The 57,671-nt window shown below is 39.9% G+C and carries 49 protein-coding genes and 1 tRNA gene (1 of these 50 only partly in view); 22 read left to right on the forward strand and 28 right to left on the reverse strand.

All coding sequences use genetic code 11. The features are described from left to right. The 5 genes from C7972_RS04820 to C7972_RS04850 all read right to left on the reverse strand — a co-directional run. Positions 1–1,000, reverse strand: partial view of an O-antigen ligase family protein gene (locus C7972_RS04820; protein WP_146216267.1) — the 5' portion only. It extends 692 nt beyond the left edge of the window; the window shows 1,000 of its 1,692 coding nt (coding positions 1–1,000); it begins with the start codon at positions 998–1,000; the stop codon falls past the left edge of the window. A gap of 353 nt (positions 1,001–1,353) precedes the next feature. After that, a complete protein-coding gene (locus C7972_RS04825) occupies positions 1,354–3,561 on the reverse strand; it encodes a hypothetical protein (protein WP_110355093.1) in 2,208 nt (735 codons plus the stop codon). A 99-nt stretch (positions 3,562–3,660) separates the two neighbouring features. Then, positions 3,661–4,101: a DUF1573 domain-containing protein gene (locus C7972_RS04830; protein WP_085496262.1), complete on the reverse strand. Its 441-nt coding sequence runs from the start codon at positions 4,099–4,101 to the stop codon at positions 3,661–3,663. 34 nt (positions 4,102–4,135) lie between these two features. Continuing rightward, a complete protein-coding gene (locus C7972_RS04835) occupies positions 4,136–5,308 on the reverse strand; it encodes a BF3164 family lipoprotein (RefSeq protein WP_176225580.1) in 1,173 nt (390 codons plus the stop codon). 1,306 nt (positions 5,309–6,614) lie between these two features. Next, positions 6,615–6,836 carry a hypothetical protein gene (locus C7972_RS04850; protein WP_085496254.1) on the reverse strand — a complete coding sequence of 74 codons (222 nt, stop codon included), beginning with the start codon at positions 6,834–6,836 and terminating at the stop codon, positions 6,615–6,617. Positions 6,837–7,112: 276 nt separating this feature from the next. On the opposite strand from C7972_RS04850, the gene C7972_RS04855 reads away from it, so the two are divergent. Then, positions 7,113–8,225 carry an ISAs1 family transposase gene (locus tag C7972_RS04855; protein WP_375334780.1) on the forward strand — a complete coding sequence of 371 codons (1,113 nt, stop codon included), beginning with the start codon at positions 7,113–7,115 and terminating at the stop codon, positions 8,223–8,225. 871 nt (positions 8,226–9,096) lie between these two features. Here C7972_RS04855 and C7972_RS04860 read toward each other — a convergent pair. Together C7972_RS04860 and C7972_RS04865 are read right to left on the reverse strand one after the other, a co-directional pair. Next, entirely contained in the window at positions 9,097–9,978 is an 882-nt protein-coding gene (locus C7972_RS04860; RefSeq protein ID WP_110355095.1) for a TraB/GumN family protein, read from the reverse strand. Between the two features lie 368 nt (positions 9,979–10,346). After that, positions 10,347–11,189 carry a serine hydrolase gene (locus tag C7972_RS04865; RefSeq protein ID WP_181422829.1) on the reverse strand — a complete coding sequence of 281 codons (843 nt, stop codon included), beginning with the start codon at positions 11,187–11,189 and terminating at the stop codon, positions 10,347–10,349. Positions 11,190–11,218: 29 nt separating this feature from the next. Between C7972_RS04865 and C7972_RS04870 the strand changes: the two genes are divergently transcribed. Next, positions 11,219–12,393 (forward strand): IS3 family transposase gene (locus C7972_RS04870; RefSeq protein WP_258364772.1). Its coding sequence is split into 2 segments (ribosomal slippage): positions 11,219–11,474 and positions 11,474–12,393, totalling 1,176 coding nucleotides; the frame shifts between segments, so codons are not numbered across the junction. A 13-nt stretch (positions 12,394–12,406) separates the two neighbouring features. Here C7972_RS04870 and C7972_RS04875 read toward each other — a convergent pair. Both C7972_RS04875 and C7972_RS04880 read right to left on the reverse strand, forming a co-directional pair. After that, positions 12,407–12,682, reverse strand: a complete 276-nt coding sequence (locus C7972_RS04875) for a serine hydrolase domain-containing protein (protein WP_110355097.1) — start codon at positions 12,680–12,682, stop codon at positions 12,407–12,409. A gap of 575 nt (positions 12,683–13,257) precedes the next feature. Continuing rightward, positions 13,258–13,337: transfer RNA gene (locus C7972_RS04880), tRNA-Leu, on the reverse strand. Between the two features lie 200 nt (positions 13,338–13,537). On the opposite strand from C7972_RS04880, the gene C7972_RS04885 reads away from it, so the two are divergent. The 3 genes from C7972_RS04885 (at position 13,538) to pth (ending at position 15,876) form a co-directional block, all read left to right on the forward strand. Further along, complete coding sequence (locus C7972_RS04885; RefSeq protein ID WP_110355154.1) at positions 13,538–14,479, forward strand: ribose-phosphate pyrophosphokinase; 942 nt, start codon at positions 13,538–13,540, stop codon at positions 14,477–14,479. Between the two features lie 46 nt (positions 14,480–14,525). Continuing rightward, positions 14,526–15,167, forward strand: a complete 642-nt coding sequence (locus C7972_RS04890) for a 50S ribosomal protein L25/general stress protein Ctc (RefSeq protein WP_110355098.1) — start codon at positions 14,526–14,528, stop codon at positions 15,165–15,167. Between the two features lie 79 nt (positions 15,168–15,246). Continuing rightward, positions 15,247–15,876 carry an aminoacyl-tRNA hydrolase gene (gene pth, locus C7972_RS04895; RefSeq protein WP_220020872.1) on the forward strand — a complete coding sequence of 210 codons (630 nt, stop codon included), beginning with the start codon at positions 15,247–15,249 and terminating at the stop codon, positions 15,874–15,876. A 14-nt stretch (positions 15,877–15,890) separates the two neighbouring features. On the opposite strand, the gene C7972_RS04900 is transcribed toward pth, so the two are convergent. Further along, positions 15,891–16,574, reverse strand: a complete 684-nt coding sequence (locus C7972_RS04900) for a hypothetical protein (RefSeq protein WP_110355099.1) — start codon at positions 16,572–16,574, stop codon at positions 15,891–15,893. Positions 16,575–16,578: 4 nt separating this feature from the next. Then, positions 16,579–20,352, reverse strand: coding sequence for a reprolysin-like metallopeptidase (locus tag C7972_RS04905; protein WP_110355100.1), 3,774 nt, complete (start codon positions 20,350–20,352; stop codon positions 16,579–16,581). Between the two features lie 52 nt (positions 20,353–20,404). On the opposite strand from C7972_RS04905, the gene C7972_RS04910 reads away from it, so the two are divergent. Continuing rightward, on the forward strand, positions 20,405–21,331 hold the full coding sequence (locus C7972_RS04910; RefSeq protein ID WP_110355101.1) for a bifunctional riboflavin kinase/FAD synthetase: 927 nt from the start codon (positions 20,405–20,407) through the stop codon (positions 21,329–21,331). Next, positions 21,332–22,651, forward strand: coding sequence for an HTTM domain-containing protein (locus tag C7972_RS04915; protein ID WP_110355102.1), 1,320 nt, complete (start codon positions 21,332–21,334; stop codon positions 22,649–22,651). Positions 22,652–22,676: 25 nt separating this feature from the next. Here the strand turns inward: C7972_RS04915 and C7972_RS04920 are convergent, their stop codons facing one another. Next, positions 22,677–23,057, reverse strand: coding sequence for a VOC family protein (locus C7972_RS04920; protein ID WP_110355103.1), 381 nt, complete (start codon positions 23,055–23,057; stop codon positions 22,677–22,679). A gap of 89 nt (positions 23,058–23,146) precedes the next feature. On the opposite strand from C7972_RS04920, the gene serS reads away from it, so the two are divergent. Further along, positions 23,147–24,418 carry a serine--tRNA ligase gene (serS, locus tag C7972_RS04925; protein WP_110355104.1) on the forward strand — a complete coding sequence of 424 codons (1,272 nt, stop codon included), beginning with the start codon at positions 23,147–23,149 and terminating at the stop codon, positions 24,416–24,418. A gap of 11 nt (positions 24,419–24,429) precedes the next feature. Here serS and C7972_RS04930 read toward each other — a convergent pair whose 3' ends face one another. The 6 genes from C7972_RS04930 to C7972_RS04955 form a co-directional block, all read right to left on the reverse strand. After that, entirely contained in the window at positions 24,430–25,005 is a 576-nt protein-coding gene (locus tag C7972_RS04930; protein ID WP_110355105.1) for a phosphatase PAP2 family protein, read from the reverse strand. A 78-nt stretch (positions 25,006–25,083) separates the two neighbouring features. Next, on the reverse strand, positions 25,084–25,989 hold the full coding sequence (locus C7972_RS04935; RefSeq protein ID WP_110355106.1) for a diacylglycerol kinase family protein: 906 nt from the start codon (positions 25,987–25,989) through the stop codon (positions 25,084–25,086). Between the two features lie 5 nt (positions 25,990–25,994). Continuing rightward, complete coding sequence (locus C7972_RS04940) at positions 25,995–27,971, reverse strand: LTA synthase family protein (RefSeq protein ID WP_110355107.1); 1,977 nt, start codon at positions 27,969–27,971, stop codon at positions 25,995–25,997. An 85-nt stretch (positions 27,972–28,056) separates the two neighbouring features. Further along, a complete protein-coding gene (locus C7972_RS04945; RefSeq protein ID WP_110355108.1) occupies positions 28,057–30,480 on the reverse strand; it encodes an outer membrane beta-barrel protein in 2,424 nt (807 codons plus the stop codon). Positions 30,481–30,561: 81 nt separating this feature from the next. Further along, positions 30,562–31,809, reverse strand: a complete 1,248-nt coding sequence (locus C7972_RS04950) for a HAMP domain-containing sensor histidine kinase (RefSeq protein ID WP_258364773.1) — start codon at positions 31,807–31,809, stop codon at positions 30,562–30,564. A 33-nt stretch (positions 31,810–31,842) separates the two neighbouring features. Then, the gene (locus C7972_RS04955) at positions 31,843–32,517 is read right to left on the reverse strand and encodes a response regulator transcription factor (RefSeq protein ID WP_110355109.1); all 675 of its coding nucleotides are present in this window, start codon (positions 32,515–32,517) and stop codon (positions 31,843–31,845) included. Positions 32,518–32,630: 113 nt separating this feature from the next. On the opposite strand from C7972_RS04955, the gene C7972_RS04960 reads away from it, so the two are divergent. From C7972_RS04960 to C7972_RS04995, 8 genes are all read left to right on the forward strand, one after another. Then, a complete protein-coding gene (locus tag C7972_RS04960; RefSeq protein WP_258364774.1) occupies positions 32,631–34,433 on the forward strand; it encodes a tetratricopeptide repeat protein in 1,803 nt (600 codons plus the stop codon). Between the two features lie 67 nt (positions 34,434–34,500). Beyond that, complete coding sequence (locus C7972_RS04965; RefSeq protein ID WP_110355110.1) at positions 34,501–34,812, forward strand: DUF4286 family protein; 312 nt, start codon at positions 34,501–34,503, stop codon at positions 34,810–34,812. A 17-nt stretch (positions 34,813–34,829) separates the two neighbouring features. Next, complete coding sequence (rsmA, locus tag C7972_RS04970; protein ID WP_110355111.1) at positions 34,830–35,702, forward strand: 16S rRNA (adenine(1518)-N(6)/adenine(1519)-N(6))-dimethyltransferase RsmA; 873 nt, start codon at positions 34,830–34,832, stop codon at positions 35,700–35,702. Beyond that, positions 35,689–37,041 (forward strand): magnesium transporter, encoded by a 1,353-nt coding sequence (mgtE, locus tag C7972_RS04975; protein WP_110355112.1) that lies wholly within the window; start codon positions 35,689–35,691, stop codon positions 37,039–37,041. The genes rsmA and mgtE overlap by 14 nt, the downstream gene beginning before the upstream one ends. Positions 37,042–37,209: 168 nt before the next feature. Then, positions 37,210–38,148 (forward strand): 2-hydroxyacid dehydrogenase, encoded by a 939-nt coding sequence (locus C7972_RS04980; RefSeq protein WP_110355113.1) that lies wholly within the window; start codon positions 37,210–37,212, stop codon positions 38,146–38,148. Between the two features lie 104 nt (positions 38,149–38,252). After that, entirely contained in the window at positions 38,253–38,639 is a 387-nt protein-coding gene (locus C7972_RS04985; RefSeq protein WP_110355114.1) for a VOC family protein, read from the forward strand. A 53-nt stretch (positions 38,640–38,692) separates the two neighbouring features. Further along, positions 38,693–39,160, forward strand: coding sequence for an NINE protein (locus C7972_RS04990; RefSeq protein WP_110355115.1), 468 nt, complete (start codon positions 38,693–38,695; stop codon positions 39,158–39,160). Between the two features lie 129 nt (positions 39,161–39,289). Continuing rightward, a complete protein-coding gene (locus tag C7972_RS04995) occupies positions 39,290–39,781 on the forward strand; it encodes a GNAT family N-acetyltransferase (protein ID WP_110355116.1) in 492 nt (163 codons plus the stop codon). 40 nt (positions 39,782–39,821) lie between these two features. Here the strand turns inward: C7972_RS04995 and C7972_RS05000 are convergent, their stop codons facing one another. The 3 genes from C7972_RS05000 to C7972_RS05010 all read right to left on the reverse strand — a co-directional run bounded on the left by C7972_RS05000 (position 39,822) and on the right by C7972_RS05010 (position 43,457). Next, positions 39,822–41,645 carry a lysophospholipid acyltransferase family protein gene (locus C7972_RS05000; RefSeq protein WP_110355117.1) on the reverse strand — a complete coding sequence of 608 codons (1,824 nt, stop codon included), beginning with the start codon at positions 41,643–41,645 and terminating at the stop codon, positions 39,822–39,824. Between the two features lie 85 nt (positions 41,646–41,730). After that, positions 41,731–42,981, reverse strand: a complete 1,251-nt coding sequence (locus tag C7972_RS05005; RefSeq protein ID WP_110355118.1) for an aspartate kinase — start codon at positions 42,979–42,981, stop codon at positions 41,731–41,733. Then, a complete protein-coding gene (locus tag C7972_RS05010; protein WP_110355119.1) occupies positions 42,978–43,457 on the reverse strand; it encodes a GNAT family N-acetyltransferase in 480 nt (159 codons plus the stop codon). The genes C7972_RS05005 and C7972_RS05010 overlap by 4 nt, the downstream gene beginning before the upstream one ends. 113 nt (positions 43,458–43,570) lie before the next feature. Between C7972_RS05010 and fbp the strand changes: the two genes are divergently transcribed. Continuing rightward, positions 43,571–44,578, forward strand: coding sequence for a class 1 fructose-bisphosphatase (fbp, locus tag C7972_RS05015; protein WP_110355120.1), 1,008 nt, complete (start codon positions 43,571–43,573; stop codon positions 44,576–44,578). A 47-nt stretch (positions 44,579–44,625) separates the two neighbouring features. On the opposite strand, the gene C7972_RS05020 is transcribed toward fbp, so the two are convergent. After that, the gene (locus C7972_RS05020) at positions 44,626–45,048 is read right to left on the reverse strand and encodes a TerB family tellurite resistance protein (protein ID WP_110355158.1); all 423 of its coding nucleotides are present in this window, start codon (positions 45,046–45,048) and stop codon (positions 44,626–44,628) included. Positions 45,049–45,309: 261 nt separating this feature from the next. Between C7972_RS05020 and C7972_RS05030 the strand changes: the two genes are divergently transcribed. The 5 genes from C7972_RS05030 (at position 45,310) to C7972_RS05055 (ending at position 51,858) form a co-directional block, all read left to right on the forward strand. Continuing rightward, positions 45,310–47,352: a response regulator gene (locus tag C7972_RS05030; RefSeq protein WP_110355122.1), complete on the forward strand. Its 2,043-nt coding sequence runs from the start codon at positions 45,310–45,312 to the stop codon at positions 47,350–47,352. Between the two features lie 354 nt (positions 47,353–47,706). After that, entirely contained in the window at positions 47,707–48,567 is an 861-nt protein-coding gene (locus C7972_RS05040) for a UDP-2,3-diacylglucosamine diphosphatase (RefSeq protein WP_110355124.1), read from the forward strand. Between the two features lie 38 nt (positions 48,568–48,605). Beyond that, positions 48,606–49,601, forward strand: a complete 996-nt coding sequence (locus C7972_RS05045; RefSeq protein ID WP_110355125.1) for a glycosyltransferase family protein — start codon at positions 48,606–48,608, stop codon at positions 49,599–49,601. 15 nt (positions 49,602–49,616) lie between these two features. Continuing rightward, complete coding sequence (locus C7972_RS05050) at positions 49,617–50,981, forward strand: GH1 family beta-glucosidase (RefSeq protein ID WP_110355126.1); 1,365 nt, start codon at positions 49,617–49,619, stop codon at positions 50,979–50,981. A gap of 364 nt (positions 50,982–51,345) precedes the next feature. Then, complete coding sequence (locus C7972_RS05055; protein ID WP_110355127.1) at positions 51,346–51,858, forward strand: heme-binding domain-containing protein; 513 nt, start codon at positions 51,346–51,348, stop codon at positions 51,856–51,858. Positions 51,859–51,948: 90 nt separating this feature from the next. Here the strand turns inward: C7972_RS05055 and C7972_RS05060 are convergent, their stop codons facing one another. The 6 genes from C7972_RS05060 to C7972_RS05085 form a co-directional block, all read right to left on the reverse strand. Next, positions 51,949–53,127, reverse strand: a complete 1,179-nt coding sequence (locus tag C7972_RS05060) for an acyl-CoA dehydrogenase family protein (RefSeq protein ID WP_110355128.1) — start codon at positions 53,125–53,127, stop codon at positions 51,949–51,951. Positions 53,128–53,200: 73 nt separating this feature from the next. Beyond that, positions 53,201–53,914, reverse strand: a complete 714-nt coding sequence (locus tag C7972_RS05065; protein WP_110355129.1) for a tRNA1(Val) (adenine(37)-N6)-methyltransferase — start codon at positions 53,912–53,914, stop codon at positions 53,201–53,203. A 37-nt stretch (positions 53,915–53,951) separates the two neighbouring features. After that, positions 53,952–55,379 (reverse strand): sulfatase, encoded by a 1,428-nt coding sequence (locus tag C7972_RS05070; protein WP_110355130.1) that lies wholly within the window; start codon positions 55,377–55,379, stop codon positions 53,952–53,954. 139 nt (positions 55,380–55,518) lie between these two features. Continuing rightward, on the reverse strand, positions 55,519–56,106 hold the full coding sequence (locus C7972_RS05075) for an SET domain-containing protein (protein WP_110355131.1): 588 nt from the start codon (positions 56,104–56,106) through the stop codon (positions 55,519–55,521). A gap of 216 nt (positions 56,107–56,322) precedes the next feature. Beyond that, on the reverse strand, positions 56,323–56,850 hold the full coding sequence (gene rimM, locus C7972_RS05080) for a ribosome maturation factor RimM (protein WP_110355132.1): 528 nt from the start codon (positions 56,848–56,850) through the stop codon (positions 56,323–56,325). A gap of 13 nt (positions 56,851–56,863) precedes the next feature. Beyond that, positions 56,864–57,442, reverse strand: a complete 579-nt coding sequence (locus C7972_RS05085; protein ID WP_110355133.1) for a 30S ribosomal protein S16 — start codon at positions 57,440–57,442, stop codon at positions 56,864–56,866. Positions 57,443–57,671 lie beyond the last annotated feature (229 nt).

Raw genomic sequence — 57,671 nt, forward strand, 5'->3', positions numbered from 1 at the left:
TAATTATCGACAAAATTCCGGCCATTGCCATCTCGTACAATGGTTCATTTTCTTTTAAAGTCCCTCTTCTAATAATTAAAAAATATAGCACTAGCAACAAAATTGACAATCCTAATATTCCATTTTCTACGGAAAACTGTAATGGTTCGTTAAAGGCATAAGCTGTATTCCCTGCCCTTAGCGCCATTTTTATGTTATTGTGTTTTTCAAAATATTCTGACTGATAAAGCATATAGTTACTATGGAACCTGTCATAGCCAAAACCCATAACAGGCCTATCTTTCAACATTTCCACAGTAGTTTTCAATATCAACAACCTCCCTTCAGTTGACCCTTTTTTAAAATTATATATAAAAATAATGGAAGTAATCATGCAACATATTGCCCCCAAAACCAACAAAACCTTTACAACCCTTTTCTTTGTGTTTTTTTCAAAAAAGGACTGAATATTCTTGCGATAGATATATCCTACAGTAAAGAAAATAACAATAAAGGCGGCTCTCGATCTTAATGCAGGAATTATTGTCACACACCCAATAATGTTTAAAACAACAGCAAAGTGAACGATTGCTTTTCGTATATTAATATATTTTTTCCCATCTTCAATTAGGAAATTACCATTCTTTAAGAACTGTAGGCCAATTGGAAAAACGGCTACCAAGTAACCACTGTAGGGGCCACTGTTAAAAAAACCACCTGTTACCTTTAAAACCGAACTGTTAGATTCTATCAAGCCGTATAATTGTAACCATCCTATAATGATTTGGATATTGGCACCGATAATGGCCGCAATAAGTAGCCAAGAATGATGTTTAGGTGTAAGCGATTTTATCACAAAATACAATGCCAGCAACCCCAGCAATTCGTAGAACCTTATTGAAAAACCGTAAGTGGGTTGAAAAAAATATCTATTGAACGTTATATAAACCACGAGTAGAAGAATTGAAATATCTATCCGGCCAATAGAAAAGGATTCATCAGAAACTTTCAGCTTTCCCAAAAATAAGCAGACGATTAATAGGGTTGCGAGTAAGAATATAATAAATTTTCCGGTCACTGGGGAGCGTCGAAATGGCAAGAAATCAATCGATGGCAAAAATACGTATAGAGAGAATAACAACAGCACTATCAATAAGTTAATACTATGTTCTAATCTTAATATTCTAATTTTGGTACAATCTATCTTAAGTGTCATTTCAATGTCCTTTTGCAAAATAACTTTCAGGATTCAAGGGGCTAAGGCTTTTTCAAATTTTATAGAAAGTGAGTATTACAATAATCGGAAATTATCCACATCTCCATATAGTCCATGTAAAATGAAAAAAATATTCACAAACTCCGAAACCTGTTAAACTAACGTTCGTTTACGAATATTTGCTTACCGTCCCTATAAACAAAGGGTAATTCTTCCTTACCGTGGTCCTTGTTTCTTAACCAGTATATCGTATTCTCGGGTACATTCTCAAATTTTAAAAAGTTATACTCTGCAATTTTGGAGCCTCCACTTTTCCATCTCTTATCGTAATATAAAAGCTCGTAATTATCCCCAATCACTATTCCATTGTTGGCATTTCTGGGGGCAAACCTTACTTGTGAAATGTGCTGAGGGCTTCCAAAATCGATACCTATGGAAAAAGTTGTAACGTATGTTTCTAGGTTGCCATCCAAGGCCCGCTCTACATCTTGGCTTGAAGGTAAAAGGTTACCATTCAATTTTGTATAAAGACCAACATCCACGTTTCTTAATTTTTCCTCAGACAAGATAGAAGGTTCCGACCCTTTGACAATATTCATGTTTTGATTTACTGAAGAGAACACCTCAAAAGTTGCAATATTAAGCGGTTTACCATTATTAATACACCTCACATACCTAAATTTCTTTTTTGTCGAAATAGGTAAGGCTTTCACTGAAAAATCCAAAATGTCTGATGAGCCAATGGAATAGAGGTCTATTGCATCCGAAAAATCCGCGCTGTTGGCCCCTTGTATTTTGGAGCCAATCATATCCTTCATGAACTCAATTAAATGGTATTTCAAGGGAAATTTACGAGTAAGTCGTAAGGTAATCGGATTGTTGTTGGGAGCTATTTCCATAACCTTTCTGTCGAAATCGATATGTAATGGGTTGGAGATTGGAATGAACCCATTGGAATCATAGATACCAACAATATAAGTTGCATTTACAGGAACTTTTTCAAAATTGATTTTTTTACGGTCATAATCAATCTCTCCCCAGGCAATGGGCTTCCAGCCTCTAGGGCTAAATATCGCCAAATAGCCCAATTTTCTATTGGTACTATCCTTCTTAAACTTGTAGGGAACTGAAAAGGTGGTAACCTTGTGGTATTCCTCGGTTACATCCTTCATATATGGGTTTTTGAATGTATTCGGGACGTATTCATTAATGCTGGCCAATGTTCTTGGGCACCTCTGTTTGACATACATATTTCTGTACATTTTGGATAATTCGTTTTGATGCCTGTAATCACCTAACTGTTGCCATTTAGGGGAATAATGGTGATAAATTCCTGAAGTATCCCGTACCGATACCCCATAATGTATTTTGTCCCTGTTAAAGTAACCCGAAGTATAGTCCAAATAAGCGGGAACGCCACATGCGTTTAATACCCTTACTGTCCATTCGGAATGTCGGTCGCAATCGAACTTATAAAACTGTAAAATATCGTAAAACCCTAAATTTCCGATTTTATGGCCATTGTCCTCGAAAACATCGAGACAATAGGTGGCAAAATTTAAGCGTCTCACGGTATTAGCAAGGTTTAAAGAATCATTAGAATGAACAATACCGTAAAAATAATTATTAATATAACTGGAATATGTATCCACAGATTCATTCATGCTCCTATATGTCAACAAGGTGTTCTTGAACTCGTTATAACTCAAATCCCTTGCAAAAGGGGACTTCTTCCAACAGGAAAACGCATTATCAATATGGTCAATCAACCAGTTGCAGGAGATATTTTTCAAATCGGGATAAATTCCGTTGGTTTGATTTTCCGTTTGGATATTGAATAGCAATTCCTTGCCAATACTATCTACAAAGTGCTCAAAATGTACAACTTTTTTTCTATGGAATTTTACGTCAACAGTATCAGGGTAAGTTCTTTTTATCAGGGAATCTACAAAGCCCTTTGTCGGAGCGAAATCCTTTGTGTCTAGAATATTATGAAGATAATCTGCAAACCGGAAAAGTGAAGTATCTGCCTCATGAAAGAAGATTACTTTGGTAAGCGAGTCAATTTTTTTAAATGATTCTTTTACTAAATCTGGGTAGGACTCAATCCTTTTTGATGAAAAATGACCCTTCATATTAGATATAAGAAAACAGGCCGCCCTATATTTTAAACTGTCTTGTGGATACTTTTTATAATGATCTAGCACTTTAATCAATTCCATTTTATTTTCCCCCGCTTTTTCTAAAGAGGAAAGCACACCTTTCGGATATGGATATCTTCTTAAATCCACACAATTATAGAATAGGAGAAGAAAAAATACCAATATTTGTAGATTTACCAAAAGAACAAATAATCTTTTACTCATTGGAAACAAAATAGAATATGAAGTGGAATAGCCCTTATGCTTAATAAATGTAACAAGCCAACAATCATTGGTTCTATAGTACTGTAAAGAGCCAAAGTTTCATTCCACCCTACCATAAAATGTCAATAAAAATGGGGATAATGGTGAATTACTGTTAACAGTCACTACTTTGTTTACAAAACCTTTCATGTGTTCATCACTTACAAAGATGCCAATTATCGAATCAGTCTTTCCAACAGGTAAAGGGCTATCATTAAAATAAGCTACCGTACAGCCACAAGTAGCCTCTGCGTTATAAATTAAAAATGGGTGTTGCCCTACATTCTTATATTTAAAAACCCTTTTAATTGTATCGCCTATCTTAACGGAACCTATATTGATAGTAGTATTTGTAATAAACTCAATCTTAACACTATCGTTTTGCACATTCTTAAATTCCAAATTATATTCATTATTCTTGTCTTTGTGTTTTTGATTACATCCAGTCAATCCAATAAAAAGTAATATTGTCCATAGCAATATTTTGTATTCATTTTCCATTTTCTAAAATAATTAAGTCACTAACTTTTACTGACTAGTTTTCAGATAATACATATTTAATTAATTTGTTAGAGTCCATCATTCCATATAAATGTGTGAAATTTTCTCTGTCGATAGCTATTGTATTCACTTTTCTGTCCAATTTAATTCTATTTACTGGATTCCCTTCCCAATCATAAACCAAGACAATATCGGATATATTGAAGTTTTCATCACTGTCGTTCAACAAAGGGCCACTGTAAAGGGCGAAGATATTTTTATCACTAACCGCAATATTGCGAAAGCCTTTTTTACTGTCCTTCCCTGCAACAATTTTCTTTGAATTTGGTCCTACAAGAAGATTAAAAGTAGGCAGATAGTATACTTTTTGATATTTTTTCTTTAAACGATAATTTTTGTCAACCGATATTATTTGAATTACTGCTCCTTTACCAGAAAAACAAGCAAATTCATGGAAGCTTCCTGGTCTATAGGCTACTCTATTATCCATTCTCATATTTAAATATTTGAAGTACAAAGAATCCTTTTCGCTTTGGGTTTTATTATTTTCATTTCCGGGTACTTCAATACCCGTTGTTAATTTGTTTGTATAGAGGTTCAAAACGCCAAAGGTTTTGTTATCCATATTTGAAGTTAAAAACTTACCGAATAGAATTGAATCGTTCAAGAAATAAGTATTCGAAAAAGTAATTTTTGTTGAATAAAAAATAGGTTTCGGCCTGTATTCAGATTTATTTAATAAACTGTCCCAATTATAGCGAAAGATTTTATGCGGAGAGTTTACCTGGGTAATACTAAAAACTGAATCATTGTTTGCGACACCATTTTCCATTGAAACTGCATTAATATTCATTTCGGATTCTCCATTGCCCGCAAAACCAAACTTCTCTACTAAACGGCCATCTTTTAAATTGACAATACTAAAACCCGCCTCACCTGTATTATCATTAAAAATGGCCAAGGTGTCATAAACTTCGAATTTACGGGGCCGAAATAGTATTGTGTCGCTTTGAAATCGGATTTCCTCACCTACCAGTACAATCTCATTATCTTTAGAAAAATCGTTTAACGGATTATTGTAGTTGTTAGCACAACCCAACAGAACACACGTTGCTAGTATTTTTAAACAGTATATATGTAGAGGCGGATGTATCTTATAAAATCCTTTATAAATATTCCTATAACATGTTCGTAAAATACGTATCATAAAAACAAAGCGCAACTTAAAATAATTAATCATCACAAGGTCGATTATACTAGCATATGTATGTTTTGATTTTTTGTGAATACATCCAAAAAATACTTTTTAGGGTGTTCCGTATCCAATTTTTTCCTTGATCTGTCATCAAGTAATTTAACTACATGACCAATTTGGTTGTTTTGCACGTTGCCCAAAGGTGAATCCTTGGAAAAATACTTTCTCAATAATTTGTTGGTATACTCATTGATGCCCGTTCCCAAGATACTTATGGATATATGAAAAATACATTACAACCGATTTCTTGGCGATTTTCATATGCCCAGAGATCTCCTTACCTTTGTCATTGGATTAATATGGATTCATTCCTTATAAAGTTCTTGTGCATTTACTGTGATCTTGAAGAACTTATCGATTGCATTTCCACCGACATTTTCGACTAACAGTAAGCTGGAGCACCTGTCCAAAATGCACCCTTATGCCCCTTTTCGATGATAAGGTCTTCCTTGAAGTTCCCGACAGTTTTCTTGTTTTCCACAATCGAGAGGAACTTATCTATGGCGACCCTTCCCAGTATGCCCACTATTGTCTTTTCTCAGTATCGTTTATATTTTACGTAAGAATTCCTCAAACTCTTGTAAAGTTTACCTCCAATAGCCTTGTCCTCCCATATCCTTATTTAGATGCGCTCACGACAGACCATATCTATATCCCTCAGACGTGCACTACTTGTTATCACTTAGAGGGACCATTAGTAATTCCAGAGCTTGTCCCATTCATAAAGCTACATCTTGGGCGTAAAACGCTTTTTCACATGTCCTTCCCTCATTCGCTCGTCTACAATTATTTCGGTATCTTTGGTATTGTTAACGCCCCGTCTTCCCTAGTTCCTTTCCTGCTCTTGGGAAAGGGACGACTCGGCAATGGATGTTTTATGAATATATCTATCTTCTTAAGGCCGTTTTTCAACTTCCACTCAACAACAGACCTTTGTTCCAAGGTCATTTGTTTGTAGCTCTTAACACAACTATTTGACTTTTTTGGGGAATTTTTCCTTCGGGGATACCCCCGAAGGAAAACTCCCATCAAAAACTTTCAATAGCAATTGAATCTAAGCCAAATTCCCCTTCTATGATATAATAAATCCAAGAGGCAAAATAACATATCTCCAAAACGTTAAAGCAAATCATACTTGGATACACTTTGAACTACAGTCTATTCATCTGAGATAAATCAATAAAATTTAGCAGAACCCCCTTAACTTGACAACAAATATGATAGTACAAAGTAAAACAATGAATAATCCATGAGACTTTTATATTTCTTCAAAATCATAAAGTGTATACCATTCACCACCACCCTCTTCAATACATGTATCCCAATCACTGTAAACACAAAAGCCAGATGCCTTGGCATCTTTAACCTCTATAACAGAAAAAGAATTTGCCGAACTACTATTAATGTTAACATAATTAACCGCCATCACAACAGCTACTAATAAACCACCTAATAATTTTAAATAATTTTTTGTTTTCATAATTAAAAATTTTTAAAAGATTAATAAAAATTACTTATGTATATACACATTAATAAAATTAGTAGATTATTTATTTAATGTACACTATTTCTTACTTTTTTGTAATAAAATATTAACTATAAAAGAAAAAAAAACTTAGGTAATAGCTCAGGGCAAACTCACACTTTCCAATAAATACATCTTCAATAAAATTTCATCCAAATAGATGTAATTCAAGTAAATAAGTGTTGTTTTTTAGGTCGATTATTTGTATATTGTACTGATAATTGATTGTTGTTGAAAACAATCCACAATTTCAAGTCCATTTTCAGCAAGATGGACGACCCCAGGAGCGATATAAACAAGCTTCACAGATTGGACGATATCCTTCTTATTGGTATAATTTCGGTGATCTGTGCCGCGGATACATGGAAAGATATGGAAACATACGCCAGGGCAAAAGAGGATTTTTTACGTTCGTTCCTGGATCTTCCCAATGGCATACCTTCCGATGACACCTTCAACCGTGTATTCTCATCAATAGATCCAGAACAGTTCGAATCCTGCTTTATGGGCTGGGTATCGGGATTGGCCGATCTTACCGATGGCGAGGTTATCCCCATTGATGGCAAAACGCTAAGAGGCGCCAGATCCAATGGAAAGAAGTCCCCTTTTCATATGGTAAGTGCCTGGGCCAGTGACAACAACATGGTTTTGGGCCAGGTCAAGGTCTGCGAGAAGTCCAACGAAATTACCGCCATCCCAAAACTCTTGGAGCTTATTGCCATAAAAGACTGTGTAATCACCATAGATGCCATGGGTTGCCAAGAACATATTGCCAAGACCAATGTTGGGCAAGGGGCCGATTACATCTTGGCCGTAAAGGACAATCAAAAGCGGTTGCACCGGGATATCGAAGATGAATTTAGATTTGGCAAAGCTATCGGGACCCATATCCATGACGACCTGGGCCATGGTAGAATAGAGACACGTAGCTGTAGTGTCATCAATACTTTTGACTTTATAGAAAACACGGATAAATGGACCAAATTAAAGAGCATCATAAAAATTGAAAGCATCAGGGAGTTTAAAAATAGTGCAAGATCCAAAGAAACGGCTACCCGATATTATATCTCAAGCTTGGAGAACAGTGCGGAGGCCTTCCAGAAAATGATACGCCTACATTGGGGAATTGAAAATAAATTACATTGGGTATTGGATGTCGCCTTCTCGGAAGATGCATCAAGAAAAAGAGCGGGAAATGCCGCCCAAAACTTCTCGATACTGAGCAAAATTGCCTTAAACCTGTTGAGACAGGACAAACAGACCAAGCAAGGCTTAAAAGGCAAAAGACTTAAAGCGGCCTATGACAATAACTATATGACCAAAATATTAGGAATAAAAGTGTGAGTTTGCCCTGGGTAATAGCTTACATTTAATATGTGCCTAGCAAAAGCTGGAGTATTTTTTCTTTTTTACCTTAAGTGGCACAGATTGAAACGGAATGGGTGGCACTGATAAACGGTATAAATATGAATTGGCAGGCCAGGAGAATTACTGGACTAGGGTTTAGACGACATGGTTTTTATGTTTGGCTCCCGCATTATTTGCGGGACAGGCAGTACCGGCCACACGAACGCTTCTTAGTTATTGGCTTTAGTGTTACTTCCGGTACTCTTTTTCAATTAGATACTTTTTGAGTCTTAATTATCTGAGTTTTTTTCCAACTTATTCTTTCCGATTACATATCCAATTGGATAAATAATTATAAAAATAACTGCACTAAATAATACGGCATTGCTATATTCCCAGGTTTCAATCATCGGTCTTCTACCACGTTTACCGGGTATATATGGAAAAAGAAATGCAGGACGGGTCATAGTCCATAGATACTCCATAGTTAGTCCATAGATAGGCCGTATATAAAAATAGGCCAGGTCCACCCCTTTTTGGCGCGCTAAAGCAACTCCTTTTCAAGGCACTTTTTACCTATCATGGACAGCAAAATACGCTCTGGCCAAGTTAATTAGAGGTACGGGTCTGTCCGCCAAAGGCAGGCCCGCGCCAACGGGGATTTTTTTCTTGTTTTAGGTAAAAAGTGGCGCAATTTAAAACGGGATGGGTGGCATTAATAGCCGGGAAATATTATGAATTGGGTCGCCATATTGTAAGGAAAAAAGGGGATCCGGGTTCAGTCAACTCGGTGTCCATGTTTGGTTCCCGCAAAATATGCGGGACAGGTAGTACTGCCCACAGAGAGGTTTAGTTATTGGCATGGTTTTTATTTTACCTCTATTGGAGTCATGGTATATCCAAGCTCCTTTAATTGGTTTATCAATCCACATTCGTACATCAGGTGGCTTAATCCAACCGCAATAAAGCAATTTTCAGTTTCAAGGAATTCCTCGATTTTCTTAATCCATTTGTTGTTTCTATCCGTTAGTATAAGAGTATTTCCGCAAGTTGTATTCAGTTGATAGTCAATCTCCATTTTTGCATACCAATCAGTTTCACTGCATTCATCAGTGTTTCTTGTTCTAATTTTATTAATAATATTTGCAAGCCTCCTCTTGTGCGACCTTCTTGGCATTCCCTCAACATCTTTATTAACTAAGTCTATTTGTTCTTTGGTCGTTTCAAGCCCGTACAATTCTATATTTTGTTCTGTTGCCCTGAAACTTATATAGTCATCTAAGGAAAGAGAGGTGTCGTTAACGCTTTTGTTTAAGCATAGCTGTTGTTTGAAATGTCTGTTTAGAAAAACATACATTTCCGTGGGTGTCATCTTGTTAAAATCAGTAGGACTTGTCGCGAAGAGGTTTTCAATGAAACTCAATTCGTTTTTGCCCAAATATTTATCCCACTTGGTTTCTGCTGTTCTTTGATTAATAATATCCTCAGCCATTTTCCCTGGTATATTTAAGTTTTCTTTTATCAATAAATCACAGGATTCCAAGGCTTGGTTAGCTTTTGTCAAGGAGTCGAAAAATGATTTCCCAAAAGCATGATGGGTTCCGAAAAGGTATGATGTCTTACTGGAATTTTGGCTAGTTATTTTAAAAAGAATTGTTTTAACCCTTAGCGTATCATTTACATTTTGACCCAACAGAAAAGTTGAAGTCAATATTAAAAATAGTACTATGGTGATTTTTCTATTTGTCATTTTTTAAATTACCGCCAACATACGAATACAGTAATTGGTTATTGTATTTCCATACCAAGAATTAAAACATAAAAGCATCTCCATTGTAGATAAGGGGCACACAACATATAGGCCAAGGGCGTAATTTTTTTTGGGGATACACCGTTGAACTATGCGGTGTCGGTTTTGCGCTATCCTTGCTATTTACTTTGGATCCTTTTTAATTCTTCCAATTTAGGGCTTTTTGGTTTATACTCAAGGAAATTTTTGCTTTGCTTTATTTAAGTGACATAGGTTAAAACGGAAGGGCTGGCATTAAAACTCTTGTGGGGTCAGCATGCTCCAGAATATCCAAACGGTTCTAAAAGGCCGCTTTTATCATCGCTTTTTTAACGGATGTTTTTTTCTAGTGCTGTCGCAAACTCCCCCAAATCGGTCATATTGGTATTGCTAAGAATAATGATTGTTGTTGATTTATTTAAGAACCGTATCCATACAGCATTCGAGCCCATTATTCTTCCATAGCGTTCCATTGCTTTTTCATCTCCATCCCCCCTAACCCATACACCATACCCATAGTCATCAAGCCCCGGCGTTAGCATTAAATCCAGACTTTCTTTATTGATCAGTTTAAGTCCAAACAAGGCGTTTGAAAAAATAAGTAAATCGGTAGGAGAGGAATACATTGCTCCAGCTGCATACCAGTTTTCGATAAAAATTGGAATATCGTTTATCAAGGAATCTGGATTCTTTTCTGTAAAATAGGTACTTGCCAAGTTTTTGATAATCTTCTTTTCTTGGGCCATTCCTGAATTGGTCATGCCTAAGGGCTCTAGAATCTTTTCTTTTAGTACCTGTTCAAAAGTTTTCTGATAAAGTTCCTCAATGATTTTTCCTAGTAAAATGTATTCTGCATTGTTGTAATTGAATGTTGTCCCAGGTTCATTAACAAGGGAATCATTGACAAAACTTTTCAAAAGTTCGTCCGACGTGTTTGGTGTTGAATAAAGTCCCAATCCATATTTCATTGCATTTTCCAAACTTGAAACAGTGTCTATTAAAACGATGCCAGAAGTATGGTTAAGAAGTTGGTGCGGAGTTACCCTAAGACTTACTTTATCCGGATAGTCTGGTAAATAGTTCTTGATCGGTTTATTTAAATCGAGTTTTCCCTGTTCCCGAAGTTGAAGTATGGTCTTGCTACATTTGTTGGGACACTTAGTTAAGGGCAATATTGAAAAATCCTTAACTTGGTAAAACGATGAAAGAAAACAGAAGAATCTACAGTAAAGAATTTAAACAAAAGGCGGTGGAATTGAGCCACGTTCGTGGCAATGTGAACGATATTGCCCGTGAACTGGGTGTCAGATCGGAACTTCTCTATCGCTGGAGACGAGAGTTTGCCCATGATCCCTCCCTGTCCTTTAGCGGCAACGGGAATAAACAGCTCACCCCGGAAGCAAAAGAAGTTGCCAGGTTAAAAAGGGAGCTCGCCGATGTAACCATGGAGCGGGATATCTTAAAAAAGGCGATAGGCATCTTCTCCGCGAGCGACAGGAAATCTACAAATTCATGAAGGACCACCGATTGGAATTTCCTGTTGGGAAGATGTGCAAAGTTTTTAAAGTGAGCAAAAGTGGTTTTTACAGAAGTCAAAGAATGCTTCCTTGCGACCGGGACAATGAGAACCGGATGCTACTTTTTCAAATTGGGCGGATACACCAGAAAAGTAAGGCGACCTACGGAAGCCCGCGGATAACCGATGAGCTCAGGGCCCAAGGATTCGATGTGTCCAGGCCACGGGTGGCCCGGCTGATGAAACAAAAAGGTATACGGGCCGTGCATGCTAAAAAGTTTGTGGTCACCACCGATTCCAAACACAAATATCCGGTGGCAGAAAACAAATTGGACAGAAACTTTTCAGCGCAAGCTAAGGCCCGGGCCTGGGTATCGGACATCACCTACATAAAGACCGGGAGGGGATGGCTTTACTTGACGATAATTATTGACCTTTTCGACCGTAAGGTCATAGGTTGGTCACTCAGTAGCGATCTGAGTGCCGCAAACACTTGTATGGCCGCATGGAGAATGGCTGTTAAAAACAGACCGCTTTCGGGAAAATTGATATTCCATTCGGATAGGGGCGTACAATATGCCTGCAATGCCTTTAGAAACCTATTGGGCAGTTATGAAGGAGTTCAGCAGAGTATGAGCAGGAAAGGGAACTGTTGGGACAATGCCGTTGCGGAAAGCTTCTTTAAATCCATAAAGGTAGAACTCATATACAGGACCCGTTATAAGAGAAAAGAACAGGCCGCTATATCTGTGTTCGAGTGGATAGAAACCTGGTACAACCGAAACAGAAGACATTCAGCTCTGGGTAACCGCACAATACTGGAATTTGAACAATTAATGCAATTTAAAAATGTAGCTTAACTTTTTGTCCCGTTTATTGTTGCAAGTTCAGTATTAAAACGGCGGTAAAAGCTTTTGTTATTGAAGCAACTTTGTAAACGGTCTCATTATTTACTGGCAGGTTAAACCTTCGGTCGGCAATACCAAAACTATTATGGTAGAGTATGGTTGAATCTTTTTCGACCAATACCGTGCCATTAAAATTGTTTTCGGAAGCGTACGATTGAACAAATGATTCGAGCTGTTTATCTTGAGCTACTGTATATTGGCTTAGCAAAATGGTGACCAGAAAAGATACAATATGTTTCATATGATGTTAAGTTAGTCCGGGATAGACGGCAAATTCTGTCGATTTCGGCCTTATGTCTGTTAGACTACCTTGTGCAATCAAAAGTTACAATTTGGCAAAAAATATAAATTCTTGTCATTATTTCATTTTCGGTACAATGCAGTGTCTTAAATATTTACAACATTATAGGATTAATATAAGCCCAGTGTCTTGTGTGTCTTGTCCGGGGATAAAAGACGGGTCAAACTCCATAGATAGTCCATAGATAGGCCATAGATAGTCCATAGATACTCCATAGATAGGCCATAGATAGGCCATAGTTAGTCCATAGATAGGCCGTAAATGCAAATAGGCTGGATCCACCCCTTTTTGGCGCGACAAAATAGCTCCGTTTAAAGTCCCTTTTTACCTTTCATGGACGGCAAAAATACGCTTGCGGAAAACGAAGCCAAAATGCAGTGTCTTTATGAAGCTATTTTTTTTCCATAAGAATATTTGCATAAACACAACAATTGTTCCTGATCCGTTAAATTGTTGTACCTATGTTGTACCTGGGCAATAAAAAAGGCCTCAACATTTCTGTCAAGGCCTTTAAGTACTCGAGGCGGGAATCGAACCCGCACTCCGAAGAACTGGATTTTGAATCCAGCGCGTCTACCAGTTCCGCCACTCGAGCAAATTACTATTTTTTAAATTTCAATTTTCTCAGCTGTTCTTTTAACCCCTGATTCATTTGAGACTGCAAAACTAAAAAATATTTTCTTTATAACACCAAAAAAATAACAACAATTATACTTTAGCAACCCAAATTAATTTCTAAATTTGCACCTCCTTATAAAAAGGAGTGCCAATAAACTAATAAACAATACGTTAACAATGCCATATCAAGTGCCAGAGCCTAAAATTTTTACCTGTACCCAAAGTACAAAGCTATCTGAAAAGATAGCCGAACACTTTGGTTCCAATTTAGGCAATGTTATTTTTTCTAGATATAGCGATGGGGAGTTTCAACCATCCTTTGAGGAATCCATACGTGGAATGCGCGTATTTATTATAGGTTCTACAAATCCTAGTTCTGAAAACTTGATGGAAATGTTGTTGATGTTGGATGCGGCAAAAAGGGCATCTGCCAGGCACATAACCGCAGTAATGCCTTATTTTGGGTGGGCCAGACAGGATAGGAAGGACAAGCCCAGGGTTCCTATAGCCGCCAAATTGGTAGCTAAAATGTTGGAGGCCGCAGGCGCTACACGGATTATTACCATGGACCTTCATGCGGATCAAATACAAGGTTTTTTTGAAAAACCGGTGGATCATTTATTTGCCTCTACGCTGTTTTTGCCCTATTTGAATAGTCTAAATTTGAGTAATCTTACTATTGCTTCGCCAGATATGGGCGGCTCCAAAAGAGCCTATGCCTATTCCAAGGCACTTAATTGCGATGTGGTTATATGTTACAAACAAAGGGCACAGGCCAACGTTATTTCGCACATGGAACTTATTGGTGATGTGCAAGGGAAAAATGTGGTTTTGGTAGATGATATGGTAGATACGGCGGGAACCTTGACAAAAGCAGCTGATTTAATGATGGAACGGGGAGCTCTAAGTGTCAGGGCCATTACTACCCATGCACTTCTTTCAGGTGATGCATATGAGAAAATTGAAAATTCGAATTTGTCGGAACTTATTGTTACCGATTCCATCCCACTTAAGAAGGAAAGTAAAAAAATAAGGGTTATAAGCTGCGCAGAGTTGTTTGCGGATGTAATGCACAGAGTGCACCACAATACTTCCATAAGTTCTAAGTTTCTTATGTAAGTAATACCGAATAAAAGAGTAAATTAATTAATATTTAATACATACAATGAAGTCAATTACAATTAAAGGATCAGAAAGAGAAAGCGTAGGCAAAAAAGCAACAAAAGCCTTACGTAATGCTGGAAAGGTTCCTTGCGTTATTTACGGAGGGGAAAAACCATTACACTTTGCAGCAGACGAACTAGCGTTCAAAGATTTAGTGTACACTCCAAACGCACATACTGTTGTGGTTGATCTGGAAGATGGTAAAAAATTTGATGCTGTTATGCAGGATATCCAATTTCATCCCGTTACCGATAGCATTTTACATGTAGATTTTTATCAGTTGTTCAAGGATAAGGAAGTTACTATGGATATTCCTGTAAGGTTGTTGGGTAACTCTCCAGGGGTTAGAAATGGTGGTAGGTTATTGTTTAGAAAAAGAAAACTTGCCATTAAGGCATTACCGGACAATTTACCAGATTTCTTCGATGTCGATATTTCTAAATTGAAAATCGGTGGAAATATTTCCGTTTCCACATTGTTGAAAGATGAGTTTACCATCCTTCACCCTGAAAATACCGTGGTCGTTCAGGTTAAAGCTGCACGTAATGCTGTCTTGACCGATGAAGAGGATGAAGAAGGAGCAGAGGGAGCAGAAGGAGCAGAAGCTGCTGCAGAAGCATCAGCTGAAGGCGGTAACGAATAGATTTTATCCAAAAAAAATGTAAAAGCATCCCGTAACTGCGGGATGCTTTTGTATTTTTATGAGTTTCAAAAATAGGGCTATGTTCCAGTTTTTAAATTGGTTTTTTAAATTTAAGGGGGCGTGGTTGGACGAAAAAGACGGCATGAAGAAATTTTTAGTTGTGGGGCTTGGCAATATTGGGGAGGAATACGCCGACACCCGACATAATATTGGGTTTAAAATATTGGATTCCCTATCCGTAGAAGAGGGTTTTACCTTTGAAACGGTTAAGTTGGGGGATGTGGGTACCTTTAAGGTCAAGGGTAGAAGTATATTATGCCTTAAGCCATCTACCTATATGAACAGAAGTGGAAAAGCCGTAAAATATTGGATGGACAAGGAGAAGATCCCTCTTGAAAATGTTCTGATCATCACAGATGATATCAATCTTTCTTTCGGAACCATCCGTTTAAAGACCAAAGGTAGTGATGGAGGACATAATGGGTTGAAGGATGTTCAGCACTATCTTCTTACTACCAATTACAATAGATTGAGGTTTGGTGTTGGATCCGATTTTGGGAAAGGTAAACAAATTGATTATGTCTTGGGTGAATGGAGCCAAGAGGAAAAGGATGCCCTGAATGAACGATATGAAAGAGTCAATGCCCTAATTCGGTCATTTGTGCTTTCTGGTGTCAATAGAACAATGAACGAATACAATGGCACCTAATAATAAAGCTGGCTTTAGCGAACTTTAAATTCTGAAATACTATTGGTGGCTGTATTTCCTTCCCTGTCCATAGTAGTTATTCTCCAGTAATAAACAGTATTGGCTTCAACACTGACCTTTAGATCGGATTTACCAGATGTTAAGGTGCTTATCAAAGTAGTTGGTGGGGTTTCAGTTGAAAAATATACCTCGTATCCTTCCAGATCATTATCCACATCTGCACCTTCCCATTCCAAAAGAACTTCATTATTAAGGTCTTTGGAGATATTGGTTCCAGTTTTGGGAGATATAACTTCTGCAGGAAAAGGCGCGTGGGTGGTTTCCGTACCTGCATTGAAAAACCGCCAAGTTTCACTGCGGGCCGTTTCTGAAACTTTGGTGTTTTTGGAAACTACCAACCAAGAAAATGGGGCTCCTCTTTCAATAGTTAAATTAGCCGAGGTGCCTTTTACCACAATAGTTTCGGTGGTGTTGGTGTTTAAGTTGGTGGCCCTAAGTTCATAGGATTCCGTATGGTCCGAAGTTTGCCATCTAAATTCCACGATGGAATTATTGGTTCCTGTTACGTTCTGGCCCGTTGTGCATTCCGAGTTTTTTAAGGGAAAGATCAGCTGGGTAGACAAGGGGGGCTTGGGAGAATCTTTACCTCCACATCCCACTAGGGCCAAAAAGCATAAAATTATGGCTGTTGGTTTCATCCTTCTATTTTTTTACGACCTTAAAATTACTATTCACACCCTCTCCTTTTACCTTCAGGATATACATACCCTGGGACAGGCCTGTAAAATTAACCTTAATTTCATTGCCATGTAGGGTGTAGTCCTTATTGCCCACCAATTGGCCTGCATAATTAAAAATTTGGGTGTTTACGATATCCGGTCCGTTGTTGATTAAAATGGTAACTTCCTCCTCAAATGGGTTGGGGAATACCACGGGTTTGTCCATGAGTAACAATTGATCCTCGTAGACACCTTGACATGGTAGGTTGGTTGATACCTTAATTTGGTTGATTCCTTGTTTAAGCTCCAATGTAATACTGGATGATTTTGTTTGCGTAACAATACCATTTAATTCAACATTGTACAAGTCGCCCCCTTCCAGGTTCAATATGGTCTGATTCCCCGAAGCCGATAGCTTTGAGGTAACCGATAAGGGTGGGGGTTGTGTAATGATGGCCTTAAAACAATAGGGCTCGTATACCTTGTCATCTTCGGTGCCTACAATACATATTTCATAAGTGCCCGCCGAAAGGCCTTCCCTAAAAAAGAAATTGGTAAAGTTAATGTCCTCATTTATTCCGTTACCGCTAAGGGTAATTTCGTAGTCCATATTAACGTTGGCTACGATACGTAAGGAGCCGTCATTTTGATTGCTACAGGATTCACTGTTGATTTCTACCTCAAAATTGTCTATGGGAAAAATATAAACGGCACATCCGTTTAAATCAACCGTGGCGCCCATGGGAGTGTTGAGGCAGAGGTCATCCCCATCATCAAAAACACCATCTTTATCCTCATCCGCCCTAAAGGTGCCTTCTACACAAATGTCCATGGAAAAGGCATTTAATGTTCCTCCGTCCGAAGCTGCTATATCCTTGACTTCCAATATCCAATCCCCATAAGTAGATTCCCCGTTAAACGCCGCCAAGGAGCCTAGTGGTCTTACCGTGCCCATAATAGCTGGAGTTGTTCCGCATATAAATCCTTCTGCGCTATCATCAAAAGTTGCCAGTATATCCTGATTTCCTCCACAGGAATTGGATACGAGAATTACCCTGGTTCCAGCAGGTGATATAAGGGTTACTTCCAAATCGGCAAGAAAGCTATGGCTAAGGTCTAAATTAACATTTATGTCCGCCACCGGTAGATCGTTCAAAAGGGTGATTTTAGAAGTAATTGTGGGTGCCCCGGTAGTTGATATGTCTATGGGTAGATCCTTGGCAGCTTCCAAGGCACAGTTCAATTCCAGGGTGGTAAAGCTAAAAGCAGGGCCAAAAGTTCCCTCTCCACAACTATTCTTGGGTTTAACGCGCCAATAATAAGTAGTTTCCTCTACCAGATCGGTAGTTATATAGGAGTTGAAAATAACGCTCGCAGTCTCAATAATATTGGTAAAGGCCGCATCATCGGCAATCTCAACATCATAGGAGGTATAGGAAGTATTGGATTCCCATTCCAGTTGCGATGCTATACGTGCAGAAGTAGCGCCATTGGTCGGTAATTGCAGGACCACATTCGTAAATGCAGTTTCCAATATTTTTACATCTATGACAACTTCCTTGGTGACATTTTCTGTAGTGGCCACTATGTTTATGGGGTAATTGCCAGGATTTACCAAATCTGTATTGGAAAAGGTAACGTTCACCGTAGTGTCGTTCACCGCTGTAGAGGTGGGAGAAAAATCAACAGACAGTCCCGGGGGCATACCGGTTGCGGAAAAGGTGGCTTCCTCCGTAAACCCATTATAAGTTTGGTAGGTAAAGGGCACAATTAAATCATTGCCTTGGCAAACTTCGTGCTGCAATTGGGTAAAATTAAGCACTATGTCCGATGGTGTAATGGTAAAATTGGAAGCGTTTACCGCTAAAAAGATATTGTCGTGTGCGCTGACCATTATTCGGCCCGTAGGAGTGGCAAATCCAGGGATCAATATATCCTGTTGGCCATCATTGGGCACGCTATCGGCTAATTTGATGGGAAAGGAAGCTCCGCCATTGGCGGAAAAAAAGATGTCTACTTTTTGAGTGTTTACTGGGCCTTGATTGGTTTTTGCCACATCCCAGACAACCTGTTGCCGTGTGCCGGCAGCATAAGTCTCATTGGTAGATTGGGAAGTGATAACAAAGGGCCCTGCATTGTCTATGACCATAACCTTGACCAAGTCCGATGTAACCTGTCCCCCCCCTAGAGCGTTGTCCCTGACAGTAAGTGCAAATTCAAGTTCCCGTTCTACATCGGAAACGGTCTCCCATGTAGTGTTGACATTGGGATTGGTTTGGGTAAGATTGCCCGATACAATACTGCTTAGTTTTGGGAAATATCTGGAAGGTGCTACCGTAGGTTTAAGGGATCTGAAATTGGCCCCACTTAGATTTGTTGGCCCAAAGGTGTTATGGGTAACGATACCATCATTTATTTGTTCCCAATTGTATGTAAGTATATCATCTTCATCCACATCCGTTGCATTGCCTTTTAACCTAAAGGCAGTGGATTTTGGAATGGTATAGTTACCAGTGGGCACTATTTCTGGTGGATTGTTCAGCAAGGAGATCTCCTGGGCACAACTCGTTGTTTTGATATATTCCAATATTTGAAAAATACTGTAATAGTGAAAATAATCATCTCCGTTCAGGGCCACATTATTGTTGCCGGAAATGCCGGCATATCCCATTATGGTTGTTCCGCTTCCTGGTTCGGCCTGTACCAGAGTGCCTTCAGATTCAAAGGACCATGTGTGGTTGGCACCAAACTGATGTCCCATTTCATGTGCCACAAAATCCAGGTCAAAAATGTCCCCTTGTGGAATTAAGGCCGAAGAATAGGCACTTCCTTTTCGGGAATCTATACATACAGAAGCAATAAATCCGGCATTCCCTCCATTTTCATCCTTTTGGAACAAATGGCCTACATCGTAGTTTTCGGCGCCAATAACCGTAGTCAAGGTATTTTGTACTTCAGAATTAAGATTTGTTCCATAGGGATCAGAATTCTTATCCGTGTAGATTACCTGATCGGTATTCGCCACAATCTCCAAACTGATTCCCAAATCGGTTTCGAAAACTTCATTTACCCGGGTAATGGTAGCATTTATGGCGGCTAGTGCATCAGGTACGGTTCCTCCGTGGAACTCCGTATACTCCCCTGTTGCCGAGATGGCCACCCTGAATTTTCTTAATACTTGGCCGTCCACCAACTTTAAAGCGGAAGGTCCTTTGTCCTTTTCTATCAGGGAAGTGGTTTCGCAAATGAAGTTGGTGTTCATCATATAGGCGTCCTTCCTATTGTACACTACATATTCATTGTCGGAATCCGATACTTTTTGCATAAAGGTGGCATTTTTGCTTTCACCGTATACGATCATGCTTTGTATGCCATTTTGGGAAACACTAAATCTTACCCTGTCCTTTTTGTTATTTAAACTTCTGCCCACATATGACTTTATCTGGGGATATTTCTTGGAAAGTTCTGGAGACAGTACGGAGGCTTCATGAACAGCGAAAGGTATCAATTCCCCATCTTCGTTAGGAAAAATTATAGTTTTGGATGACTTTTGGATATGGGTGGCCTTTAGTTCATTGAAAAAAGCTTCCTTTTGCAAAGAAAAGGTAAGGCCGTTATTTACCTTCAACTCCGCCGTTTGTCTTTGGGAATTCCTGCTCCTAGAATCGGCTTTTTGCCAATACTTGGTTTGCCCGAATCCGCAAAAGCAAAGAAAAAATATGGATATTGAAAAAACAAGACGTAATTTTACAACCATCAAGCGGGTATTTGTACAAACTCAAAGATAAGTTTTTTTATTATTCCAATTTGTGATAACAGTTCAAAGCATCTCCAATTACGATAAAGCGCACCCTACTGCCATTACTATTGGCACTTTTGATGGGGTACATATTGGTCACCGTAAAATATTGGAACGTCTCATAAATAATGCCAAAGTGCTCGAATTGAAATCTACGGTACTTACTTTTTTTCCCCATCCCAGAATGGTGCTTCAAAAAGATGTCTCTATAAAGCTTTTGAATACCATTGATGAAAAGATCAAAATTTTGGAGCAAATAGGTATCGATTATTTAATTGTACACCCCTTTACCAAAGAATTTTCGCGCTTATCGGCAACACAGTTCGTGAGGGACATTTTGGTGAATGATTTAAAGACGAAAAAAATCATTATTGGCTATGATCATAGGTTTGGCAGAAATAGGAATGCCAATATAAATGACTTGATGGCTTTTGGAAATGCGTTGGACTTTGAGGTGGAAGAAATATCGGCACAAGAAGTGGATGACGTTTCCGTTAGTTCCACCAAAATTAGGAAAGCCTTGGATGAGGGGGATATGAAAACGGCCAATTTGTATTTGGGGTATAAATATATGCTTACTGGGGAGGTTGTGAAAGGAAAGGGTTTGGGACGTACGTTGAACTTCCCTACGGCCAATATTTCCATCCCTGAAGAATACAAACTTATCCCTAAGAATGGAGTTTATGTAGTGAGCAGTGTATTGGATGGCAATACTGTATTTGGAATGATGAATATCGGTTTTAATCCTACCGTGGAGGGCAAGACAAAAAGTATCGAAATTAATTTCTTCGATTTTGATCAGGATCTTTATGGGAAAAAAATTCAGATCGATATTATTGATCGTTTAAGGGATGAAAAAAAGTTCAATTCCGTAGAAGGCTTACAGGCGCAATTAAAAAAAGATAGGGAAACTTCCCTTTCCATAATCTCCAAGTAGATGTTGGATCGGTTTCTTTTTAAGCAAATCGATAATAGTCCGCTCCTAATTTTCAGGATATTTTTTGGTATTTTGGTAAGCCTTGAATGTTATGGGGCCATTGCCACGGGTTGGGTCAAAAAAAACCTGATAGATCCGGAATTTACTTTTAATTTTATTGGTTTCGACTGGTTGCAGCCTTTGCCCGGTATAGGAATGTATTTGTATTTCATTGCCATGGGCACCTTGGGAATTTGTATTGCCCTGGGATATAGGTACCGATTTAGCGCCGCTGCCTTTGCCATACTTTGGACGGCAGTTTACCTTATGCAAAAAACCGCATATAACAATCATTATTACCTGTTGATTTTGATTGCGATGATAATGGCTCTGATGCCCGCTAATAGGAATTATTCGCTGGATGCCAAGAGAAATCCTTCCATAAGGACCAATCATATGTCCTCCTATTTAAGATGGGCAATTATCTTGCAATTGTTTATAGTCTATTCCTATGCCTCCTTGGCCAAGTTGTACGGGGACTGGTTGGATTTTAGTATTATCGAGATTCTTTTCAAGAATAAAAAATCCTACCCTATCATTGGTGGTCTTCTCCAGGAACCTTTGGTTCATAAAGTGGTTGGGATTTCGGGTATCCTGTTCGATTTGTTGATTGTACCTGCCCTCTTGTGGAAACCTACTAGAAAATTGGCTTTTGTGGCTTCCCTGTTCTTTCATTTGTTTAATTCCATTGTTTTTCAGATTGGCATCTTTCCCTATTTGGCCTTGGCTTTTACAGTCTTCTTTTTTGAGCCTGAAGTCATTAGGAAATTGTTTTTTAAGAAAAAGGAGCCCTATAAAGGGGATGCCCTTGTTGTACCACCCCGAAGAGAATGGGTTTTGGGTCTGTTGTCCCTGTATTTTTTGATCCAATTGGCCTTGCCGGTCCGACATTATTTTATAAAGGACGATGTGTTGTGGACAGAGGAGGGGCATAGGCTGAGTTGGAGAATGATGTTACGGAGTAGGACCGGAATTACAACGTTTAAAATAGTAAACCATACCAATGGCAATTCGTATCTGGTAAATTTGGACGATTATTTAACAAGGGGACAGAAAAGTAAAATTAAATCCTATCCGGATTTTATGTGGCAGTTTGCCCAACGCTTAAAACGGGAATATAAGGAAAAAGGGGAGGATATCTCGGTTTTTGTGAATTCCAGGGTCAGTGTAAACGGTAGACCGTACCAAGAATTTATAGATCCCAAAATAGACCTTGGCAGTGTGTCCTGGAACTACTTTGGACATAATGATTGGATCTTGCCTTCCCCGTCCAAAAATTAAGGGCACAGGAATGCCGTAAGGCTCCCTAAAACGGTTTGGCCCTGTGGCAAAGTTGCAATGGCATGCCCCAGGGGTCCCGAAGCATTACCAAATGGCTGCCGTCTTCCTTTCTTATTTCCTCTATAAAACTAGCGCCCTTCTCCAATAGCCTAATCTTATCTTTTTCAGCATTTGGGGAAACAAAGGCCAAATGAAAGGTAAGAGGGTGCTTGGTTCCAAAATCTGTAATTTCTTCATCTGGTCTATGGTAAAGTTCCAAAATTACACGTCCGGATGAATCCTCAAAAAAGGTCATGAAAGGAGCTTCGGTTTGTTCAAAAACTACTTTTAATCCCAAATTGGCAACATACCAATCCTTAATGTCCTCAATGTTTTTTACGTTCAGGGCGAGGTGTTCAAAAATCATATTTTTTAGAATTACGTTTTATATCTAGGCTAAATTTATGCCGAAAATCCGAAGATTAGGTTAAATTTGCACGATAAAAATTAAAAAAAATGTTGCAGTTACAGGCTATTCGTGAAGACAAGGAACAAATTGTTGAGGCTTTAAAAAAACGTAATATCGAAGCCCGTCCACTTATTGAAGGCGTACTTCAATTGGATGAAAAGCGACGGTCCCTACAGACACGCCTGGACAATACACTTGCAGAATCCAATAGTATTTCAAAAGAAATCGGCCTTCTATATAAAAGCGGTAAGGCAACGGAAGCCAATGCTTTAAAGGAAAGAACAGGTAGTTTAAAGGAGGAGTCCAAGGAATTGGGCGAGGTTTTGGCGGCAACGGCAACCGAACTTCAAAATTTACTGTACCAAATTCCCAATGTTCCACATACATCAGTACCTGCTGGTAGCACAGAGGAGGATAATGAAGAGGTGTTCCGGGAAGGGGAAATTCCTGCGCTAACGGAGGGTGCACTTCCGCATTGGGAATTGGCAAAGAAATTTGATATTATAGATTTTGAACTTGGGGTAAAAATAGCTGGTGCCGGATTTCCGGTGTACAAGGGTAAGGGAGCCCGATTGCAAAGGGCCTTGATTTCCTATTTTTTGGATAGAAATTCAGCCGCTGGATATAATGAAATTCAAGTGCCACATTTGGTAAATGAAGCTTCAGGTTATGGTACCGGACAGTTGCCCGATAAAGAAGGGCAAATGTATCACGTAGGGGAGGATGATCTTTACTTGATCCCTACGGCCGAGGTACCGGTAACCAATATTTTTAGGGATGTGATTCTCAATGAGGCCGATTTCCCTATTACGCATACGGCATATACGCCATGTTTCAGGAGGGAAGCAGGGAGTTACGGAGCCCATGTGCGCGGACTGAACCGCTTGCATCAATTTGATAAGGTTGAAATAGTACGGGTGGAGCATCCCACTAAATCATACGAAGCCTTGGATGATATGGTAGAGCATGTGAAGAATATCCTTAGGGAACTAAAATTGCCTTATAGGATCTTACGCCTCTGTGGTGGGGATTTGGGCTTTACCTCTGCCCTTACCTATGATTTTGAGGTCTTTTCAACGGCCCAGGACCGTTGGTTGGAAATTAGTTCGATTTCCAATTTTGAAACCTTTCAGGCAAATAGATTGAAATTGCGCTATAAGGACGAAAATGGTAAAAGTCAATTGGCACATACCTTAAATGGCAGCTCGTTGGCTTTGCCCAGGGTTTTGGCCGGAATATTGGAAAATTATCAGACCGAGGATGGAATCCAAATTCCCGAGGTCCTTATCCCTTATACCGGGTTTGATAAAATTAGCTAAAACTGGGTAGACTAAAACTTGTATTTAAAGCCTAGAAGATAGTTGTCATCACTACTGTTAAAGGTGATTTCCAAATGTTCTTTTTGATATTGGGTGGTGAAAATGTACGAACTGCCAACACCTATTATGGCGCCTGCCAAAACATCCCAACCATCGTGTTTATCGGCCTGTATTCTGGAATAAGCTGTAAAGCCGGCCAGCGCATAGGCCGCAGTACAGTATTTCCAACCATAGCGTTTTTGAATGAAGGCAGCACTTTGGAAGGTGGTCGAACTATGACCGGAAGGAAAGGAAGCATTGTTGCTTAAATCCGGTCTGGGCTTATCTATGGCCATTTTTAATCCTATCGTCAGCGCTTGGTTTACGACGAACGCTTTGGTAAATTGCCAAGTTCCCTTTTCATCTCCAGTGATTATAGTAGAGCTCAAGGCCGTGGCCGGCATAGCAAATATCAAAACATCCCCTATTGTGGAAAGGGTTTGGTCCTGGGCCTTCAGTACGTTGCTGAATAGTATTGTCAGTAACAATATCAAGGCTATAATGTTGGGGTGGAATTTTATTGCCCTAGGACCTAAGTTGAAAGCCATATTTTATAAGCGTTAAAAAGAATACCTTTTGAAGGGTAAATTGGAGAGCCAAATAAAATAAATGAATCTAAAGATAAACTAAAGCTGTGGTTCAACATTCTTTGGAGCAAGAATGCCCAAGGATTTCTCCAAGACCGAAATATGAATATTTGTGTCTTCCACCTTGTGGAATTCCCCGTCTATTTGCGATTCCAAGAATGGCCTTCCCTTCCTATTGATTTGTAGTGTTTTTGTTTGATAGGTTTTGACTTCCTTTAACCAATGGTACCTACGGGTCAACATTAATACGCCGAACAGCAACATTTTTATCCTACTTAGTTCGGGAACTATTATCACGTCCAATTGGCCATCCATTAATGATGCTTTTGGGGTTAAACTAATTTTGAACCCTAGTTCATTGGAGTTGGAAATGAATACTAAAAATGGGTTGCTTATGGTGTGGCCCCCATCTATGATTATCCTCACATCCCTTTCTCTTTTATATTCCTTAAAAGATCTGAGCGAGGCCTTTAGGTACCCTAAAATGGTTCTTTTTTGTAGGGCTTCATAGTTCTTTATGACGTTGGCATCAAAGCCCATTCCTGTATTGCTGAAAAAATATTGTTCATTTATTCTTCCAACGTCAATAGTCACAATTTCATTCCTTTTAATTACCTCAATGGCTTTTTCAATAACATGGGGAATCATAAGATTGGAGGCCAGTCCGTTTCCCGATCCTATAGGGATAATTCCCAGCATTATATTTGTGCCAACCAGACAAGAGGCAACCTCATTGATGGTACCGTCCCCTCCACAAGCTACAATGGTTTGGGCACCTTCTTTGATGGAATCTTTGGTAAGTGAAATGGCCTGTTTTTTATATTTTGAGTATTTAACGTAAAGGAGATATTCAGTTTCCTTAAAGTAAGATCTAAGGAATTCCTTTTCCAAAAAATTGTTACCGGAACCGGCCTTTGGATTGATTATAAAATGAATATTTCTCAAAATATTTATTGCTGTGTCATTAGCCCGTTGTGGGCGTACAAATAATTGGCCGCCTGATAAAATGCTATGGTGGTATCCAAATAATTCTTGTCTGTGGGAATTAGGGTTAGGTTATTGTTGTTGGAATTCCATTCGTAAAAGTTGGCCTTCTTCTGATCTCCCAAAACCATTACTTTATTTCCTTTTAAAAGCCCCAATTTCCTGTAATTGCCAATAAACGCCCTTTCGTCCTCCTGTTTCATGGTAAAGATATTTTTTCCGAACAAATTACTTGTGTAATCCCAGTTTAATAACGAAAATACTGTTGGAAACATATCTATTTGGGAGCAAAGCTTATTTATTTTTTGTGCCGGAATATCCTTTAGATTGCAGATCATGGCCGGAATGTGGTAATTGTTGATGTCCAGTTCACCCCTTCCTGCGCTGCTGGCACAATGATCGCTCATAATAACCAGGACTGTGTTCTTAAACCATGGCCTTCTTCTAGCAATTTTCAAGAATTGGGCTATGGCATAATCGGTATACTTTACAGCCCCTTGTCTGCTAGTTCCAGATGGAATGTCTATTTTTCCTTCTGGATAGGTATAGGGTTTGTGATTGGAGGTGGTCATTACAAAATCGAAAAAGGGTTTGTTGTTTTGGTGGGCCATATCGGCCTCCTTGATAACCTTCTTATAAATATCCTCATCACAGACACCCCAGGCATTTTCAAATGTTATTTCGTTATCCTCAATGTTGGTTCTTGTGGTTTTTATTTCCTTGTCCAGTAGAAAACCTCTGCCACGGTCTACGATATTAAATCCGTTGCCACCAAAGTAGGTGTTCATATTATCGAAATAACCATCCCCCCCGTAAAAGAAATTACTGCTGTATCCCTTATTCTTAAAGACTTCTCCAATGGTAAACAGTCCCATATTTTTGGTTCTTTTCATTATACTTCTTCCCTGTGTAGGAGGAATGGATAGGGTTATGGCTTCCATGCCACGGACGGTTCTTGTGCCAGTGGCATACAAATTGGTGAAAAATATGCTGCTATTGGCCAAACTATCCAAGGTTGGGGTAATGTTATAATCCCCACCCAATGTGTTTAAATATTTGCCACTCAAACTCTCGATGCAGATAAAAATTACGTTGGGCTTAAGGGGCTTGGCAATAGAATCCGTATGGCGAATCTTTCTGAGGATGGATGGTTCATCGGGGTATAGAAAAGTGGCCCTTTCATTTTGGTAGGATTCCTTTACCAGTTCAAAGGCCTTATCGATTTTTATGGTCTTATAAAAATCATCGAAAGAAAGTTCGTTGTTCCTAAAGGCGGCAAAAAAGGAATAAATTCCGGCCTTGGACAATTCGTTGTTGTACCTGTTGGCAAACTGTTCTGCCTGTTTGTTCTTAATAAATAATCCAGAAAGAATAGCAATAAAAAGAACGGCAAGGAAGGGTAATAACTTGGCTTTAAAGGGGGTGGTGCTTTTAAATGTTTTGTTGAATGCCGCTTTTTTGTAGGTAATAAATATCAATATTCCAACTGCGATTAAAATCAGGCCGACCAAATAGGGGATGGGGTAGGATTCGTTTATGTTTTTGACCACCTCGTAGGTATAGACCAAATAATCTACCGCAATAAAATTGAACCTATTTTTAAATTCGTCCCAAAAAGTGATTTCTGCAAAGAAGGAAAACAGGAATATTATTAGGCCTATGGTATAAGCAAAATAGGAAATTGATTTGTCTACGATACTTCCGTAAAATTTTTGGGGCATCAGCAGTAAATATAAGGCGTAGGGCAGCGCAAAGAAGGAAACGGTGCCTGCATCAAATAAAAACCCGATACCAAAGGTGGATAGTAGTGTTGCCGGCGAGGTGTCAATTTCTCCAAAGCTCCAAAATAAGAATACGATTCTCACTAAAAAGGACAGTATAAGGAAAATGCCGATAAAGGTTTTTAGCAATGTAAAGCGGTCGGGGAACAATTTTTGCCACATTTTTGGAATCTTTAAATATGAAGCAATATTAGGATAACATTCTAAAGAAATTTTAAAGTATCAAGGACTTGGGTCTTTGTACTAATTAAAACTTATACTTCAGTCCGGCCCTTATTATCTGCGTTTCAAAATAGTTTTCATACATAGCGGTAAAGCCGTCACTTACAACTTCTTGTCGCAGGCCAAAGGTGTTAAAAATGTCCGAGGCGGAGAGGGTAAACTCTCCATGGCCATCCCAAACGATTTTCTTTATACCGGCATCAACCGAGGACCGCGATAATTGCTTGCCTTGTGGAATATTCTTGTCGGAGTAATATAGTCCTGTAAGCTGCAGAGCCCAATTGGCGGGTAAGGTGATTTCATTGTTAATTTTAAAATCGCCTGCATTATCCGATGATTTTTCAATATAAAATGGCCGTACATAAGGGAATAACAAAGTGCCGGTATAATTGTCTATGCTGTTCACATACCAATTTATACTTGCGGATAGTTTCCAATTTCTGGTAATATCCTGACTCATCAGTAATTCAATACCGGTATTGGTAGCATTACCTGTATTCTGATATATTTTGTTTACAATATCATAGTCAGGATTGGAATCGTCCAAACTAAAAATACGCATATATTGATCTTTTGTCATTCTGTGATAAAGGGCAGAAAAAAGGGAACCGGTCCCCCAGCCGTATTTATGGGCCAGCTCCACGGCATCCGTAAATTGCGGACGTAAATACGGATTGCCCACCTTTAAAAGTTCGGGATCATCATATTTGGGAAAAATACGCAGTTCGGGTTCGCCTGGTCTGTCTACCCGTCTATTGTAAAACATGGATAGCCTATTGTAATCATTTAATTTATAGGTAAAACGCAAGCTGGGGAAAAGTTCAAAATAATTATAGGCGTCATTGTTCTTGTAATAGCTGTTTGCCGGGTCTATGTCATAAAATACATCGGTCTGTTCTGCCCGAAGACCTGCTTCAATATCAAATTTTTCCTTCTCTAGCAAATAGTTGGTATAAAGGGCGTAGAGGTTTTCCCCCCAGTCGGAATACGTACCCATATTGGGGTAAATAATACTGTTGATCCCTGGGGTTATAGTATATTCTACAGGCAACCTTCTAATTCTTACTTTGGACCCCAATTCTATTTTCCCATGCTTAAGGGCCTTGGAGTAATCTGCAGATAGACTTGTTGTATGCTCAATGGCCAAAATATTGGTGGCATCCCGCCCCACCCTTATGGAGGAACTGTCGTTCAGGAAATAGCTTTCATCTTCCAGCCCCCTTGTGTATTGGGCATTTGCATTTAAGCTATGGCCAATCTTAGAAAATTTATGTCGGTAATTTACGGCGATATTTATATGATTTGTTATTTCTTCCTCCTGCCAATTGTAATACCTTTCCCGGCTATTGTTGTTCAAATTTATAAAAGCAACCTGTGAAGTGTCTATGTGCTTTTCACGGTCGTACATGCCCGAAACCGTTAGGGCATTATTTTCATTTAGTTCCCAATCTATGCCCCCGTTAATAATGGAACGGAACTGCCTGCGGTTTTCCGGTACCTGCGAGATGGTGTTTTTGCCGTCGTCATAGTGTCTAGTGGTAAATTCGTTGTTGGGCAGGGCTTCCTGCAAAATAAGTTCGGACAGTAAAAAATAGTTTGATCTATTGGTCTTGTAATTGAAATTTAAGCTGGGGATTACTTTAGGGTTATGGGTATAGGATCCAAGGGCGGTTCTGGTATCTTCCTTTTTTCTGCCTAAGGCCCCTACGCCAAAGGAAAGTCCGGCATCACCATTAAATCCGGTCTTTTTTTCCTTTTTATAAATGATATTGACGATTCCTGCGAAACCGTTGGCATCGTATTTGGCCGATGGATTGTTGATTATTTCTATTTTTTCAATGTTGGCCGCGGGGATATTGCCCAATCCCTTCTGATTGCCAAATCCTGTGAGACTGGATTGTTTTCCGTCTATTAGTATAACGACCTTGTCACTTCCCCTAAGTATTACCTTACCTTCCTGGTCAAAGGTTACCCCGGGTATAGTTTTCATGGCATCAAGTACAGACCCCCCTGATTGGGCAATATTATTACTTAGATTGAAGGATTTTTTATTCAATTCGGAATTGGTGGTGGCCTGTTTTCCCGTAACTTTTATTTCCTTCAACATTTCAGCATCCGGGGATAATTCTATCCGTCCCAGATCGAAAACGTTGTTGAGGCCACTAGTCGTAATTTTTTGTGAGGTAGGGGCGTATCCTAAATAGGTAAAATGAATGGTGTAAGTTCCAACAGGGATGTTTTCAATAAAAAATTTCCCATTATCTTCCGATATACCTCCGGTTACCAAAGAGTTGTTCGGAAATTGGGTGACAGCCACATTTGCAAATGGCAATGGGTCGTTGGTGGAGGATTCTACCAATAGTCCGGTGATACTTATGGATTTTTGGGCAGAAACAGTGGAAAGGCTAAAAAGTATTAATACTAGTAAGTGGGTAGTATTCTTGTTCATTTTGGCAGATGGAATTCAATTTTGACCGAAAAGTAGGGGAATAATCTAAAGAGAATTTAAAGCTCCACTAACTAGAGCGGTTTATTTCCTTGCTGCCTCGGGGGGGGCAAAATCTATTAAAAAGCAGTGATGGTCTTTTATATAGTTGTAGGAGATATTGTAACCGTATAGGTCACATATTTTTTTGACTATGGCGAGACCCAATCCGGTGGATTTAAATTCATTTGTTTCCCTGTAGAATCGTGTAAATAGTTGTTGTGGATTGGCAATTGGCATAAGGCCAAAATTAGACACGGAAAGAAGTGTGTTTCTTGCTTCTATGTTTATGGGTTTTTTATGGGTGCTGTGTTTAATAGCATTGGAAATGATGTTGTTGCACAATATTTCTGCCAAATAGGGATCCATTTTGGCAATTATGTTGTTCGTTTTTTCGAAGGTTAAGCTAATGGTGGATATCTCATTGAAATTGGCAATGATTTGGGCTGTTAGGTCGGTGATGTCAATATTCTCCCTGTGCGTATATTGATGGTTCTCCAACTTGGTCAATAATGCCAACCGTTTATTCAATTGTGTTAATCGCTGAATATCTTTTTGTATGGATGCCAATTGGTTAAATTGTACCTCGCTTACCGATGGGCCGTTGATTATATTTTCAATTTTGGCCTGTATAATGGCCAAAGGGGTCTGTAGTTCGTGGGAAACATCCTCTGTATATTGTTTTAAGTTTTCATAATCATCACGAACTTTGCCTGATAGCAAGGCAATTTCTTTGTTTAATTCGGAAAATTCCAGAATTTCACTGTCCAATAGCTGTATCGGTTCTTTGGACAACAATGAAAACTTTTTCATTTGTTCCAAATTGTAAAAGAACGGATTCCATATTTTTTTGTTATTGGATTTGTTGAGGTAGAATTGGAAAACAAAGACCAAGAATATTATGAATATATAGGAAAGAATTATAGCCCATAATATTTGGTTGGTTTCCACCACAAGAACGCGCACGGAAATCTTATACGATTTATTGTTGATATTTTTGTAGGTAGAGAATTCCCTGAATAATTCCATTTCATCCTGGGAAGGGTCGTAGATAACCGTGTCCTTGGTAAAAGCTGTTTTTAATTCGTCTACCTCATTTACCTCTATTATGGGGGACAATGAACCGGGATGTTGCCCGGCCTTGATAGCACTTTCAATTCTAGCTTCTGCCGAAAATAACTCCTCTTCTACTTCCTGTTTAAGCAACCATCGTACATAAAAGAATAGGGCAATGGTACTAAGGACCATCAATAACATGCTTGCCCAAAGATATGATTTGGACGCTTTTCGCAATAATGGTATTTTAATATTCTTTTTGGCCAAGTCTTACTCTTCTGTAAATTTATAACCACTTCCGTAGGCGGTCTTGATGTATTTTGCTCCTTCAGACGTTAATTTTTTCCGTAGGTTGTTGATATGGACATATATAAAATCGAAATTATCTGCCAGATCACTATGGTCGCCCCAAAGATGTTCCGCAATTATTTCCTTGGATAGGACCCTATTCTTATTGGTAATAAAGAAAAGCAATAAATCGTATTCCTTCCTGGTCAAGGTCATGGGTTTTTCTTGTATGTAGGCCGATCTTGCTCCGGTATCTACGCGTATTTCATTAAATACGATGTTTTCGTCACCACCAAATTTGCCCCTTCTCAAAACGGCTTTTATACGGGAATTGAGCTCTGCCAAATGAAAGGGCTTTGTTAAATAATCGTCTGCCCCCAAATCCAGTCCTTCAAGTTTGTCGTTCAGGGAATTATTGGCAGAAATAATGATCACGCCCGCTTTTTTCTTTTCCTTTTTTAATTGTTTTAGGACTTCCAGACCGCTGCCGGTAATCAAATTAATGTCCAGGATTACTATATCGTAATCGTACAGGGATACCTTGTAAATGGCGTCCTCATAGTTGGAAGCCGATTCGCATACATTTCCATCGGTTTCCAAATAACTTATAATGGATTGTTGTAGGGAAATTTCGTCTTCTGCAATTAATAGTTTCATCAACTTGGAATATATACAAAGTTACATCTTAAATCTAAGCTGAATTTAAAGTTAGGCCTACTTATAATTCTTTATATTGGCCTTGACTCCCACTTTGGACATTCTGCGTATCTTTGAAAAAAAAAGAATCGTTGCGACTATCTATCTTCATATTTATATTTTCTTGTTGCCAACTGCTTTTTTCCCAGGAAGACTTTTTGGCGAAACAGTATTTTGAGGATGGTGCTTTTGATAAGGCCCTGGTGTTCTATGAAAAGTTGGTCGCCAAAAATCCGATGCGGACAGATTATGGCGAAGGCCTAGTGGCCTGCTACCAACAATTGGAACAGTATGATAAGGCCGAAGAATTTTTGTTGAAGGTGGTCAATGGGAAAAATATCTATCCTACCATGCTCATTGAGCTGGGATATAATTATACGTTACAGGACCAACCGGAAAAGGCAATTGAATATTACGATAAAGCACTCCAAAAAATAAATGAGAACCCTAATTTTGGCTATGGTCTGGGTTATAGGTTTCAGAAATATGCCTTGTTGGATTATGCCATAAAGGCGTATTCCACAGCCATGGAGCTAAATCCAAAATTGGATTATAATTTTCAAAAAGCCAGGATTTACGGGGAACAGGGGAATATAGAGGAGATGTACGAATCCTATTTAAAATTAATAAGTGAAGGCAAGGCTTCACAGGCAAATGTTCTTAGAAATATTAACGATTTTATTAGCTCGGAAGCCGAGAACCCTAATAACATTAAGTTCAAAAAGGTATTGCTACAGAATGCACAAAGAAGCCCGGATATCCTTTGGAACGAATTGTTGAGTTGGCTTTTTGTTCAACAAAAACAATTTAAGAGTGCCTTTAACCAGGAAAAGGCCATTTACAAAAGGAGCGGGGAAACCTCTTTGCAGCGTTTGCAAGGATTGGGGAAACTTGCCATGGAGGAACAGGACTTGGATACGGCTAAGGAAGTATTTATATATATATCGGAAAATAGTGCCGACGATGTAGTGGCCTTGGATGCCCAACTAAATCTTATTGAAATGGATTTATTGGAAACCGATGAAAAGGTTTTGGAGAAGGTCCAAAAGAAATTTGATGACTTACTAAGTATTTACGGCTACAAAACCGAGACCTTGCAGCTACAGATAGCCTACGCCAAATTTTTAACCTTCAATAAGAATAAACCCGAACCCGCCATTGGGATATTACGCCGAAGTTTGGAGCTGCCCTTGAATAATTATGGCAAATCCTATATTAAAAGTACTTTGGGCGATATTTTAGTATATGATCGGCAGTTTAATCAAGCCCTGATCTATTTTTCGCAGATTCAGAAAGATTTAAAAAATGATGTCCTTGGGCAGGATGCCCGTTTTAAGGTGGCACAAACTAGTTTTTATAAGGGGGATTTCGATTGGGCATTAACGCAATTAAAGATACTAAGAGGATCTACCTCTCAATTGATTGCCAATGACGCCATGCAATTAAGCCTGTTGATATCCGATAATTCATTGGAAGATTCCACCCAAACCGCCCTAAAAAAATATGCCCGTGCCGATTTTTTGGACTATCAAAACAAAAAAAAGGACGCAGTGGATCTTTTGGAGGATATCCTTCAAAATCATAAAGGGGAAAAAATAGAGGATGAGGCACTTTTGAAACAGGCCGAAATATTAATGGAATTAAAGGATTATGAAAAGGTGGAATTTAATTACCTTAAAATAGTGGAATTCTATGCCAGCGATATTTTGGCCGATGATGCCAATTTTGCCCTGGCGGAATTGTATCGGAATGTCCTGAACCAACCGGAAAAGGCCAAGAGGCATTACGAGAAAATTATCTATAACTATCAGGATAGTTACTTTTTTCCACTGGCAAGAAGGAATTTCAGGATGTTACGGGGAGACAGTATCAATTAGTGCCCAACACCTTGGCCTGTCCAAAAATGAATATAAATATTCCCATTCGGGAAAGTAAAGAAACGGCATGTATATTTACAATGTTACCATGAATATTGAAGAATCTATCCAAGAACAGTGGCTGTCCTGGATGAAGGAGGTGCATATTCCCGAGATGTTAAAATCTGGTAAGTTTAGCAAGGCCTTGATGACCAAAGTATTGGTGGAGGAGGAGATGGGAGGAATTACATATTCCATACAATACACCACAGATTCCAAAGAAACCCTTCAAAAATATTATGACCAAGATGCAGAAAGAATGCGCAAAAAAGTGATGGAGCTCTTTGCGGGCAAGTTCGTCGCCTTTAGGACAGAGTTGGCGATTATAAGCGAACATTAATTAAATAACGCAGCGCCATGAGCAAAAAAGGGAAAAAGGCCTTTCAGACCAAGAAGGAAAAGTTCAATAGAACTTGGCAGGAGGAAAGCCCCGTTAAGGCAAAAAAACATTTGGGCCAGCATTTTTTAAAAGATGAATCTGTTGCCCGTCAGATTGGCGGAACATTAAGATTTAACGGCTATCGCAATGTTTTGGAAATAGGGCCTGGTACCGGGGTGCTCACTAAATATTTGTTGGAAAAGGATATCGATTTGGTGGCCATGGACCTGGATGAGGAATCCATTATTTACCTCAAACACAGTTTCCCTTTGGAACACAATACCCTAATGCAGCGCAAAGGCGTATTCAAGGTTTTGGAGGCCGATTTTTTGAAGTACGACCTATGGACACTTTTTGGGGAAGAGCAGTTTGCCATTACCGGGAATTTTCCCTATAATATTTCCACCCAGATTGTTTTTAAGATGTTGGAATTCAAGGACCGGATTCCCGAATTCTCCGGAATGTTCCAAAAAGAAGTGGCCGAAAGGATTTGTGAAAAGGAAGGGAGCAAGGCCTATGGAATTCTATCCGTCTTGGTACAGGCATTTTACGATGCGGAATATTTATTTACGGTTTCGCCCCAGGTTTTTGATCCGCCTCCCAAAGTGCAGTCCGGAGTGTTGCGACTCACCAGAAAGGAAAATTTCCATTTGGACGTGGATGAAAGGCTGTTCAAACAGGTGGTAAAGGCGGCGTTCAACCAGCGCAGAAAGACCATTCGTAACAGTTTAAAAACATTCAATCTTTCAGATGTTCTCAAAGAAGATGCTATATTTGGCCTGCGTCCGGAGCAATTGAGCGTTGAGGACTTCATTTCGTTGACACAGAAGATAGCAAATGATACCATTTAAACTCACTGAGGAATATTTAGCTGAAATAGAACAGCTAATAGACAACCAACAGGACGGGCAATTGTCCGCGCTCTTGGCTGAGGTGCATTATGCGGATGTGGCAGAGATCATCAACGAATTGGATGAGGACCACGCTACCTATCTAATTAAACTTCTGGACAGCGAAAAAACATCGGAAACCCTTACCGAGCTTGATGTAGATGTTAGGGAGGCCATCCTTGCCAATCTTTCCGCCAAGGAAATTGCCGAAGAATTGGACGAGCTGGATACCGATGATGCCGCAGATATTATAGGGGAACTACCCAAAAATATGGTCCAAGAGGTTATCTCCGAATTGGAAGATAGGGAGCATGCCAAGCATATTGTGGACCTGTTGCGATATGATGAAAATTCTGCGGGCGGACTTATGGCCAAAGAGCTGGTAAAGGTCAATGAAAATTGGAACGTACTCACCTGCGTAAAGGAAATGAGGGCACAGGCGGAAAATGTTACCAGGGTGCATTCCATTTATGTGGTGGATGATGAAGGTAAACTGAAGGGGCGACTTTCCCTAAAGGATTTGTTGACCACCTCCACCAAGACCCATATCAGTGAAGTATATATCCCAAAGGTAGACGCTGTAAACGTAAACGAAAAGCCAGAGGAAGTGGCCAAGATTATGTCCAAATACGATTTGGAAGCCATTCCGGTGGTCGATGAAATTGGCAGGCTGGTAGGCCGTATTACCATAGACGATATTGTGGATGTTATTAGGGAAGAGGCGGAAAAGGATTATCAATTGGCGGCCGGTATTTCCCAGGATGTAGAGGCAGATGACAGTATTTGGGACCTGACCCGTGCAAGATTGCCCTGGTTGTTTCTGGGCCTTTTGGGAGGCGTAGGGGCTGCGGCCATCATGGGAGGTTTCGAGACCCTTATGAGCGATTATGGGGTGCTGTTCTTTTTTACCCCGCTAATAGCGGCAATGGCCGGCAATGTTGGGGTGCAATCCAGTGCTATAATGGTACAGGGATTGGCCAATGACGATCTTAAGGGGAGTATTAGTGGGCGACTTATAAAGGAAATGTTGTTGGCCTTGCTAAATGGGACCGTTTTGGCGTCTATACTATTATTTTTTACCTGGCTTTGGAAAGGCAGTTTTCTTACCTCCCTGGCCATTTCCATCTCCTTGATCACCGTAACCGTGGTGGCAGGAATCATAGGAACCTTTATACCGCTGTTTCTGCACAAAAGGGGCATAGATCCCGCCATAGCTACGGGACCGTTTATTACCACAAGCAACGATATATTCGGAATTTTGATCTATTTTTCCATCGCCAAGGTTATTTTGGGTATTTAGGGCACTCCGCCTTCTTCGGCGGCGGCGGGCTTTCCGCGCTACACGGTAGCTAGCTGCAATCCCTAGTGCACATACATCCCTAAATTTGTGTTTGCACCTCAAAATAGTCCGGTTTCTTGTTTCCAATAGCAGCGCGGTCGTGTATCTTTGCCATTTAATATTTAGTTTATGAAAGTTCTCCATTTAGATGTAAATCACCCACTGATCATTGAGCAGTTTAATGCCCTGGGGTTTCAAAATGACGAAGATTATACCTCCACTAAGGAGGAAATAGAAAAGAAAATTGCCAATTATGATGGTATTATCATCAGAAGTAGGTTTACTATTGATGCTGCATTTTTGGATAAGGCCGTCAACCTAAAGTTTATAGGGCGCTTGGGAGCCGGTTTGGAAAACATAGATACCGATTATGCCAAGCGACTGGGAATTTTTTTGGCTGCTGCCCCAGAGGGGAATCGGAATGCTGTTGGGGAACACGCCTTGGGAATGTTATTGTCTCTCTTCAATAAATTGAACAAGGCCGACCAGGAGGTAAGAAACGGAAAATGGGACCGGGAAGGTAACCGTGGAATAGAATTGGATGGTAGAACCGTGGGTATTGTTGGTTATGGCAATATGGGCAAGGCCTTCGCCAAAAAGCTAAGGGGCTTTGATGTAGAAGTTATTTGTTACGATATTGTTGGGGGTGTAGGCGATGAAAACGCTAGGCAAGTAGGGATAATGGAATTAAAGCAAAAGGCAGAGGTACTTAGTCTTCATGTGCCACAGACAGACCTTACCAAAAATATGATCAATGCCGATTTTCTAAAAGATTTCAAGAATCCGTTATGGCTGATCAATACCGCAAGGGGGAAATGTGTGGTAACAGAAGATCTTGTGGCCGCAATGAAAGAGGGCAAGGTGCTCGGAGCTGGTTTGGATGTCCTTGAATATGAAAAAAAATCCTTTGAAGATATGTTCAGCGGGTCGGAATTACCAGAGGCCTTTACCTATTTGATCAATGCCAATAACGTACTTCTTACTCCCCACGTAGCAGGATGGACCGTGGAGAGTAAAATAAAATTGGCACAGACGGTGGTAGACAAGATCGAAGAAAAATTCTTCTAAACACGGCCTTTAACCTCGGATTTTGATCTTTTAAAGTATAGGGTCATTTTGCTATTGTATTGGGCATTCGCCCTTCAAAGTTGAGATAATTAAAATAGAAGATCATGAAAAATAGAGTTACAGGACTTGGTGGGTTTTTCTTTAAGACCAAAGATCCCAATGCCATTAAACAATGGTACAATAAACATCTCGGACTTAATACCGATCAATATGGCTGTACTTTTTGGTGGAAGGACAAGGAAGGACAGGACTGCTCAACCCAATGGAGCCCCATGAAAGAGGATAGCAATTACTTTAAACCTAGCAATTCCCCTTTTATGATGAACTTCCGGGTAGAAAATTTAGAGGAACTGTTGGAAGTTCTAAAGGAAGAAGGGGTAACCGTTATTGGGGAAATTGAGAAATACAATTACGGTAAATTCGGCTGGATTTTGGACCCGGATGGCAACAAGTTGGAATTGTGGGAACCCAATGATAAAGCGTTTCTTTGATTAGAAAATAATTGTTACATTTAGAGCCATTATTAATCAACTAAAATACAACCATGTCAGAAGAGAATAAAGATTTGGGCGATAAGCCCGAAGATGCTGCAAAAGGGGCCAAGGAATCCGCAAAAGAGTTTGCCAATGACGCCAAGGAATCGGCTAAGGAATTTGCTGATGAAACCAAAGAGGCCGCCAAGGATTTTGGAGAGGAAGCCAAAAAAACTGCGAATGAATTCAAAGAAGGATTGGCAAATGCAGGAGGGGATAACAAGAAGATTCTAGCTGGGGTCCTTGCCATTGTTTTTGGTCAATTGGGAGTACATAAGTTTATACTGGGTTATCAAAAAGAGGGTATCATCATGTTGGTGGCTACAGTAGTTGGCTACGCTACCATGTGCCTCTTTATCGGGACTTTTATTGTAATGGCTACCGCAATTATAGGCCTTATAGAAGGTATTATTTATTTGACCAAATCGGATGAGGAATTTTACAATACCTATCAGGTAGGAAAGAAACCTTGGTTCTAAAAAAACTATAAAGTCGAGTTCTTTTGATCCGACTTTATTTTTATCAATATTTATCGTAATATTACGATAAATAGAAACGGTAATCCAAGGGTCTGTATACCACTGAGGTTTGTTCTAAAAAGTATATTCATGGAGATACGGAAAATGAAAAATAGCGATTGGCCATCGGTTGCCGAAATATACCGGCAGGGAATGGATACTGGTTTTGCTACCTTCGAGAAAGTGGTCCCTTCCTTTGAGGTTTGGGATGCAGCTCATCTTGAGGCAGGAAGATTGGTGGCGGCAAAAGGAGAAACTATACTGGGTTGGGCTGCCCTTTCCCCGGTATCGAGCAGATGTGTTTATGGTGGGGTAGCAGAAGTGAGTGTTTATATTGGGCAGGGCAGTAGAGGCCAGGGAGTGGGAAAATTGCTTATTCAGCAGTTGATTGTGGAAAGTGAAAAAGCGGGTTTATGGACTTTGCAATCGGGAATATTTCCCGAAAATAAGGGTAGCGTGGAATTACATCGTAAAATGGGATTCCGATTTATTGGCAAAAGGGAGCGCGTGGGCAAGCGGGACAATGTCTGGAAGGATAATCTTCTTTTTGAAAGGAGAAGTACCATTATAGGTGTGGATTAGTCCGCTAGGAGTGCTTTAAGGACTGCCGCGGGAGAAAATCCTAAGCAGGGTTTCCATCATCCTGTTGCCCCTCGGCCAACTTCCGTTCCAATTCTGCCTGAAATTCTTCCATTACCGGCTTCACTGTACTTTCTGGTAAGTCGGCTATTTTAATGTACATTAAGCCGTCCACTGAGTTGTTGAATAAGGGATCCACATTAAAGGCCACCACTTTGGCATTTTGCTTTATGTATTTTTTGATCAAAACGGGTAGTCTTAAACTACCTGGTTCCACTTCCTCAATTAGTTTGTCAAATTTATTGAGATCGGCCTCGGTTTCATCAAATATAAAATCCTTGTCGGCATCGTTTAGTTTCACCTTAAACTCCTTTTTTGGCCTGATATATTGGGCCACATAGGGATCCCAATAATTACTTTTCATAAATTCTATCATTAAGGATTTTGAAAAGTTGGAAAACTGATTGCTTATGCTAACCCCTCCGATTAAAAATTTGTGGTCCGGGAATCTTAGGGTAGTATGTACAATGCCTTTCCACAAGAGGAATAGTGGCATAGGCTTTTGTTGGTATTCCTTGATGATGTAGGCCCTACCCATTTCAATGGATTTGGACATCATACCGTACAGTTCTGGTTCAAATCTAAACAGGTCCTGTAAGTAAAACCCGTCTATTCCGTATTCTTCAAATATTTCCGAACCCATGCCCATCCGGTAGGCCCCAACGATTACTTTGTCCTCGTCGTCCCACAGGAAGAGGTGTCGGTAATAATTATCAAACTTATCCAGATCAATGGCATTATTGGTGCCCTCGCCTATGGCCCTAAAAGTAACTTCGCGCTGTCTGCCTATTTCCTTTAGAATAAAGGGCATATCTGCAGCCTTGGCCAAAAAGACCTCATAATTTTTGCTCTGCAACAGCCTACAGTCTTTTTCCCTTAGACGTTCTATTTCTTCCTGTATGACCTCTGTGCGTACCGCTGTGGCTATTTTTCGCGGGGCTTTCGGTATTTTTAAACTTGTTGGAATCTGGTCCAATAACCTTTCTTTCTCATAGGCATTGGACAACATATAGGTCTTTCGTCTTAAAAGATCCGCAAATTCTGCTAAATTTTCCTGTTCGTTCTGTGTTTGTACGGAAATGGGTTGCCCAATGCGCACCTTGATAATCCTGTTTTTTTGCGTGGTTACCTCAGAAGGTAGTTTGGCCGTGCGGAATACATCGCTTATCTTGGAGAGACGATAAAACAACCGACTGTTTTTAGCGTGAAAATAGATGGGAACTACGGGTACCTCTGCCCGTCGTATTAATTTTAAGGCGGCCTCTTCCCAAGGCCTGTCCACAATTAATTTCCCATCCCTGTAGGTTGAAACTTCCCCCGCTGGAAAAATTCCCAAGGGGTGGCCGTCCTGCAAATGCTTCATGGCATTTTTAAACCCGGAAATACTGCTCTTGGCATCCTTATGGGTCTCAAAAGGATTTACGGGTAGTATATAGGGGGACATAGGTTCTATCCTGTTCAGTAGGAAGTTGGCGATTATCTTAAAATCGGACCTATGTTTTAATAGTAATTTTAAAAGGAGTACCCCATCTATCCCACCAAGTGGATGATTGGAAATGGTAATATAGCAACCCTGTTTGGGCAAGCGTTTAAAATCCTCCTCTGGAATTTCAAATTTTATTTCATAATGTTCCAAAATGGCATCCAGAAAGTCCGTCCCGTTCAAATGCTTATGTTGGTCGTAAAATTGGTTAATGCTGGAAATTTTGGTTACTTTCATGAGTACCCATCCAATAAACGTTCCCAGAAAGCCGTATTTATCCAGGTTGATAGCCTTGGCTACTTCCTTTGCGGTTACTAAACCCATACCTTAGTGTAATTTGGTAGACGCTAAGATAGGAAAATCACTACAGCTATCCTTATATATACTTTCCAACAAATTATTTCATTGCCTATTGAACCACCAATTGTACGGTTTCCTTCCCGCGTTGTTCAAGCAGGATTTCCTTGCCTTTTTGTAGACTTGTTATGGCTTCCGTATCAAAATGTCTAATGGTATATAGGGAAACACCCTCTTGATGCACTACTTTGAACCTACTTTTCAATAGGTTTAAAAGCTCTTCCAATTTGTCAAATTTATTATCGACGCATACAGAAAAACTAATGGCGGAATTTTGGATCAGATCTACTTTCATCTGATGATCGTGCAATAATTTAAAGAGTTCACTGATGCTGTCTTCCACAATAAATGAAAAATCCAGGGAGGACAGTTTCATGAGAACAAGGTTCTTCTTTACAATAAAACAGGGGACCTTAGGTTCAATTCCTATACCTTTTCCAACGGTGGTACCTTTGTCCTTGGGATTGATAAAGGACTTAACGTGTAAGGGTATTTCCTTTCTTTGCAGAGGTTGCAAAGTTTTTGGGTGAATAACGGAAGCCCCGTAAAAGGCCAATTCAATAGCTTCTCTATATGAGATTTTGTTCAACAATTCCGTTTTTTCAAAATATCTGGGATCCGCGTTCAAAACCCCGGGAACATCCTTCCATATAGTAACCTCCTCGGCATTTAGACAATAGGCCAAAATGGCAGCGGTGTAATCCGAACCCTCGCGGCCCAAAGTTGTGGTAAAGTTGTTGTCGTCACTGCCCAAAAAGCCTTGGGTAATATTAAGCTTACGCTTGTCCACTTTTTCAGTAACGTTTTTTTGCGTCTTCTCCCAATTTACAATGGCATCACGATAATCATCGTTGGTCTTGATCAGGGAGCGGACGTCCAACCATTGGTTGGGGATTCCAATTTCATTTAAATAGGCACTGAGAATGGTCGTGGAAACCAATTCACCATAACCCACAACTTGGTCATAAACAAATCCGTATTTAGGCGATTTGTTCCAGACCAAAAACCCTTGTACTTCATCAAAAAGAGTTTTTACCCGTGCAAAAACAGGGTGCTTGTCATTGGAAAACAAGTCATTAAGAATATGGTCGTGGTATTGGATCACTTCATGAACTACAGAGGTTAATAAGGATTTATCCTTGAAATACGCATTTACAATATCTTCCATGGCATTGGTCGTTTTTCCCATGGCCGATACTACCAATAGGGTGTTATTGTGACCAACTTCCTCTAAAACCTTAACAACGTTCTTTACACCGCTTGCATCTTTTACAGATGCACCCCCAAATTTAAAAACCCTCATAACTTATTTAAAAATGTTTTAATTCCTTTTTCGTCCAAATGCACAACATTCCAATCCCTCAAAACATTGGCACCTCTACTTTCATAAAATAAAATAGCCGGTTCGTTCCAGTCCAACACCTCCCAGCTAATGCGTTTAACCCCCAGGCGGTATCCGTGTTCAACTACTTTTTCCAACAGGGCGGCACCAAGACCGCTACCCCTCATGGATTCAGTTACGATCAAATCTTCAAGGTGTATAATAGGACCTTTCCAAGTGGAATACCTGTTGTACAGTAGTGCCATCCCAACCACCTTGTCATTTGCCTCAGCTACATAACAATGAAATAATTTGTCGGAGCCAAATCCATCCCTCTTTAAATCCTCTTCCGTCACCTCTACGGCGTTGTCCTCCTTTTCGAAAACGGCCAACTCCTTTATCAGTTTATGTACTTGGGCCATATCCTTGGCCACGGCATCTCGAATATTATATTCCATAATTGTTACAAATAAAACACAAAGTTATAAATTTAAAAAATCAATATTTTACGAAAACGTTGTAGTTTCACAAATTAACCGATATTTGTGCTCAAATAAACAAAGCTTTCGCGATGTATAGAAAAAATACGACCCTAGGTGAATTCATAATTGAAAACCAATCGTCATTCCAATATTCCTCCGGAGAACTTTCGAAACTTATCAACGCCATTAGATTGGCGGCAAAAGTAGTAAACCACGAGGTTAATAAGGCGGGTTTGGTAGATATTATTGGAGCGGCCGGGGATACCAATATCCAAGGTGAGGACCAACAAAAATTGGATGTTTTGGCCAACGAAAAGTTCATTCAGACCTTAATAAATAGGGAAATAGTCTGCGGGATCGCCTCGGAGGAAGAAGATGATTTTATCAGTATAAATAGTAGTGATAACCAGCATCAAAATAAATACGTTGTGTTGATAGACCCCTTGGATGGATCTTCCAATATAGATGTAAATGTTTCGGTAGGAACCATATTTTCTATCTATAGAAGGGTTACCCCTATTGGTACCCCGGTGGATATGGAGGACTTTTTACAACCTGGCAGGGCTCAAATAGCGGCCGGTTATATTGTTTATGGTACTTCAACCATGTTGGTATATACTACAGGTGATGGGGTAAACGGATTTACCCTAAATCCGGCCCTGGGGACCTTTTATCTTTCGCATCCCAATATGGAGTTTCCTGAAACGGGCAAAATATACTCGGTAAACGAAGGTAATTATGTACACTTTCCCCAAGGTGTAAAGGATTATATTAAATATTGTCAGAAGGAGGAAGGGGATCGGCCCTATACCTCAAGATATATAGGTTCTTTGGTGTCGGATTTTCATAGAAATATGATCAAGGGCGGTATTTATCTATATCCCAAGAGTAGTGTTGCGGCAGAAGGCAAATTGAGACTGTTGTACGAGTGCAACCCTATGGCATTTATAGCGGAACAAGCCAATGGGAAAGCGAGCAATGGGTATGGGCCTATCCTGGATATAAAACCCACGGAATTGCACCAAAGGGTGCCCTTCTTTTGTGGTAGCAGAAAAATGGTGGAAAAGGCCGAGGAGTTTATGCAGGCCACAAAATAAGAAAAGGAGCCCCAAGCTCCTTTTCTAAATCATAACTACACGGAATACTAGTGTTTTAAAAGGTACAGATAGTCCTCAAAATCTATTCTTCCGGAAAAAATATCTATAGATCTTTTAATGATCAGATTGGCACTTTCAGACCTGTACCCCAAACCTATGGCATATTTGGTAATAAGGGCTCTTTCCTCTTCATCAATTACATTGTCAACAAAAATAATTCTGAACAAATCGAATAATCTTTCCAAACGCTCTTCGGAACTGGCAGGTGGATTTATGGGATACTTATTGTCCGATTTCATAACCTCCTTATACTCGTCCTCCGTAATATCAAGCTTATTGGCAAAACGGTCCAATAATTCCTTTTCCTGAGAGTTTATTTCGCCGTCAATGGCGGCCAAAGTAGCAATGGAGGCAAAATGCGCCAAATTTCTTCTGTGCGTTCCACTACTATATAAATCTACATAAGACATATTCATGATTTTTATTTGGGGCAAAGATAAATTTTTAGAAAAGTTTATTTATAAATTTCTTAAATTATTTCACAGGGGGGTTTCTTCCCTAAGGTTATGGTCATGGGGCCAAGGGAATAATGGATTGTTTAATGGGGGAACAGTGATTGTATTGTTCCAGTATTATAAGCCGAATAAAAAAGAGGAGTTTTTTATTTATTGTGATATCTTTGGCTAAAGCAACCACTAATTGAACTAATTCAGCTTTAGAGCGCCCCTAATATGTCCCTTAAGATTCCCAAGAAAGAAATAATTTACCCTTTTTCTGTTTTTGTGCTATTGATGATTGTGGTAGTTGCGCTTTGGAAGAGCTCTTTGGATTCCAACAGGGAGCTGCTCAAGAAAGAAATTGAGACCAATGGACATATCCAGTCCCAAGGATTTTTGTCCTCTGGCCAAAAAAGTATTATTGTCCTTGAGAATCTTATGGAGAGGCTTGAAATGACCAATGGAGATTATTTTGAGTATTGGGAAGAGGATGCCAGACTTATTCTAAAGGAAGACCAATCTTTTAAATTCGTAGAATGGATCGATAGCTCCTTGGTTATCAGGAGGATTGTTCCGTATAAGGGGAACGAGGCCGTGGTTGGCATGAATTTATTCAACCACCCGCGTCGTGAAGAATGGTTGCGCCATGTGAGGGATTCCACAACTAACTTAACCTCTTGGATACCTTTAATACAGGGAGGGCATTCCATATTGATCGATGTTCCTGTTTTTTTTGGGGGTAAATTCCAGGGAACCATAACCGCTGGTATGGATTTTACGGATACTTTCGATACGTTGTCCGCTGGAATGGACAATTATGCCATTGAAATAAAGGACGATAAGGGAACCACTTTTTATAAACTCAATGACCCTACGCCAAGCGATTTTGGCGATGATTTGGTCTATGTTAGGTCATATGAGGTTGACGAGGATGATAAACAGGTGTGGACCTTTTATTTAATGCCCCGTAATAAAAACGTTTTGGCCGAAAGGAATAAGTCTTCTTCCAGCATTTTAATTTTTGGGGTCCTAATATCCCTACTTATGAGTTTGTTGACCTATTTTTATCAATCTTCTAGAAATGAAAACAAACGTTTTAGGGATTTAAATATTAAGCTTCGGGTAGCCAATAGAAGTTTGAGGGAAGAGCGAACCAAGGCGGAAAAAGCCTCCAAGGCAAAAACCGAGTTTGTATCCAATATGAGCCATGAAATTAGAACCCCTTTAAATGCAATTATGGGCTTTATCGAGGTCCTTAAGGAGTCCAAATTGGATAGTTCCCTACAGGAATATCTTTCTTTGATGGACGTCTCTTCCAAAAAATTACTTTTATTGGTGAACGATATACTGGAAATAGATAAAATAGAATCTGGCCAAATAAGTTTTAAAAAGGATATCTTTTCCCCATCGGACGAGTTACGGAATATTATAAGTATTTATAGACCTAGTATTGAGACCAAGGGGCTTTACGTAAATTTGTATGTGGTCTCGGATTCCAAAACCCATGTTATTGCGGACATAGGAAAATTTGGCCAGATACTCACCAATCTTTTGAGGAATGCCCTAAAGTTCACGGACGCCGGAGGAATAGATATTACGTACGACGAAGACATAATCCAAAGTGACCTAAATATTAGTATCGCCATTAAGGATACGGGAATCGGAATACCAAAAAGTAAACTTAAAACCATTTTTGATAGGTTTACACAAATAGATTCGGGTATTACCAAAAGGCATGAAGGTAGTGGGCTGGGATTGTATATAACCTATTTGTTGATAGAATTGTTGGAAGGTCATATTGAGGTGGAAAGTTCAGAAAATATTGGCACGGAATTTAAGATTTCAATAAAGTTTCCTATTACAGAGATGAAACCGGATGTTAAAGCTCCCATTTCCAATGGGATAGATTTGACCGGGTTTAAGGTTTTGATCGTGGACGACAATAAGGTAAATGTAGTGGTACTCAAAAAGACCTTGGATGCATTTGGCATAAAGACCTATTGGGTAGGGAACGGAAAAGAAGCGGTAAAGGCAGTGGCCGAAAACCAATACGACCTGGTCTTTATGGATATCCATATGCCGGAAATGGACGGATATGAGGCTACCGTGGAAATTAGAAAAACCCAGAAAGACTTGATTATTATTGGCTTCTCGGCAGATGTGACCAAGGAAACTATTCAAGGTGCCAAAGAGGTTGGAATGAACGATTATTTTACCAAACCGATTACCTTTGATAAACTTAGACAGAATTTATCCAAGTATCTTGTTCGTACATAGGCTGATTGGACCCCAATATCTGCGGCAAGGGGCATTTTTCCATTCTTGAACCTTAGGTGTTTCCACTTCTATTAAGTGCCCATATTACGACTTTTCTTGTGTGGATATGATGCTGGACCCTACCATTGCCAGCGTTGAAAACAGTCTGTTAACAATCATATAACCTAATTTTAAACTCATAATTGGCTTATTGTCAGTCTGAAATGGCAATCTTTGAATATATATCGATTTTCTGTGCATGAAAATTATTGCCAATTCAATATTGACCACAATGGTCAAATTTTTAAATCCAGGATCAAGGTCCATTTGCGCTCCCTACCAATTTCATATCATAAACCGATCAAATATTGCTCCATGAAAAAAAGACCTGTGGAATTAGTGGTTTTATCCGATGTACATTTAGGTACCTACGGATGCCATGCCAAAGAATTAGTCAAATATCTAAAATCGATAATACCCAAAGAAGTGGTTTTAAACGGCGATATTATTGATATATGGCAATTTAGTAAGCGTTACTGGCCAAAATCGCACATGAAGGTGGTAAAAATAATTATGCAATGGGTGGCGGAAGGAATCCCCGTGCACTATGTGGCCGGCAACCATGATGAAATGTTAAGGAAGTTTTTAGGGTTTAAATTGGGATCCTTTAGTATTGTCAATAAAGTGGTCTTGGAAATAAATGGTAGCAAGGCCTGGATGTTCCATGGGGATGTTTTTGATGTTACCATGCAACATTCCAAATGGATTGCAAGACTGGGAGCTACGGGTTACGACATGCTTATTTTGTTGAACAGTGCCATAAATTATTGCAGTAAAAAAATGGGAAAAGGCCCGGTTTCCATGTCCAAGAAGATAAAAAGCAGTGTTAAATCGGCGATTAAATTCATTAATGATTTTGAACAGATTGCTGCTGATATCGCAATAGAAAATGGATATGATTATGTGGTTTGTGGGCATATTCACCAACCCGAAATGAGAGAAATAGCTACTTCCAAAGGGTCGGTCATGTATCTTAATTCCAGGGATTGGATAGAGAATTTAACTAGTTTGGAATACAATAATGGGGCATGGAGATTATACCACTATATGGAGGATGTTATGATTATCAATGATGACGAAAACATTATGGAGCCAATGGAGATTCCCGATAAAAACCAACTTTTTCAGAATTTGGTGAGGGAATTTCAGTTTTTGACCTCTGCAGGGAATGAATGACCTTTCTTTTCCTTTTGATCTCTTAAAACTCGGATAATATGAAAATACTTTATGCCATTCAGGGAACTGGCAATGGTCATCTTAGTAGGGCGCGCGATGTTATTCCGGCACTACAGAAAAAGGGAGTGGAATTGGATATACTTGTAAGCGGAATACAGGCGGATATTCGGATTCCCCACCCTGTCAAGTATCAGTTAAAAGGACTTAGTTTTATTTTTGGAAAGCAAGGCAATGTTGATGTATGGAGGACTTATCTGAAGTCCAATGCCGCTAGATTTCAGAAGGAGATAAAAAGTATACCCATAGAAGATTATGACTTGATCATCAATGATTTTGAACCCGTTTCTGCCTGGGCATGTAAACTAAAAAATAAGCCTTCCATAAGTTTTAGCCATCAGGCGGCAGTGCTTTCCCCCAATTCCCCAAAACCGGACAAAAACGACCTTATGGGTAAATTTATTTTAAAGAACTATGCGCCCACCACGCTACAGTTTGGCCTGCATTTTAGAGCCTACTCGGATAAAATTTATACGCCTATCATCCGAAAGGACATTAGAACGGCTGAGGTTAAGGAAGGGAATCATTATACCGTGTATCTGCCGTCCTATAGCGATGGCAGGATTTTGAAAACCCTTTCAGAGGTACCCAATATTAAGTGGGAAGTTTTTTCCAAACACAATAAAACGGAGTTTTTTGGCAAGAATATCAGTATTAGGCCAATAACCAATGAAGCATTCGTGCAAAGTATGGTCACTGCCAAGGGGATATTGTGCGGCGCGGGTTTTGAAACCCCTGCCGAGGCTTTGCACCTGGGTAAGAAGTTGATGGTAATCCCCATGAAAGGACAGTACGAACAACAATGCAATTCCGCCGCATTGAGGGAATTGGGGGTTCCTGTAATCAAATCCCTAAAAAATAAGCATTTGGAAAAATTAAGACAATGGGTAGATAGTGAAACCAAAATGGAGATACACTATCCCGATATCACAAAACAGATTATTGACCAGTTGCTTGAGGAGGCCGTTCTAGACTAAACAATCTTTGTTGGTATGTCGAAAAATTTGGATTATTTCAATTTGCAAGCAGATGATTTTGGGGAGAATTTTGTTTGGGGCGTATCTACGGCGGCCTACCAGATTGAAGGGGCACACGATAGGCACGATAAAGGGCCCTCCATTTGGGATGAATTTACCTCAAAAAAGGGAAATACTTACCAAAATCAGCATGGTAACCATGCCTGTGAATTTTATCATAGGTTTCAAGAAGATATCCTCTTGATGAAGAAAATGAATATTGATCACTTTAGGCTCTCCCTGTCCTGGCCCCGGATATTACCAAATGGAACAGGTGCTATAAACAACAGAGGAATTGGATTTTACAATGATGTAATCAATTTTTGTCTGGAATGCGGTATAACGCCTTGGGTGACATTATATCACTGGGACCTGCCCCTGGCACTGGAAGAAAAAGGAGGGTGGGCCAATCGGGAAATCGTGGAATGGTTCCAGGAATATGTAACAGTTTGTGCCACTAATTTTGGGGATAGGGTCAAGAATTGGATGGTATTGAACGAACCCATGGTTTTTACGGGTGCGGGTTATTTTCTAGGGGTACATGCCCCAGGAAGGAGAGGTTTGAAAAATTTTTTGCCCTCAGTGCACCACGCGGTATTGTGCCAGGCCGCTGGAGGTAGGATTTTGCGCAATCTGGTGGCCAATGCCCATATTGGCACCACCTTTTCCTGTTCCCAAATATCACCATATATGAACAATCCCAAGGACCTTAAGGCTGCAGAAAGGGTGGATGCCATGCTTAACCGACTCTTTATTGAGCCTTCCTTGGGAATGGGATACCCTTGGGAGACAATGCCCGTTCTTAAACGAATGCAATCCTATATATTGCCAGGGGACGCCGAGAACTCTGTTTTTGATTTCGATTTTGTGGGGATCCAAAATTATACGCGGGAAAAAGTAAAGCATTCCTATCTCGTACCCCATATAAGGGCCAAAATAGTAAGGGCAAGTAAACGCAAGGTTAGGGCTACCCTAATGGATTGGGAAGTATATCCTCCCAGTATTTTTAAGATGATAGAAAGATTTAATGGCTACGAGGGGGTAAAAAAAATAATAATTACGGAAAACGGAGCGGCCTTTGCAGACGAAATCTATGAAGGCAGGGTAATGGATAAGGAAAGGCTTTCCTATTTGCAGGCCTATTTAAAGCAGGTTCATAGGGCGAAAATGGAAGGACTAAAGGTGGATGGGTATTTTGTATGGACATTTACCGACAATTTTGAATGGGCGGAAGGGTATAACCCTAGATTTGGTTTGGTATATGTGGATTTTGAAAATCAGCAACGAATTATAAAGTCTTCGGGACAATGGTACAGCCAATTTTTAGGCAACAGGAAGTGAGAGTTTTAAAAGTACTCTTTGAATGGTTTTGTACGGCTTCATTTTTGTGGAAGGGGACTCAAGGCTGCACGGAGTCTTATGAACAAATAAAAGGGCTCAATTTTATAAATAAAAAAACCGATGGTAGCATCGGTTTGGGGTAGCTGACTCAAATTGTATTATAAGAACGTATCCATTGTTTGGTTACCGTAAATATATACTTTGGGGTTGTTTCCAATGTTACCTTAGGATAATCCATTGGTTAGTGCGCTATTAATTATTAGACCATTTTTAAAAATGAGTATCAAAACTAAAAATATAGTACCTTAGTATACGGCCGATAAGGTATAATTCGCTGTATTTATCATTAACCAATATTTTTATTATGCTAAAAAAAATTTTGTTGGGCTTGGGTTTAGTATTGATCCTGATCCAGTTTTTCCGACCCGAAAAAAATGAATCCGACGAAAATACGGACGACATTTCAACGAAATATAATGTTCCTGAGGATGTAAACCATTTGTTGAAAGTTTCCTGTAATGACTGTCATTCCAATAAGACGGAATACCCTTGGTATTCCAACGTGCAGCCGGTGGCCTGGTTCTTGAACAATCATGTTGTGGACGGTAAAAGGCATCTGAATTTTTCCAATTTCACCAAGTTGCCATTGGCCATACAATACCACAAATTTGAAGAGGTTGTGGAAATGGTGGAAGAAAAGGAAATGCCAATACCTTCCTATACCTATTTAGGACTTCATTCGGAAGCTAACCTTACCCAAGAGCAACGGGACAAAATTATGGATTGGTCCAAGGCCCAAATGGCCTATTTAAAGGCCAATTATCCTGCGGATAGCTTGGTGCGGAAGAAAAGGTCCAAGCCTGCGCCAACGAAATGACGGGGAATAAGAAGTGCTGTTAGGGCGATCTTTAAGAAGCCAGCTTTAAGACGTTTCAAAGTTTGCCTATTACATTTGGTTTGTATTCACCTACTGAAAAGCAGGAAGCCCTGTAATGTCCGCACCGGTTATCAGTAGATGGATGTCATGGGTGCCTTCATAGGTGATAACGCTTTCAAGATTCATCATATGGCGCATAATACTGTATTCTCCAGTGATGCCCATTCCTCCCAAAACCTGTCTGGCCTCCCGGGCTATTTTGATCGCCATGTCAACATTATTCCGCTTGGCCATAGAAATTTGCGCCGTAGTGGCCCTTCCTTCGTTTTTCAATTGCCCCAATCGGAAGGCCAATAATTGTGCTTTGGTGATTTCTGTAATCATCTCCGCCAGTTTTTTTTGTTGTAGTTGGGTAGCAGCTATTGGTTTTCCAAATTGGATGCGCTCCTTGGCATATCTCAAGGCGGTATCATAACAATCCATTGCAGCGCCTATGGCACCCCAGGCAATTCCATAGCGGGCGGAATCCAAACAGCCCAAGGGTGCTCCCAGTCCGTTTTTACCCGGCAGTAGATTTTCTTTGGGTACCTTTACGTTATCAAAAATCAATTCGCCTGTGGCCGAGGCGCGTAATGACCATTTGTTATGGGTCTCCGGCGTTGTAAAACCTTCCATGCCCCGTTCTACTATAAGTCCATGGATACGTCCTTCTTCGTTCTTGGCCCAGACCACTGCTATATCGGCAAAAGGAGAGTTGGAAATCCAAAGTTTGGCGCCGTTTAATAGAAAATGATCCCCTTTATCCTTAAACTTTGTTTCCATGCCACTGGGGTTGGATCCATGATTGGGTTCCGTTAATCCAAAACAGCCCATAAATTCGCCAGAGGCCAATTTGGGCAAGTATTTTTTTCGTTGCTCCTCATTGCCGTAGGCATAAATTGGATACATTACCAAAGAGGATTGTACCGAGGCGGTGGAGCGGACCCCGCTATCGCCCCGTTCTATTTCCTGCATTATTAACCCGTAGCTAATCTGATCCAGACCTGCCCCTCCGTATTCCTGAGGGATATAGGGCCCAAAGGCCCCAATCTCAGAGAGGCCTTTGATGATTTGTTTTGGAAACTCTGCTTTTTGGGCATATTCTTCTATGATAGGCGAGATATCCCGTTTTACCCACTGCCGGGCAGCATCGCGCACCAATTTATGTTCTTCGGATAAAAGATCGTCTAAATTGTAATAATCAGGAGCTTCAAACAAATCGGGTCGCATAGCATTAATTTTAGAATCAAAAATAAACAAATTAAGGATTTGTTTAAAAATATAACACAAGAAAGTATGATTGTTACATTTTTAAATAGTAATCCCTTGTCAGTTCTACGTATTCCTCGGTATATTGGTGTCGGGCCAACTCTATGGTCAGATTTTCAATTTCAACAGAAGTCTTTCCAAATTGTAATTCCAACATGCTTCGCTTAATCCCGGAATTGGGATTTCCTTTAATGCGCAAAAGCCGCCTGGGATAAAGGTTGATTGCAGCTGCCAAATCCAAAAATCTTGCCTCTTCCTTAAACGGGATGATGGTGGAAAAGGTGCCATTTTTCGCCAAGAGTTTCACAACGCCGGTCAAAAGTTCCTCAAAGGGAAGGGACCGACTCTGTCTTGCGATATCCCTGGATTCATTTCCACTGGGTACCATTTCAGCGTAAAATGGTGGATTGGATACAATAAGATCGTATTTATCGTCTATTTCGGATACAAATTCATTTAGGGAAGCATGGTAACAGAATAAACGATCGGCCCAATTGGAAGCTTCAAAATTCTCGACACATTGCTCATAGGCATCTTCATCTATTTCTATGCCGTCTATACTTTCTGCATGGCTTCTTTGTGCCAACATTAAAGCCACAACTCCCGTTCCCGCCCCAATATCCATGATGGAAAAGGGTTGGTGCTCCAAAGAGGTCCAGGCTCCCAATAAAACACCATCGGTACCAATTTTCATGGCACAGCGATCCTGATGTATTTGGAATTGTTTAAATTGGAAGGGTTTGCTCATGGTAAATCCAGCTTTTGATTATAAGAGATAGCTTTGCCTACTCCACTTTTCCTGCCTCCCTGTTGTTGGTACCTTCCAACTCCAGTAGGGAATCCCCCAGTTCATGGCGCATCTCATTTGCCAGGATTTTTATTTGGTCTACCACTTCCGGGTATTCTTCGGCCAGGTCGTTGGTCTCACTTGCATCTGTTGTAACATCATAAAGTTCTATTTCCTCCATTTCAACCATACGGTATTTCCCTGGTAGCCCATCCCTACCAGGCTCTTGTCCGTCCATGGTCCTGTAAGTATGGGGGAAGTACATTTTCCATTTTCCATAACGTACGCCCATGAGTTCGTTTATTCTATAGTAAAAGAAATAAGCTTGCTGTGGGCTTTCTTGGCTTTCCCCGGTGAGCAGGGACAAGGCGCTTTTTCCATCGATAGTTAAGTTGGGCAAGCGAGCTCCTGTTATTTCAGCGATGGTAGGCAAAATATCTATGGCCATGACTGGTATGTCTATGGTTTTTCCAGGGGTTATCTTGTTGGGGTATCTCATAATGAAGGGCTCGCGCTGTGCCCCCTCCCAAGCAGTTCCCTTGCCTTCCCTAAAGGGCAGGGCACTGCCCGCGTGGTTGCCATAGGAAAGCCACGGTCCATTGTCCGAAGTAAAGATAACCACTGTATTGTCTTCCAGGCCGTTCTTTTTCAAAGCAGCCAATATTTCACCTACGGACCAGTCGATCTCCATGATAACATCCCCGTATAGACCTCTTTTTGATTTTCCTTTAAATTTATCCGATACAAAGAGTGGTACGTGGGGCTGTGGATGGGGTACATATAGAAAGAAAGGATTGTTTTTGTTCCTGTTGATAAAATCAACACTCCTTTCCGTTATTTGGGTGGTAAGTTGGGATTGCTCCGTAAGCGTATCCAGGACCGTTTCATTTTCATAAAGTGGCAAGGGGCCAAAATTGAATACCGAACCCTGTTGGGGGTGGTAGGGCCACATATCATTGGAGTAGGGGATGCCAAAGAATTCGTCAAAACCATGTCTCGTTGGTAAGAACTGTGGACTATCGCCTAAATGCCATTTTCCATAGATGGCGGTTTTATAACCAATATTTTTTAGCATCTCCGCTATGGTCATTTCCGATGCATTTATTCCTGTAGGGCTACCCGGCCCCAAGGCATTGTGAATGCCAATTCGGTTGGGGTAGCAGCCGGTAAGTATACCTGCCCTTGAAGCGGAACAAATAGGTTGGGCAGAATAAAAACTGGTGAGTTTTAGCCCCTCTTTTGCCATTTGGTCCAAATGGGGGGTTTCAATATTGGGAGCGCCAAAAGTACCTACATCCTGATACCCCTGATCATCGGTAAAAATTAAAATTACATTGGGTGGAATTTCGGGCTTTGATTCTTTTTTCTTTTCCACGCAGGAAAATAAAACCAATGAAAGGAAAAGCAAGCGTAGATTTCTGAACATTATTTTAGTTTTTGATGTAAGTCCCTATTAGGGAATTTGATAAAGCTAAAATAATATTTTGAAATGTTATGCTCCAATGGCCGAAAGTGCTATGGCAAAAAATTTTGTAGTGCACCCCTAGGAGAGGTTGTTGTTCTTGTTAAGCCCCGTTGTAATAGTTGTTTTTAATGGAATCCATTATTTTTTCACCTTCGGAAATGGCCCTTACCAAATTCCAAATATTTTCTGTAATTAAAGGTTTTAAGGGTTGTTCCAACTTTGGGATTTTTGGAAATACGAGTTGTAATTTTTTGTCCCATATTTTGTAATATTTCAGTAGGTCATCTGGATATACAACCTTTCGTTTTGTGCCTTCATCAATTCCCCTGAAGGGTTGTGGGATGTTTAGATATCCATAGTCGTCCGTTAGTTGTTCCCCAATATGTATATCGCGAATGGCCACTTCAAAATCATAGGCGGTGGTAAGGCAATTGGAGTTAAAACTGTGGTTAACGTATCTCGCATTGTCCCAACAAAGTATAAATCTTCCCTTATTGTCCCTAAAGGTGTAGGTGTCCAATATGGACTGATAAAGTGGTTCCAGGGATTCAAGTTCGGCAGGGGTGAATTGGCGGTCCAACTTGTCCAATACCCAGGTTATGGTTCCTGCAGGAATAAATTCTGTGGCTACTACACCATAGCCGATCTCCCTATTGATGAATTGTAATTCTGTTTTAGGATGAATCATTTTAAGGTATAAAATAATTACGTGAATACTGAATAGTTATTTCAATCTAAGTTTTGCATTACTTTGGACAGTTCCCTTTTACAAGCAATTTTCCTAACCAAAATGAGGTGGAAAAATTATTTGGATCCGACCCGGTCAATAAGAAATGCAATAAAGAAAGATAGGTAAAATTACCATCCGTTTTATAAGGGGGTAAAAATTAAAAAGATGGGGGGGTTAGGACAAGTAAAGGTCTACCAACCCCTCAGGTGTGTCAACAAAAATAGTTTTGTTTTCACGGGCCACCTTAACAATTATCTCATCCCTTACTGGAATAAGCAAATGTTTGCCGTCTTTTTCAAGTTCAAAAAGAGCTTGGGCAGTGGTGTCGTTTATACTTTGAATGATTCCTATATTGCCATGGACCTTGTCTTCAACGGTAAAGCCAATTACTTCGTGGTAATAAAATTTATTGCCTTTTAATTTGGGCAAAAATTCAAGGGGAAGATATATTTCGGAGCCCATTACCTTGTCTGCGTCCGATTCATCGGCAACCTCCTCAAATCGCACTCGTAAGAGACTGGATTTGTGAAGTTGGCTTTTTTCAATAAAAAAAGGAACCAGATTGTTTCCGAGGGAAACGAATACTGATTCCAGTTTTTCGTACAATTCGGGTTCATCGGTATCCAATTTAATGAGTACCTCACCCTTAAAGCTATGTTTGGAAACGATTTTACCGAGGTAGAAACATTCTTCCTTTGTCATCGTTTATAATTAGCTATTCTTTTTCTTTAGTCTCTTCAGGAGCTTCTGCAGGTGCAGCCGTTTCTTCAGGAGCGGCCGCTTCGGCAACTTCTTCCACTATGGGAGCAGTTTCTTCAATGACTTCTTCAGCTGCAGGTGCCTCAGCTTCGGCAGCAGCGGCGATACGTTTTTCGTTCACCTCTTTTTCAGCTTTTAAAGCCTTAGCTCTAGCGTCGGCTTCCGCCTTGGCCAAACTATCTACCTTGGAACCAACAATATTTGCTTTTTCTTCCAACCAAGCATTGAATTTTTCTTCAACTTGCTCTTCGGTCAAGGCGCCTTTACGAACACCGCCTAATAAATGGTGCTTTAAAAGTACTCCTTTGTATGATAAAATTCTTTTTGCAGTTTCAGAAGGCTGTGCGCCGTTCTGTAGCCATTTTACGGAACTGTCAACATCCAATTCTATGGTTGCAGGGTTGGTATTTGGATTGTAGATACCTAATTTTTCCAAGTATTTACCATCTCTTTTGGCGCGGGAATCCGCAGCTACTACCCAATAAAAAGGTTTTCCTTTTTTTCCGTGTCTTTGTAATCTAATTCTAACTGGCATATCACATTAATTTGTAGGGTGCCCGACCCTTGGTTATTAATTCTTTATTCGCTAGGTTCTTCCTAAGCGGGTGCAAATATAATATTTCTTTTTATGTGGTTGTCAAATATTTGGGCAAAAATTTAATTTATGTGTGCAAATAGCTTAACATTTCTTTAGAAAGGCTGTTAAACTTGTGTCGAGGCCAATTTTGAATTTGGAGTTGTGTACAATTCATATAGTTTATTAC

Origin of the sequence: Arenibacter sp. ARW7G5Y1 (genome assembly GCF_003201775.1) — a bacterium.
In the GTDB taxonomy this organism is placed as follows: domain Bacteria; phylum Bacteroidota; class Bacteroidia; order Flavobacteriales; family Flavobacteriaceae; genus Arenibacter.

Bases quoted from the DNA above. Each gene is read 5' to 3' on its own strand.
- C7972_RS04825 (WP_110355093.1), bottom strand. From the start codon at position 3,561: ATGAGTAAAAGATTATTTGTTCTTTTGGTAAATCTACAAATATTGGTA.
- C7972_RS04830 (WP_085496262.1), bottom strand. From the start codon at position 4,101: ATGGAAAATGAATACAAAATATTGCTATGGACAATATTACTTTTTATT.
- C7972_RS04835 (WP_176225580.1), bottom strand. From the start codon at position 5,308: ATGATACGTATTTTACGAACATGTTATAGGAATATTTATAAAGGATTT.
- C7972_RS04850 (WP_085496254.1), bottom strand. From the start codon at position 6,836: ATGAAAACAAAAAATTATTTAAAATTATTAGGTGGTTTATTAGTAGCT.
- C7972_RS04860 (WP_110355095.1), bottom strand. From the start codon at position 9,978: ATGACAAATAGAAAAATCACCATAGTACTATTTTTAATATTGACTTCA.
- C7972_RS04875 (WP_110355097.1), bottom strand. From the start codon at position 12,682: ATGAAACATATTGTATCTTTTCTGGTCACCATTTTGCTAAGCCAATAT.
- C7972_RS04885 (WP_110355154.1), top strand. From the start codon at position 13,538: ATGCCATATCAAGTGCCAGAGCCTAAAATTTTTACCTGTACCCAAAGT.
- C7972_RS04890 (WP_110355098.1), top strand. From the start codon at position 14,526: ATGAAGTCAATTACAATTAAAGGATCAGAAAGAGAAAGCGTAGGCAAA.
- pth (WP_220020872.1), top strand. From the start codon at position 15,247: ATGTTCCAGTTTTTAAATTGGTTTTTTAAATTTAAGGGGGCGTGGTTG.
- C7972_RS04900 (WP_110355099.1), bottom strand. From the start codon at position 16,574: ATGAAACCAACAGCCATAATTTTATGCTTTTTGGCCCTAGTGGGATGT.
- C7972_RS04905 (WP_110355100.1), bottom strand. From the start codon at position 20,352: ATGGTTGTAAAATTACGTCTTGTTTTTTCAATATCCATATTTTTTCTT.
- C7972_RS04915 (WP_110355102.1), top strand. From the start codon at position 21,332: ATGTTGGATCGGTTTCTTTTTAAGCAAATCGATAATAGTCCGCTCCTA.
- C7972_RS04920 (WP_110355103.1), bottom strand. From the start codon at position 23,057: ATGATTTTTGAACACCTCGCCCTGAACGTAAAAAACATTGAGGACATT.
- serS (WP_110355104.1), top strand. From the start codon at position 23,147: ATGTTGCAGTTACAGGCTATTCGTGAAGACAAGGAACAAATTGTTGAG.
- C7972_RS04930 (WP_110355105.1), bottom strand. From the start codon at position 25,005: ATGGCTTTCAACTTAGGTCCTAGGGCAATAAAATTCCACCCCAACATT.
- C7972_RS04940 (WP_110355107.1), bottom strand. From the start codon at position 27,971: ATGTGGCAAAAATTGTTCCCCGACCGCTTTACATTGCTAAAAACCTTT.
- C7972_RS04945 (WP_110355108.1), bottom strand. From the start codon at position 30,480: ATGAACAAGAATACTACCCACTTACTAGTATTAATACTTTTTAGCCTT.
- C7972_RS04955 (WP_110355109.1), bottom strand. From the start codon at position 32,517: ATGAAACTATTAATTGCAGAAGACGAAATTTCCCTACAACAATCCATT.
- C7972_RS04965 (WP_110355110.1), top strand. From the start codon at position 34,501: ATGTATATTTACAATGTTACCATGAATATTGAAGAATCTATCCAAGAA.
- rsmA (WP_110355111.1), top strand. From the start codon at position 34,830: ATGAGCAAAAAAGGGAAAAAGGCCTTTCAGACCAAGAAGGAAAAGTTC.
- mgtE (WP_110355112.1), top strand. From the start codon at position 35,689: ATGATACCATTTAAACTCACTGAGGAATATTTAGCTGAAATAGAACAG.
- C7972_RS04980 (WP_110355113.1), top strand. From the start codon at position 37,210: ATGAAAGTTCTCCATTTAGATGTAAATCACCCACTGATCATTGAGCAG.
- C7972_RS04985 (WP_110355114.1), top strand. From the start codon at position 38,253: ATGAAAAATAGAGTTACAGGACTTGGTGGGTTTTTCTTTAAGACCAAA.
- C7972_RS04990 (WP_110355115.1), top strand. From the start codon at position 38,693: ATGTCAGAAGAGAATAAAGATTTGGGCGATAAGCCCGAAGATGCTGCA.
- C7972_RS04995 (WP_110355116.1), top strand. From the start codon at position 39,290: ATGGAGATACGGAAAATGAAAAATAGCGATTGGCCATCGGTTGCCGAA.
- C7972_RS05000 (WP_110355117.1), bottom strand. From the start codon at position 41,645: ATGGGTTTAGTAACCGCAAAGGAAGTAGCCAAGGCTATCAACCTGGAT.
- C7972_RS05005 (WP_110355118.1), bottom strand. From the start codon at position 42,981: ATGAGGGTTTTTAAATTTGGGGGTGCATCTGTAAAAGATGCAAGCGGT.
- C7972_RS05010 (WP_110355119.1), bottom strand. From the start codon at position 43,457: ATGGAATATAATATTCGAGATGCCGTGGCCAAGGATATGGCCCAAGTA.
- fbp (WP_110355120.1), top strand. From the start codon at position 43,571: ATGTATAGAAAAAATACGACCCTAGGTGAATTCATAATTGAAAACCAA.
- C7972_RS05020 (WP_110355158.1), bottom strand. From the start codon at position 45,048: ATGTCTTATGTAGATTTATATAGTAGTGGAACGCACAGAAGAAATTTG.
- C7972_RS05030 (WP_110355122.1), top strand. From the start codon at position 45,310: ATGTCCCTTAAGATTCCCAAGAAAGAAATAATTTACCCTTTTTCTGTT.
- C7972_RS05040 (WP_110355124.1), top strand. From the start codon at position 47,707: ATGAAAAAAAGACCTGTGGAATTAGTGGTTTTATCCGATGTACATTTA.
- C7972_RS05045 (WP_110355125.1), top strand. From the start codon at position 48,606: ATGAAAATACTTTATGCCATTCAGGGAACTGGCAATGGTCATCTTAGT.
- C7972_RS05050 (WP_110355126.1), top strand. From the start codon at position 49,617: ATGTCGAAAAATTTGGATTATTTCAATTTGCAAGCAGATGATTTTGGG.
- C7972_RS05055 (WP_110355127.1), top strand. From the start codon at position 51,346: ATGCTAAAAAAAATTTTGTTGGGCTTGGGTTTAGTATTGATCCTGATC.
- C7972_RS05060 (WP_110355128.1), bottom strand. From the start codon at position 53,127: ATGCGACCCGATTTGTTTGAAGCTCCTGATTATTACAATTTAGACGAT.
- C7972_RS05065 (WP_110355129.1), bottom strand. From the start codon at position 53,914: ATGAGCAAACCCTTCCAATTTAAACAATTCCAAATACATCAGGATCGC.
- C7972_RS05070 (WP_110355130.1), bottom strand. From the start codon at position 55,379: ATGTTCAGAAATCTACGCTTGCTTTTCCTTTCATTGGTTTTATTTTCC.
- C7972_RS05075 (WP_110355131.1), bottom strand. From the start codon at position 56,106: ATGATTCATCCTAAAACAGAATTACAATTCATCAATAGGGAGATCGGC.
- rimM (WP_110355132.1), bottom strand. From the start codon at position 56,850: ATGACAAAGGAAGAATGTTTCTACCTCGGTAAAATCGTTTCCAAACAT.
- C7972_RS05085 (WP_110355133.1), bottom strand. From the start codon at position 57,442: ATGCCAGTTAGAATTAGATTACAAAGACACGGAAAAAAAGGAAAACCT.